Genomic DNA, 57,671 nt, shown 5'->3' with positions numbered 1-57,671 from the left:
AGTGGTAACAGGTATTTTGTTTTCCAGGTCTGCCCATCCAGATGCGCCAGCCCAGACAAGCTTGCCACAAGCCGAAACTGCCGCAGAGATTGCTGGAGAACCAATCTCCTGGCGATGCGTTTCAATGGCTTTAAGTGATTGATCTGCTGCCTCTTTTAGCTCTTGTCGGTAAATCTTTTGTGTCGATGACGCCTCGGTGGCCAGCGCCTGCCAACCAAATGGGCTGAGTGGTAACGAATCCAGAGACCAGGCATAAAATTGATAAACCGGCCACAATAAATAGCCAATACAGGACAGCAGGGCAAAGATACCCAGCACAAATTTTTTATTTTTCATTTAATCTATCTCTTTATTCCTAAGCCCCTAAGCCATGTCTACGCGAGTTAACCGTATCACGTAGCCAAAAATTTTGGACCCAGGATTATTACACTGCAGCTTTTGGAAAAAGAGACACACTTACGACGAATTCTGACATTGCACTGCTAAAGCAATCTAAACATGCCTTTCATAGACTGTAACTTTTCATCTTTTTTCTTTGAAAAAGAAATCCTTCAAAAATTATTAAAAGGCCAGTAATTTTTTTAATGAAAACGCCGGCGGAATTCACTGGGAAGTATGCCTTTATGTCTGCGAAACGTGCGTCTCAATTGCTCCTGGGATTGAAAGCCACATAGGCAGGCTATTTTTTCCTGAGACAAGGTTTGTTCAGACAACAATTGGCAGGCTTTTTCCACACGGATATTTTCAACAAAGCGCGCCGGAGTCACTCCCAGCTCCTTGAGAAAACAGCGGGAAAAATTGCGTGGACTCATCGCAGATTCCTGAGCCAATTTTTCTACTGTGAGAGACTGATCCAAGTTTTGGTAAATCCACTCCACAAGTCTGGCAAAGCGATCACTCTGTTGCTGATTCATCAAGTGACTGCTGTATTGCCGCTGTCCGCCATCCCGCTTGAGGTAGAGCACCATTAGTTTGGCGATTGCCAGTGCCAAACTACGCCCGTGATCCTCCTCGACTAACGCCAGAGCGAGATCAATGCCCGCAGTAATACCGGCCGAGGTATAAATATGATCATCGCACACATAAATAGCATCAGGGTCTACCTCAATATCGGCAAACTGCCGTAGCTCATCCACATTTGCCCAATGGGTAGTTGCTTTATGACCCGCCAACACCCCTGCTTTAGCCAAAATCAGAGCACCATTACATATAGAGCCCATCCGCTTAACCACCTGCTTTTGATCGCACAGCCAGCCGAGGATGTCTGGTTCGGAGTAGAGGTCCTTATAACTTCCAGGCGGCCCACCGCTCATCAATAGGGTGTGGATATCTTGCGCCTCGCGATATCCACAATCCGCATACAGCTTTACACCGGTGCCCATCTGTACCAGCCCGGATTCTTCAGCCAACAACTGGATTTTGTAAAAGTCAGAAGGATAACGCCCCTCCTCGCGGAGAAGATGATTAGCCAGCGCAAAAACCTCCAGTGGCCCAGTCACATCCAAGCTGGAAGCGCCCGGATAGATAAACATGGCAATTTGAATAGACTGGTCCTGGGTCAATTTCATTGATAGAGTTTTCCACAACGCCAACTAGGAATAATTTGATCTTGGCGGTAAATTCTGCCGATTAATTCGCACTTTACCAACCATTTCTGCTAAATACCCTTAATCCTGCAGAGGTTGTGACTAGATTCATTAACGAGGCCACACCCTGTTTGTGAGCACTCACGTATCTTTCGTTCTGCCCAGCTTAACCGGATGTCTGCGCTCCCGGTGTTTATCCACAGGGTGATTTTTAAGCTAGTTATTCACACTTTTACCGCACTTTGCCCTTTGATCACTTAATATCGAGCACGTTTATCCACAAAGGCTCGAAATCCTTGACCTATCCATCGAGCCGAGCACAATTGCCTCCGCGAATCCCCCCAGCTTACGGAGACCCCAATTGGCGGAATTAATATTAAATCGCGGCGCAGAGCGCCGTTTAAAGCGCGGCCACCTGTGGATATACAGTAATGAGGTGGATACCAAGCGCTCCCCGCTGAAAGGCTTGGAAGCGGGGAGCCAGTGCCAGGTTCTCGATAGTCAGGGCAAACTTCTGGGCACTGCCTGGGTTAACCCCAGCCAATTGATCTGCGCTCGCCTAGTGAGCCGCAAGGACAATTTTTCCGAAGACGACATTAGTGAGCGCTTGCAAACTGCATTGCTACAGCGGCAACGCTACTTCGACCACCCCAGCTACCGTATGGTTTACGGAGACTCCGATGCCCTACCGGGGCTGGTAGTTGATCGCTTTAACGATCACCTGGTGGTACAGGTCAGCAACTGGGGCATGGATCGCTACCAACAGGTAGTTGTGGATAAGTTAATCGAGCTGACTCAACCCAAGGGAATTCTGCTGCGCAATGATCACCAGGGCCGCGCGGTTGAGGATATGCCACTCGTTAACCAGATTGTTTACGGAGAAGTGCCCGAACTAGTGCCCTTTGAAGAAAATGGCGTTCCGCTTTTGGCGCCGGTCCACCAGGGGCAAAAAACCGGTTGGTTCTATGATCACCGCGAAAATCGTCGCCTGTTAAACCGCTGGGTACGAGGGAAGCGCGTGTTGGATCTCTTCTCCTATGCCGGCGGCTGGGGAATCCAGACTCTGGCCAATGGTGCCTCCCACGCGGTGTGCGTAGATGCCTCGCAGCAAGCCCTGGACTGGTGTCAATTGAATGCACAGCACATCGGTTTTGCCGACAGGCTGGATACCGTGCAAGGTAAGGCGCTAGAGGTTCTGAAGGCCATGGTGGCCGAGGGCGAGAAGTTCGATGTCATAGTGCTCGACCCCCCCGCATTTATTAAAAGACGCAAAGATCACAAGGCCGGCCTCGCCGCTTACCGCCACATTAACGAACTGGCTATGCGTTTACTGTCGCAGGATGGCTTGTTAGTAAGTGCTTCCTGCTCTATGCATTTACAATCGGATGAACTGCTCGACTGTGTGCGCGGTGCGGCACACAAATTGGGCCGTCACGCTTCAATACTCGCCAGCGGTGGCCAGGGCGCTGACCACCCCATTCATCCGGCAATTCCTGAGACCAACTACCTCAAGGCCCACTTTGCCCATCTGGGCGGCAGCCGCTGGTAGCGGGCATTTATTCGCTCTAAAAGAAACCCCGGCGAAGCCGGGGTTTCTAATTTGTCACTCTATCCTGCTGCAGGATTAGAAAACGTATTTCATACCCAGTGTGGCGGTGCGCGGCCGGTTGGCGCGAGCACCATCGGGACTACGGCTGATTATCACCTGCTCATCAAACAGGTTATCCACTTTCAGGTAGCCGGTCAGGTCTGTGCTGAAATCGTAGTGCGCAGCGGCATCCACAACCCACAGGGACTCTGTGTAATCGAATTTATCGGTATTCCCCCGGTTGCAACGAGTGTGTACACACATCTCGTCCTGGTAAGCCGCGGTCAGGTTTAAACGCCAGGCGGCACCGCTGTCGAGGCCGGCAGATACGGCAAAAACATTTTCCGGCAGGTATTCGAGATTATCGCCGGCAAGCAGCTCTTCACCGTCACTGTCTTCACTGATTTCTGCGTCAGTAAAGGTGTAGGTTGCACGCACCGGTAATACCCAACCGTTTGCGAGTGCCCACTCACTTCCAAAGGTCGCTTCCAGCCCTTTGATATCTGCTTCACCCAACTGGTAGGTACCACTCTCGGCACCATTGGGGCATTTCACCGCCACCGAGCAGTTTTGCAAAGCATTCTCATAGTCACTGTAGAAGGCGATCAATTCAGCATTCAGGCTGCCGTTATCGAAGCGAGCGCCCCATTCATAGTTTGTGGATAACTCCGGGCCCTGGCCATCGGCTGCACCAGCACCGGGAGGGGCGAAGCCACGGTGTACACCTGCCAGCAGGCTCCACTGTTCGCTAGCCTGGTAAACAAGCCCCAAGCCGGGCAGCCACTCATCCACCTGGTTGGAGCGGTAACTGCCCTTCTCGGTACGCTCGGCGTCGTTATAGCGCTGCTGTTCGGTCTCTATATCCTCGTAGCGAAGAACAGCGGTGAGAGTCAGTTTGTCGTTCAGCTGGATATCGTCGTAGATAAAGAACGAAGTTGCCTCAGCTTCTTCGATTCGGTTATTGCTGCTTTCTTTGACGGTATCGGGAATATCTGTGCTCAGATACACCAATTTGCCATCCACCTGTTCATAGTTTTCCACAGGCTGGAATCTATCGACTTCGTCTTGGTGCTGGCGCACTCCAAAGGTCAGCTCATGGCTAACGGAAGCGGTGTTAAAGCGCCAATCGGCACTAATCTGCAGGCCCCTAGCCTCGTACTCACGGTTATTGTGCTTAACGCCGAAGGCGTAATCCCACTCCCCATCCAGTATCGCCTGGGACAGTGCTGCTGTAATGATTTGATCGTTGTTGGCATCCTCAATCAGTTCACCCTCGCTGACCTTGAACCAGTCGCGCTTAAACTTGTTGTAGTAAGCCTGGGTATGCAGGGTAAAGTTGTTACTCAGTTCGATACTGTGGTTCAGCTGGATAGTGCTGTGGCGATTCTGCATTTCATCCAGGGCGCTGAGGCCGTAGCGGCGGTTCGGATCTCTCTTAAAGTCAGCATCCGTCAGGCCCAGATAACTCATGCCTGACTCCTCTTCGGAGTACTGCAGCTTGATATCCAACTGCTGGCGATAGGTCGCATCCGCATCGGACTTAAGGCGACCTTTCAGCAGGTAGTCTTCTTTAGCGATATCCGCGCTGCCAGCGCGATCAATTTCGCGAAAACCGTCAGCATACTGTTGCTGGGTCTCCAGCAGCCAGCCGGTAGTTTCTGTACTGCTGCCGTAGTGAGCGTGCAGGCGGGTCTCACCGTATTCACCGGCCTCCAGCTGCACCATCCCCTGGCTGGCAGTGGGAATAGGTGTGCTCAACATATTTACCGCACCACCCACGCTAAACGGGCCGTATTGCAAGGCAGCAGGGCCTTTTAGTACTTCAATGGCATCCATGCGGCCGGCACTCGGGAAATAATACGCTTCCGGCGCCGAGTAAGGGGCCGGAGCCACCAATACACCATCTTCCATCAGGGAAATTTTGGCGGAACGCCCACCCTGGGCACCGCGAATACCAATATTCGGGCGCAGGCCATAGCCATCCTCTTCCAGGATGTACACCCCCGGAACCGAGCGCATCATGCGGTTGATATCCACAAACTCGAACTCTGCCAGTTCTTCGGCATCTACCAGATGCGCGGAGCCCGGCAGTTTGGAGATGGAGTCGGAATTACCAATAACGGATACGCTTTCCAAACGCTCCTCAGCGTGACTAGGAACTGCCGTGGCAGCCGCCAGGGCAATAGCCATTGGCGACAGGAAAAATCTCTTCATGAACCCTCCAATGAATCTATGTAATTTGTAATTGTTTTTATTAATAAGAATGATTCTATTTTACCACTCGCGACTGGGGGATATCACAGAACATTTTTTTGTTTTTTGGCGCCTTTACGAGGAATAAACCTCTCAAAGATTAGTTTCTATCCTAAGAGCAGGATGTTTCCTAGGATCTACTCTTCGAGCTGACTAGCATTGGGCTCATGTATCTACTTTGGGAATGCCCATGATTCGAAAGGCAGAGCTCAAAGAGTTGGATAGGCTGGAACAGCTCTGGCTACATGCGGTGACACATTCACACCCATCACTGCCTCGTCAGTTCTGGTTGCAGCGCCGTGGTGAATTCCGCAGAGACTGCCGCCGATCCAACCAATGTCTGGTGTTTACCGGCCGCCACAGCGCTGTCGCCGAGGCTTTTATTACCCTGGTGGACACTGACAAGATTGCCCACTTGTGTGTTAGTCCCCTTTTTACCGGTTGTGGAATTGGCGCTAGCTTGCTTAAGGCTGTGGCCGTCGGACGCAAGCAGCTCCAGGCTCAGGTATATCGTGAAAATCTGCGCACGCGGTATTTCCTGCAAAAGCATGGGTTTGTAGAAACCCGTCGCGGTTACAACGCTGAGTACGGACAACATCAGATTTTAATGTCTTGCAAAGGGACCCCGCCTTGAGCCATATCTTACTCACAGGGGGGAAAACCACTACTTATAACCGAAACTTATTGATTCACTCCTTTTTATTGTTTCTACGTGACAAATTATCCGGGTAGCATGCCTTTCATCCTAGTTTTCCTACGCGCTGATTTTTATGGGACAGAACGCTTCCAGTCATACCCTGCAGTCCTCAAGCGACCGCTTCTTTCACCACGATGCTGACTTGGCATCTATGAATCAGACTTTCGCTGCGGCTAAACCCAGCGAAATCATGCAATTCACCATGGACAAAGCCCAGAACCCGGTGGTCTTTACCAATTTCCGCCCCCTCGCTGTGGCTTTCCTGCACCTGGTGACCAGGGCCAAGCCGGATATTCCAGTTATCTGGGTGGATCACGGCTACAACACTCCGGAGACCTACCGCCACATAGAAAATGTGGTGGAGCGGCTGAATCTCAATCTGCGCACCTATTCTCCAAAGATGTCTGCGGCCCACTACAACGCCGTCTACGGCGGTATTCCGGCCCTGGACACTCCCGAGCACGACTTTTTCTCGCGTACAGTGAAACTGGAGCCGTTTAACCGCGCCATGCAGGAACTGAAGCCAGATGTATGGCTCAACGGCATTCGCCATGATCAGAATGCCCATCGTAAAAACCTGGATATTTTTACCCAGGGGAATCACGGCACCATTCGCGTAGCGCCAATGTTCCACCTGAAGGAGATCGATGTAGAGGAGTACGTTTACGAAAACGAACTGCCGGATAACGATGTGTATTTCGACCCGACCAAGGGCGAGGAACACCGTGAGTGTGGGTTATTACTGGAAAAGTAATGAACTGATGCCCAGCCATAACCTTTCCACACGCGCTACCAGCTATTAGTTATGATCGCTAATTGGCCGGTTTGATGCTCATTAGGGGGAACGAATGATGGTTTCCCCTTCTGCATAGAGTTCGCAGCGATCTTTCACCCGTAGTTGCGCTCTCTGTTCTTCACAGGCCTGTAGGGCTAGCTGGTTTGCTTCTGTTTGACTGGCAACATTATCGATATACCCCACCACAAAGGCCCCTCGATAATCCAGAGCCATTGCCAGCGCTTTATTTTCCGACAAGAACTGGTAATCCTTCATGAGCTGCCCTAGGCCGCTCACCTCATCGCTATTGTCTGTGAAAGCACGGTCTGTAAAAGGTAATGTCTCCCGGTTAAGGTCCCTTATCATTGATTCCAGGTGCTCCCGGGACTCTGAGCGTGTAATTTGCATCAAAAGGGGCTGGGAGACGCGGGAGAATCTTTCAACGTCTCGATTTAGATAGAGTTCATGAGCATACCACCAGGCAATATTGATATCCCTCGGAGCACGCAGGTAGGCCTGCTCCAACATGTTTACATACTTGGGCCGTGGATAACCTAATACCTGCATCGTAATTGCCAGTTCATGCCAATAGGCCGGCACGCCACCCTCAGCATTAACCAGCTCAACATAACTATCGCGGATCTTTTTAAATTCTGGGACGTTGATTTCTTTTTCTTTATCAAGCGCCTCATAAAGCGCAACCATTGCAGTGGCTTCTAAATACCAGATTTCATCCTGATATTTATCTTCTATATTTCCAAGTATCTCGCGGGCTGAGGAATAATTTTTCTCCTTCGCCTCGGCAAGCGACAGTGCCGACATCAGCTCAGGACTTATCAGTCCCTTTTTTTCAGCATAAGAAATATAATTTCTAAGCACTTCTGAATTCTGGTCTGTGATCGCCATATAGTGAGCAATTTCGGCTATTGCTTCACGATTGTCCATCGGACTTGTAATTAGTGAATAATTTTCTTTCTCATCAGTAAGCCGGCCTTTGTAGGTATTAAAATCGACCTTGGGCAATTTTTGATAGATACCTGCAAGTTCATCAAAAGTCATACCCAATGCAGCGGGCAGCGCATTCACAGGATCTTCACCTCGATTATACGCTTGGAGAAACTTGCTCAAGCCATCATTGCGCTCGGCATTGAAAATCAGCCAGTGGCTAAGCATCCACCCACTGGCATAAAGAGCCTCTGTATCTTGATCATTGAGAGAACCGGGAACTGCTCGCAGAAGCTCCTTTAAAGGCAGCTCTCTTTTTCCGTGTAAGCTGATCGCTCTATCAAGGGGTATGCCGCCAACGCTGAAATTACCTTTTTTATCAAATGAAACCGTAGAAAATACTTCTGCTACACCTTCACTAAACCAGTAGGGAAAATTGAATTGGCTACTTCCATAGGTTAAAAAATGCATATATTCATGGAAGAGTGTCTGACGAGCCGGGTTTCCAGGTAGATATTGGTTCCCTTTGAGGTTTATTAGGGCAAAACTCCCATGTGAAGTATTCTCAAACCTTCCAATTACTCTTCGAGAGCTCTCGCTGCCACTCACTCCCGCAAAGCTAAGTTGATCCGCCAATGCATAAATGGTGAGCTTCTGTTGGTCTGGGGAAAAACTAATATAGTTTCTCGAGAAAATACGAAATTTCTCTAAATCCTCTGCCAATTTCTGCACACGTTTCGGATTATCATTTGTGACTATACGAAAATGCTCGGTTTCAATTTCGACCAGTTTGAATTAATTAGTTTCTCTGAGCTTGTGCAACCATTGATGGCAAACAATATGGATATCGAAAAAATAACTCTCAATATTTTCCTGAAAAAATTATTTTCAGAGTAATTCATCGGAACCCCCTGTGAGGATTAATTTTTATTGAGCAATTGAAACACGAAAAAATACTGTGTAAATACAGCTATTTTATGATTTTTAATAGAACAGAAATTCGGGCTAATTATTCGACAGCCAATTTTTGGAATTTTTAGAAGCCTTCTTACCTATCCATGTCCATTATTTTAGGGGCTACAGATTTATAAGGTAACTTTTGGAAGGGATCTACCAAGTTTTAATTATTTCTTTCGATCAAAAAAATCACCACAGTTTAGAAATGACAGCATTTTTTTAGATTTCTGGATGGAACTCTATAAGCAAGCTCAAGCCAGGAAAAAAAGAAAAAAGGGAGTGGCAACCTTCAAGCGGGCTAGCGCTGTTTTGAAATTGGGAAGCGGGGCCTCGAAACTTAAGCTGATAGGCCTCAGTTCCTTTCTTTGACTCAAAAAATTCGATAAGAGCGCGTTAGTCAGCTCTCTCGGATGAAATACTTTCATCGAGAGAGCTGCACTAGCACTATTCCAGCCTGTAGAAAGTCAGGGGGATTAAACGTCCAAATTCTCCACCGCCAGGGCGTTGCTCTCGATAAAGTCGCGGCGCGGCTCTACCTGATCGCCCATGAGGGTGGTGAAAATCTGGTCTGCGGCAATGGCATCCTCCACGGTGACCTGCAGCATACGGCGGCTCTCAGGGTCCATAGTGGTCTCCCAAAGCTGCTCGGGGTTCATCTCTCCCAAGCCCTTATAGCGCTGGATACCGTAACCACGGCGGCTCTCGCCCATCAACCAGTCCATTACCTCAGGGAAACTGCCGACGGCGTGTTGTTTCTCACCACGCTGGATAAAGGCGCCCTCTTCTAACAAGCCCACCATTTTCTCACCGAGTGCACAAATAGAGGTGTACTCAGCGGAATCGAAGAACTCATGGTTGATCAGGTAGTCGCTGCCGACGCCGTGCGCCACTATGTGGATATGGGGCAGGAATAGCCCGCGCTCGGTATTTTCCTGCACGGTCACTTCATGGCGACGGGTTCCACCGCTCTCCTCATCGGCGAGCTTTTCCTGTAGCTGAGCACACCATTCAGCCACCTTCTCCTGGGATTGCAGATCCTCTTGAGAGAGGCTCGGCAAGTAGATCATGCTGCGCAGCACTTCTTCTGGATAGAGGCGGGACAGGCGATCAATCGTAGCCAGCACGCTGCGGTACTCGCCTACCAGGCTCTCCAGGGAAGCGCCAGATAGCCCAGGGGCATCCGGGTTTACGAACAGTGTGGCGCCCTCCAGGGCGGCATTGGTAAGGAACTGGGTCAGGGCGCCCTCATCCTTTAAGTACTGCTCCTGCTTGCCCTTGGAGATCTTATACAGCGGCGGCTGGGCGATATAGATATGGCCGCGCTCGATCAATTCCGGCATCTGGCGGAAGAAGAAGGTCAGCAACAGTGTGCGAATATGGGCACCGTCCACGTCCGCATCGGTCATGATGATGATGCTGTGGTAGCGCAGCTTGTCGGGGTTGAATTCGCTCTTGCCGATACCACAGCCTAGCGCGGTAATCAGGGTGCCCACTTCGGCACTGGAGAGCATCTTGTCGAAGCGCGCTTTTTCCACGTTGAGGATCTTGCCTTTCAAAGGCAGGATCGCCTGGGTGCGGCGGTCACGTCCCTGTTTGGCGGAACCCCCGGCGGAGTCACCCTCCACCAGGTAGATTTCAGATAGCGCTGGGTCCTTCTGTTGGCAGTCAGCCAGTTTGCCGGGCAGACCGGCGATATCCAGGGCGCCCTTGCGGCGGGTCATCTCACGCGCCTTGCGCGCCGCCTCACGGGCTTTCGCCGCATCGATCATCTTGGTAACGACGGACTTGGCTTCCTGGGGGTTCTCTAACAGGTAATCGTTGAAGTGCTGCCCCATCTCCTGCTCAACGGCGGGCTTCACCTCGGAGGAAACCAGCTTGTCTTTGGTTTGCGACGAGAACTTGGGGTCCGGCACTTTGACGGAAATAATCGCGGTAAGGCCTTCCCGGGCATCATCGCCAGTGGTGTTGACCTTATCCTTCTTGCCCAGGCCTTCGCGCTCAATATAGGTATTCAGGCCGCGTGTCAGGGCAGCGCGGAATCCCGCCAGGTGAGTACCGCCATCGCGCTGGGGAATATTGTTGGTGTAGCAGAAAATGCTTTCCTGGAAGCTGTCATTCCACTGTAGCGCCACCTCTACGGCAATACCGTCTTCACGCTGGCTTTGGAAGTGCAGTACCTTGTTGATGGGGGTTTTGTTCTGGTTGAGAAACTCAACGAAGGCACTCAAACCACCCTCGTATTCGTATATCTCTTCTTTAGCGCTGCGCTCATCTTTCAGCACGATGCGCACACCAGAATTCAGGAAGGACAACTCGCGCAAGCGTTTAGCCAGCACATCAAAGTGGAATTCGATATTGCTGAAGGTATCGGCAGAGGGCTTGAAATGTACCGTGGTGCCAGTGGTATCGCTATCACCCACCACTTCCAATGGCGCCTGGGGCACACCGTGATGGTAGGTTTGCTCGTGGATTTTGCCACCGCGGCGGATGGTCAACTTCAGCTCTCTGGAGAGCGCATTCACTACCGACACACCCACGCCGTGCAGTCCACCGGATACCTTATAGGTATTGTCATCGAACTTACCACCGGCATGCAGCACGGTCATAATCACTTCTGCGGCGGAAACCCCTTCTTCCGAATGGATTTCTGTGGGAATACCCCGGCCATTATCAGAGACGGAGATCGACTCATCTGGATGGATAGTTACGCGAATCTCGTCGCAATGGCCAGCCAGTGCTTCGTCGATGGAGTTGTCGACCACCTCAAAAACCATATGATGCAGGCCGGTGCCATCGTCGGTATCACCGATATACATTCCGGGGCGCTTGCGCACCGCATCCAGGCCTTTAAGTACCTTGATACTGCTCGAGTCATAGCTTTGCTGCTCTGACATTTATTCGCTCCATTCAACTTATTGTGCGGCCGATGCCTCGGCGCTGATATTCCCATGTTCCACGTGGAACACTTTTGGGCAATTCCAAGGGGCTTCGAGCTGTCGCCAGGGGCGGCTCGTAGTGCCCTCATCTATTCCGGTTACCAGTACCTGGCTGGCACAACGGCCAACCCACTGGGCAAAAACTTGTTGATTGTGATCATCCAACTCCGCCGGCAAATCGTCCACAAGGAACACCGGTTTCTCCCGGTGGCGACACACCAGTTGCGCCATAGCCGTGCGTACGGCGCATACCAGCATCTTTTGCTGGCCTCGCGACAAAACATTGTGTGCTGGCTCACCCGCTACGGTAAATCGAAGATCGGCTCTGTGGGGCCCCGTGCGGGTATGCCCCTGATTGAGATCCCCTTCCCGGGACTCCCTCAGTGCCTCAGCCAGGGCAGTTTCCTTACGCCAACCCCGCCGGTAACTGATATCTACACGATTCAACAGGCTCTGTGGTAATTCATCCAGCAGGGCAGTCACGGCTGCCTGTAACTCCTGAAATTGGCCAAGGCGCAGGGTGTCCACCCTCTCGCCGCTCTGGGCCAATTGATGCTCCCAAATCCCAATCGCCTCCGCGTCGATTTTACCACGTCGCAACAAGGCATTTCGCTGCTTCAATGCGATTTGATAGTTTTTCCACTCCTGGGCAAAGAGATGTTCCACGTGGAACACTGTCCAATCCAGGAGTCGCCTGCGTACCCCTGGCCCTCCATCCAGAGCGGCGAAACTATCACTATTAATCAGTTGCAAAGGTAAACAGTTAGCCAGTTGTGAGCTGGACTCAGCCGCTGCCTGATTAATACGCACACGACCACCACCATCGGCCAGGCGTTCGACTCCAAGGTTGAAGCCCGTATCCAACTGGGTAAAAACAGTGAGCCCTGAATGATCATGCCGGATAACCGATTTGTGCTGGCGAGATCGAAAGGAGCGGCCTGTTGCCAACATATGTACAGCTTCAAGGATCGAGGTCTTGCCGCTGCCATTGACGCCACAAAACAGGTTGACCCCCGTATCCAAAAGCAGGTCGGCGTGGGAGATGTTGCGAAAATTGGAAATGAGAAGGCGGCTCAGTGCCATGAACCCTTCCGCTTGTTAGCCGGGGAAATTCCCGCGGTGAAATCCAGATAAAATACCAGATAAAACAAAGGGACCGCTTGTTGATGATGCAAAGCGGTCCCTTCCCGTTTGTGAGCCAAGTGCTGGTTAGCCAGACTTACAGGCGCATCGGCATAATCACATAGAGGGCGTCACCGTCCTCAGGTTGCTGCAGCAGAGCACTACTGTTGGCATCCGCCAGGCTGATACGAATCTGGTCGCTATGAATAGCACCGGTAACGTCGAGCAGATAGGAAACGTTGAAGCCAATTTCCATAGGCTCCCCCACGTAATCCACCATCATTTGCTCTTCTGCCTCCTCCTGTTCGGGGTTGTTGGCCACAATCTGCAACAGCCCTTCGGAGACTTGCAAACGCACCCCGCGGTATTTCTCATTGGAGAGAATCGCTGCCCGGGAGAAAGCCTGACGCAAGCCCTGACGATCGGCATAAACCACATTGCCCGCACCCCGCGGCAGCACGCGCTCGTAATCCGGGAATTTTCCATCCACCAGTTTGGAGGTGAAGGTGAACTGGCCACTCATCACACGGATATGATTGTTGCCTAATACCACCTGCGCCTGCACGTCGGTATCTTCCAGCAGGCGGCCCAATTCCAGCACCCCCTTGCGCGGTACAATCGCCTGGATCGGCTCCGATACATTCAAGCCCGGGGCATCGCGATCACACAGGGCCAGGCGGTGCCCGTCCGTTGCAACCGCACGCAACTGCTGTGGGCGACATTCCAACAGCAGGCCATTCAGGTAGTAGCGCACGTCCTGCTGGGCCATGGCAAAGCTAGTGGCCTCGATCAGGCGTCGAATCTCGCGCTGGGAGATATCGAAACGGGTCTGGGCGCTGGCCTCCTCCTGATTGGGGAAGTCCGCTGCGGGTAGAGTCGATAACTGAAAACGGCTGCGACCGCTGCGCAATACCAGGCGCTCACCGTCGCGCTCAAACTTTAGTTCAGCGCCATCAGGCAGTGAGCGACAGATATCCAGTAACTTGCGTGCTGGGACGGTGACTTCGCCTTCCATCTCCACGCCGTCCACCGGCAGGCGGCCGACAATCTCCACTTCGAGATCTGTACCGGTCAGGGACAACTCCTGACCTTGTAATTGCATCAATACATTGGCCAGGACCGGTAGGGTCTGGCGCTTCTCAACGACACCGGCTACCAGTTGTAGGGGCTTCAGCAGGGCGTCCCGGCTCACATTGAATTTCATCGGTAGTTTCGCCTTGTTTGTCAGTTATTCGATTAAGTGGTCAACGACCGTGTCAGTAACTTTACGTCCTCGCGGATATCCGCGTCAGACTCCTGCAATTCGCGAATTTTACGGCAGGCGTGCAAAACCGTGGTGTGGTCTCGCCCGCCAAAAGCATCGCCAATCTCCGGCAAACTGTGGTTGGTCAACTCTTTGGCCAGAGACATGGCCACCTGGCGCGGACGCGCCACAGAGCGACTGCGGCGCTTGGACAACAGGTCGGCCACCTTGATCTTGTAGTATTCGGCTACCACACGCTGGATGTTGTCTACGCTCACCAGGCGGTCCTGCAGAGCGAGGAGATCCTTGAGCGCCTCGCGCACCAAGACATCGTCAATGGCGCGGCCAGTAAACTGGGCGTTGGCAATCACCCGGCGCAGGGCACCCTCCAGCTCACGCACATTGGAGCGAATTCGCTGGGCGATAAAGAAAGCGGAATCGTGCGGCAGCTCAACACCAAATTGCTCCGCTTTCTTCATTAATATGGCTACGCGGGTTTCCAGTTCCGGCGGCTCCACCGCCACGGTGAGACCCCAGCCAAAGCGGGATTTGAGGCGCTCTTCCAGTCCATCGATCTCTTTCGGGTAGCGATCACAAGTGAGGATGATCTGCTGTCCCCCCTCAAGAAGCGCATTAAAGGTGTGGAAAAACTCTTCCTGGGAGCGCTCCTTGCCGGCAAAAAACTGGATGTCATCAATCAACAGCGCATCCACCGAGCGGTAATAGCGCTTAAAGTCGCTGATGGCGTTGAGCTGCAGCGCCTTCACCATATCCGCAACAAAGCGCTCGGAGTGCAGGTAGACTACCTTGGCGTTGGGATTGCGCTCCAATAGCGCATTGCCCACTGCGTGCATCAAGTGTGTTTTACCCAGGCCCACGCCACCGTATATAAAGAGTGGGTTATAGGCGCCACCGGGATTGTCGGAGATTTGCTGGGCAGCGGCCAAGCCAAGCTGATTGGACTTACCTTCGACAAAGGATTTAAAAGTGAAATTACGATTGAGGGAACTGCCGTGTTTTATAGCGCCCTCAACTTCAACCTGGCGCGCAGGCTGTTCCGGGATAGAACGCATCATATCGTTCATTACCGCCGGACGGATATCGGATACCGCCTGCTCACCCTTGCTCATTTGTCGGGAATTTGTCTCCTCTTCCAGTGCCGGATGAGGATTAGCACCAAAACCACCGCCCATTGGGGGCTGCGTGGGAACAGGAGTTGCAGGAGTCTCCACTTGGTTCATATACCCCTGGGAAGCCACAGGGGAGACCACTCCCGCTGGCGTAGAGGGGAAATCCACGGGGTTCGAAGAGGTACTGTGCGCCATTGATGGCGCCACAGTATTAGAGGGCGGTGCCGTTGGTGGCATAGGTGTTGGAGCTGGTGCTGCCTCCATCGCAGAGCGGTTGCGTTGGAAACGTGCGGGGCGTCGCGCTGTAATCTCCAGCCCCACTTGTAGTGGCTGCCCCGGAGAGAACTGATGTACCAGCTCGCGGATACGATGAAGGAATTTACCGCCAACCCAGTCCAGTACGAAGCGATTTGGTGCGACCAAGCGCAGCTCACCCTCCGCACACGCGGGATTGACACGCAGCGGCCTGATCCAGGTGTTGAACTGCTGAGATGGCAGTTCATCCTGTAAACAGTTCGCGCACTGCTTCCAAACGGATTCAGTCAAGAAACCCCCCAAAAACCCCAAAATGGTAAGACCACGGAGACAACGGCATGACAGGGCTGAAACGCCCGAGCCGTCAAATAAGATCGGCGCAGTATACCTTTCCGTCGATGGGTTATCCACAAGAAAGCATCGATCTGTTGAAAAAATTAAGTAAAAAGGTCCATGCAATCAAGTATTTGCGCAACAATTAGACAGGCAAAGCGCGCATGTCGACACACTTATCCACAGGTCTCTGTGCATATCTTGGGATCAATCGGTGGGCATCGCCAAATATTTCAGGCAACTCAAGGGCTTGATAAACTGGCGTGATAGGAACCCGTAATTTAGGTGATAAACAAGCCGAATTTACCCGGCCTGTGCGTTGCTTTCACTGCTGCCTTTCTATACAATCCGCGGCCTTCGCAGCGCGTAGCTCCGTCTGCGCCGGCTCTGTGCCGGACCGGAGCCCAGGCCGCGGCCGGGGATGGTCCCGAGAAATCTTGAACACAAAGTCTCAGGTAGCAAGACTATGAAACGCACATTTCAACCCAGCAATTTGAAGCGCAAACGCACTCACGGTTTCCGCGCTCGTATGGCAACTAAAAACGGCCGTAAAATCCTGGCCCGCCGTCGCGCTAAAGGCCGCAAAGTACTGTCTGCATAATTTCTCTTCTTTTAGAGACCTCTTTTATGCAGCAGGCGCGCAGCAGCTTCGGATTTGCCAAGACGCTGCGCCTGCTTAATGCGGCGCAGTATCGCAAGGTTTTCAATGAAAACGTTGTGCGCGCCGCGCATCCCCACCTTTTGATTCTCGCCTGCCCTAGTGACTTGGAACACCCGCGCCTCGGCCTGGTAATCGCCAAGAAGCATGTGCGCAATGCCTCCGATCGCAATCGAATCAAGCGAATCACCCGCGAAACTTTCCGCCTGCAGCAACACCAGTTGCCGCCGCTGGATGCTGTGGTATTGGCGCGACCTGGGGTTGCAGATCTGGATAAGGCCGCACTGGCAAAGACACTAAACAAGCTCTGGCGCAAGCTGGCCAAGCGCGCGCAACAGCCACAATCGAAGTCATGAAGTGGCTGCTGATCAAGTTGATACACGTATATCGCTATCTGGCCAGCCCTTGGGTAGGCAACCAATGCCGCTTTTACCCAACCTGCTCCCGCTACTCCGAAGAGGCTATTGAGACTCACGGAGCCTTAAAAGGGGGTTATTTAACCGCGCGCCGCCTTATAAAATGCCACCCCTGGCACCCAGGTGGGTTGGACCCGGTTCCCCCCACCAAACACAAGAACACGCTCTAGGTATTAAGATGGATTGGCAACGCTATACGCTGCTTGGTGGAATTCTCGCGGTTCTCCTGGCACTTATCTTCCAGTGGAATGCATTTCAAGAGCAGCACACTCCTGAACTCGACCGCGAAACCATAGTACACAACGATGTACAAAGCGGCAGCCAGATCCCGGCGCAGACCAGCGACAACGGCAATGGCGATGTGCCCCAACTGGAGTCCCAGGCGCCAGCAGAGACAGGCACCGATAGCGGCGAGCGCACGCTCATCCATGTCACCACCGATGTGTTTGATCTTCTGATCGATCCCCGTGGCGGAGATATCGTTAAGGTCGCCCTGCGGCAGTTCCAGGAAAAGCTGGATACACCGGACCAGCCCTTAATCCTGTTAAACCAGACCCGCTATCACACCTATATCGCCCAGAGTGGTCTGATCGGTAACAACGGCACCGATAGCGCCGCCGGCCGTCCCTTGTTCAAGGTTGAAAAGACCAACTACGCCATGGTCGAAGGGCAGGATCAGCTGGTTGTGGACCTGACCCTGCAGCAAGAAGGCGCAAATATCACCAAGCGCTACACCTTCAAGCGTGGCGACTACCTCGTCCAGGTGGCCTACCTGGTGGATAACACCAGCGCCAAGCCCTGGTCCGCCGCTATGTTCGGCCAGATCAAGCGCGATGCCAGTGAGCCGGTGACGGATACCGGTTTTGGTATGTCACCCTTCCTCGGCGCTGCCCTGCACACCAACGAAGAAAATTACTTCAAGCAGGATTTTGAGGAAATCGCCGAGAAGCCCACCAAAGAAACCATTGAAGGCGGCTGGGTAGCCATGGTGCAGCACTATTTCCTCAGTGCCTGGATCCCCCCTCAGGACGAGCGCAATACCTTTGAGCTGCGCGAGCTATCCAACGGACTATTCCGTATGGGCTTCACCGCCCAGCCGGTGCAAATTCCCGCCGCTACCCAGGGTGAGCTGAGCGCCTCTTTCTATGCTGGTCCGAAAGACGTCTACCGACTGGAGGAGATCTCCCCCTATCTGGACCTGACCGTAGACTACGGTTGGCTCTGGTGGATCGCCAAGCCGCTGTTCCGTGTACTGCACTTTATCCAGGAACATATCGTCAGCAACTGGGGCTGGGCGATTATCCTGCTCACCGTATTTATCAAGACTCTGCTACTGCCGCTGTCCGCCGCAGGCACCAAGTCTATGGCGCGCATGCGCAAATTCGCTCCGCAGATGAAAAAGCTACAGGAGCAGTACAAGGACAATCGTCAGAAGTTGGCGGAAGAGACCATGAAGCTCTACCGCCGCGAGAAGATCAATCCCATGGGGGGCTGCCTGCCGATCCTGCTGCAGATGCCGGTGTTTATCGCCCTCTACTGGATGCTCACCGAGACCGTAGAGCTGCGCCACGCGCCCTGGATCTTCTGGATTCACGACCTGTCGGCGAAGGACCCCTATTTCATCCTGCCAGTACTGATGGGCCTATCCATGTGGTTTATGCAGAAGCTGAACCCGGCCCCCACCGACCCGACCCAGGCCCGTATCATGCAGCTGATGCCGGTGATGATGACGGTGTTCTTCCTGTGGTTCCCGGCTGGCCTGGTCCTGTACTGGATCGCCAACAACCTGATCACCATCGGTCAAACCTGGTATATCAACAAGCAGGTGGATGCAGGAAAATACTGATCAAGTATCCACAGATCACAAACAACAAGGGCCGCAACAGCGGCCCTTTTCCGTTATGTCGAGTACACTCAGCCGATGACACAACAAAGCCTTAATCGTGACACCATCGCCGCCGTCGCCACCGCACCGGGGCGCGGTGGTATCGGTGTAATCCGCCTCTCAGGCCCCAAAGCCCTGCCCATTGCCCAGCAAATCTGTGGGGATAAACCACTCAAAGCGCGCTATGCCCATTACCGGGATTTTTGCCACAGTGAGCGGCTGATAGACCAGGGACTCGCCCTATTTTTCCCAGGCCCCAACTCCTTTACCGGAGAGGATGTGGTGGAACTGCAAGGCCACGGGGGCCCGGTCATTCTCGATGAACTGCTAAAGGCAACGATCGAACTGGGGGCCCGCCAGGCACGCCCCGGTGAGTTTTCCGAGCGCGCCTTCCTCAACGATAAAATGGATCTCACCCAAGCCGAAGCGATCGCCGATCTGATCGATGCCGGTAGTACTCAAGCGGCACGCAATGCCATGCGTTCACTACAGGGCGCTTTTTCCGACAAGATCGAAGACCTTGTGGAAAGCCTTACCCACCTGCGTATCTATGTGGAAGCCGCCATCGATTTTCCCGAAGAGGAGATCGACTTTCTCGCCGATGGCAAGGTGGATGCGGATATCCAGGCCCTACTGGCGCAAATGGCTGGCGTGGAAGCCCAGGCGCGCCAGGGCGCCATTATGCGAGAGGGTATGCGAGTGGCCATTGCCGGGCGCCCCAATGCCGGCAAGTCGAGTCTGCTCAATGCCCTTGCGGGTCGCGATACCGCCATCGTCACCGATATCGCCGGCACCACCCGCGATATCTTGCGGGAAGATATCCACATTGACGGCATGCCCCTGCAGTTCGCCGATACCGCCGGTCTGCGGGATGCGCCGGACAAGGTAGAGCAGATCGGAATCGAGCGAGCCTGGGAGGAGATTCACCAGGCGGATCGGGTGCTCCTGGTAATGGATGCAGAACAACTCCACTCACTGGACCCGGCAGAGGCCTGGCCGGAGTTTACCCACCAGCTTCAGGACTTAGACAAGCTCACACTGGTACTGAATAAAATTGATCTCAGCGATTACAGTGCCGGACTCCAAGCCCACACTGAAGGCGTGCCGGTAATCGCCATCAGCGCCAAGACCGGTGCGGGCCTCGAAGCGCTGAAGGAGCATTTAAAACAGTCTATCGGCTTCAGTGGCGCTGCCGAAGGCAACTTTAGCGCGCGGAGAAGGCATTTAGAGGCACTTGAGCGGGCCCGCGCTTTTATCGAGCAAGGCTCCCAGCAGCTTCACAGTCACGGTGCCGGTGAGTTACTTGCGGAAGACTTGCGTCAGGCCCAGCAGGCACTGGGGGAAATCACCGGCACAGTGAGCGCGGACGAGCTGCTCGGAAAGATCTTCGGTAGCTTCTGTATCGGTAAGTAGCTTCTGTATCGGTAAATAAGCGCATAGATTCAAAGGTATTCGACCCGCAACTTATCCAATTTGGGACGCTAGCAAATAGCGTCCTCTTCTCTATCCTATCTCCCTACTCTTCCCTCTTCTTATTCTTCTCATTCTCCTTCTGGCACAAGTTCCACACCTCTTGCTCACAGGAAGAGCCCAGATCTATCCTAAGTTGCTAAAAAAGTTCTATTTAATCCCCAGCTTTCCCGCATATTTTCCACGAAATAGGTGAGAAATAAGCTTGAAGCCGCGGTTTAAATGGCTGTTGAGGGAAAGAAGTTATACATGTCCACGGGGATTTCCCGTGGATAAGCTTATTGGCAGTTATCTCACCATTAACCCACACCCATCCAATGGGTATATGCACAGATTTATACATTATTCTCAACTACTCACAGGTCCCCCCCAGAAATCCCGGGTAAAGCACAACAAGCACTAGTCGAAAAAAACTGACTGTGGGCAAAAGAGGGGATAAGCACCTGCAAAATAGAACAACGGTATGATGATAACTTCCTAAGAACGGTAGATGAGGCAAAGTTGTCCCAAGTTTTCACAGCCTCATACCGCGGTTACCCCTGTGTCCACCAAGGGTTTGTCGGCAGGGTTTTCATCTCCATAACTTATTGTTTTTAAAAGTTTTTTTGAGCTTATACCGGATTGGTCGCAACCTAATAAAAACAACAAATATAAAAAAATACTCTTTAAGATATACATATATTCATTAATAAGAGTATTTAAGAAAGCTAGACATCGTTTTGAGATTCATCCCTCTAAGGGGGTCAATCGATTAAAAGTTGATACTCAAGAAAAGAGAGAGAAAGACAGAGGCAGAGGTTTCCTGAACAGCATGAATAAAGCCAATTGCTGAGGACTCTTACTGACTATAAAATGTGCGCCCCAAGTTGTAACCAGTAGCAGCCACTATGGATTTTCCCAAAACCTATGATGTGATCGTGATCGGCGGAGGCCACGCGGGTACCGAAGCCTCCCTGGCAGCCGCACGAATGGGAGCCTCTACCCTGCTGCTGACTCACAACATCGAAACTCTCGGACAAATGTCCTGCAATCCAGCCATTGGTGGCATAGGCAAGAGCCACCTGGTGAAGGAAGTGGATGCCCTCGGTGGCGCTATGGCAACCGCAACTGACCTGGGTGGTATCCAGTTCAGGGTACTGAATGCCCGCAAGGGGCCAGCTGTACGGGCAACCCGCGCTCAGGCCGACAGGGCCCTGTATCGCGCGGCCATCCGCTCAATCCTGGAAGCTCAAGAAAACCTGGAGATCTTCCAACAGGCGGCGGATGATCTGATTGTCGAAGGCGAACGCGTGGTCGGGGTTGTCACCAATGCTGGCGTGCGCTTCCGCGCTAGGACAGTGGTACTGACCGCCGGGACCTTCCTCGGCGGCCGAATTCATATTGGATTGGAAAACCATGCCGGTGGCCGCGCTGGAGATCCACCTTCGATTGCTCTGGCGGACCGCCTGCGCGAATTGCCCTTCCGCGTCGATCGCCTGAAAACCGGTACGCCTCCCCGCATTGATGCCCGCTCTGTAGATTTCAGTGGGTTGGAGGAGCAATGGGGGGATGCTCCCACTCCGGTGATGTCTTACCTGGGCAGCCGCGACCAACACCCGCGCCAGATCTGTTGCTGGATTACCCACACCAATGCCCGCACCCATGAAATTATCCAGGGTGGACTCGATCGCTCGCCCATGTATTCCGGTGTGATTGAGGGGATTGGCCCGCGCTATTGCCCCTCCATCGAGGACAAGGTGCACCGTTTTGCGGACAAAGACAGCCACCAGGTGTTTATCGAGCCCGAGGGGCTGACTACCAACGAGCTGTACCCCAACGGTATTTCCACCAGTCTGCCCTTCGATGTGCAGATTGAGCTGGTGCATTCCATCAAGGGCTTTGAAAAGGCGCATATCACCCGCCCGGGCTATGCGATTGAGTACGATTTCTTCGATCCGCGGGATCTACTGCCCTCCCTGCAGACCAAATTTATCCAGGGGCTCTACTTTGCCGGCCAGATCAATGGCACCACCGGCTACGAGGAAGCGGCCGCCCAGGGTCTCCTGGCTGGCGCCAATGCCGCCCTGCAGGCCCAGGAGCGCGAAGCCTGGTCACCGCGCCGGGACGAGGCCTACCTGGGCGTGCTTGTGGATGACTTGATCACCAGTGGCACCAAAGAGCCCTACCGCATGTTTACCAGCCGCGCGGAATACCGCCTGCTGCTGCGCGAGGACAACGCCGACTTGCGTCTGACTGAAAAGGGTCGCGAATTGGGTTTGGTCGACGATACCCGCTGGGCTGCATTCAGCGAAAAGCGTGAAGCTATCGCCAGGGAAACCCAGCGTCTGCAGGAGACCTGGGTGCATCCCAAGACGCCCCAGGCCGCCTCTGTAGAAACCAAGTTGCCGCAGCCATTGGCTCGGGAATACAGCCTGATGGACCTATTGCGCCGCCCGGAGCTGGGCTATGGGGATGTGGCGGGCCTTAAAGGGGAAGCGATAACCGACGAACAGGTTGCCGAGCAGGTGGAGATCTCGGCCAAGTACGCCGGCTATATCGATCGCCAGCGCGAGGAAATCGAGCGCTTGCAAGCCTATGAAGACACCCCGATCCCGGCGGACTTCGACTACAGCGATATTTCTGGTCTGTCCAATGAGGTTAAGCAAAAGCTGGGTGAGACCCGCCCGGATACATTGGCGCGGGCCTCGCGGATTCCGGGCGTGACCCCGGCATCTATCTCACTGCTGTTGATCCAGTTGAAAAAGCGCGGGCTGCTCAAGCGCAAAAAATCGGTATAAATTGGTTTTCCACAGGGTATCCCGCGAGACCCTGCGGGGGGATTTGAATTTCGCGGGAATACTGGGGGATAGACCCATTTCTCACTCAATGGAACAGTTTCGCCCGCGCCTGCACAAGGCAGCGGCTCAGATGTCGGTTGTACTGAGCGACCGGCAGCAGGACCAGTTACTGGAATACCTGGCGCTGTTTGCCCGCTGGAACAGTGCCTACAACCTGTCCGCCATACGCGATCCAGAACAGATGCTGGAGCGCCATATTATCGACAGTCTCAGTGTGGTAAACCTCTGTGGCGAGGGCCCCTTAATCGATGTGGGCAGCGGAGGTGGACTGCCGGGCATCCCCCTGGCCATTGTCCATCCCGAGCGCTCTATCACCCTACTCGACAGTAACGGCAAAAAGACCCGCTTCCTGTTCCAGGTGGCCAGCACCCTGCCCCTGCCCAATGTCACCGTGGTCAATGAGCGGGTGGAGGCTTTTGTGCCGGAGCAACCTTTTGCTGGCGTAGTCTCTCGCGCCTTTGCTTCCATCGAGGATATGGTCAATGGCAGCGAGCATATGCTGGCCCCCACTGGTCGCTTTTACGCCATGAAAGGCAAGTTGCCGGAGGATGAGTTGAGCGCTCTGCCAAAAGGCATTAAGGTCGAGCAGGTGCACCGTTTGTCGGTGCCCAGTTGCGACGGCGAGCGCCATCTGATCCAGCTCTGCCGCACAGAATAATTGAATAATTTGGTGGGTTTATCACCCGCCATATAGCTTTCCCGTTCCTGGGAGCTCACCAGCCGTGGCCAGAAGCCGAGCCGGCGTCGGGGCAATCGCACCCGCAAACAACAAAGGACAAGAATCTTGAGCAAGATATTTGCTGTGGCCAACCAGAAAGGCGGGGTTGGCAAGACCACTACCTGCGTCAACCTGGCCGCATCTTTGGTTGCCAACAAGCGGCGCGTATTGCTGATCGACCTGGACCCCCAGGGCAATGCCACCATGGGCAGTGGTGTGGATAAAAGTGACCTGCAGGTGTCCGGTTACGATGTGCTGGCCGCTGAATTGCCTGTGGAGCAGGCCATTGTCTCCACAGAAAGCGGGTTTGATTTAATCCCCGGCAACGGCGATTTGTCTGCGGCAGAGGTGGAGTTACTCAATCTGGAGGGGCGCGAATCCCGTTTGCGCAATGCTCTTTCCACAGTCGTCAGTCGCTACGATTACGTGATTATCGACTGCCCGCCGTCTTTGAATATGCTCACAGTGAACGCCCTTTGTGTGGCTCACGGCGTGTTAATTCCTATGCAGTGCGAATACTACGCGCTGGAAGGCCTTTCGGCGCTGGTCGATACCATCACTCAGATTCAACAGGCCGCCAATCCAGACCTGAAAATCGAGGGTATCCTGCGCACTATGTACGACCCGCGTAACAGCCTCACCAGTGAGGTATCGGCGCAGTTGCAGGAGTTCTTTGGCGATCGTCTGTACCGCACCTGTATCCCGCGCAATGTGCGCCTGGCGGAAGCGCCTAGTTTTGGTAAGCCGGCGTTGGATTACGATCGCCACTCCAAAGGCGCTATCGCTTACCTGGCACTGGCTTGCGAAATTAATCGCCGCCATCCCGCCAGTCAATCTTCCAACAAGAAAACCCGCCCTGTGGCGGAAGCGGTATAAGGGGTAATTACTATGGCCGCGAAGCGCAAAGGACTGGGACGGGGTTTATCCCACCTGATCAGCAATAACGCCAGCAGCGCGATTGCCGAGGTCACCGGTGACACGGAAACTGAAGCTGCTGTAGCCGATGGAGAGTTAAAAGAGCTGCCGATCGAGTTTTTACAGCGCGGTCGCTATCAGCCGCGCCGGGATTTTCCACAGGAATCCCTGCAGGAGCTGGCGGACTCCATTCGTGCCCAGGGCATTATGCAGCCGATTGTCGTACGCGGCATTGGTGAACAGAGTTACGAGATTATCGCCGGTGAACGGCGCTGGCGCGCTGCCCAGTTGGCCGGGTTGGAAAAGGTGCCGGCAATAGTGCGCAGTGTCTCCGATGAAGCCGCTATCGCCATGGCGCTGATTGAGAATATTCAGCGCGAAGACCTGAACCCGGTGGAGGAAGCCGTAGCCCTCAAGCGCCTACAGGATGAATTCAAGCTGACCCAGCAGGAAGTGGCTGATGCAGTGGGTAAATCCCGTACCGCAGTGACCAACCTACTGCGGTTGTTGAGCCTCAGTGAAGAAGTGCGTACTTTTCTCGAGCGCGGAGACCTGGAGCTGGGCCACGCCAAGGCGCTGCTCGGTCTCTCCGGCGCCACCCAGCGCTCTGCCGCACGCCAGGTTGTCGAGCGCAGCCTCACTGTGCGACAAACAGAAGCGCTGGTGCGTCGCCTGCAACAGCCGGCCACCCCGGCAGCGGAAAAACCCAAGCCCGACCCCAATATCCGCCGTCTTACCGAGCGCCTGGCGGAAAAGGTCGGTGTGCCCGTCTCTATCGATCACAACGAAAAGGGCAATGGTCGCCTGGTGCTGAAATTCACCAACCTGGAAGAGCTAGATGGAATCCTCGCCCACCTGGGTTACGCCGAGGATTGAGGCCTTGGCGAAATGCGCGCCCTAGTGGCGCGCGCAATAACTGTTGGCAAATACTCACTGCGCCGAGCCATTCCACCCAAAACCTCCCGAAAATCAAATAAGTTGACGACATTTGCCGGTTGAATCGGGGATGCTGTTGCAGCATAATTCGCACGCCCAAATTTTGGGCGGACAGCGCAAAAAAAGTCGGCTTATCCCGTCTATGACTAAACCCCCGGTATTACGAATTGCCGCGGTACAGCTTCTGCTGGTATCGCTGGCCAGTGCGGTACTGCACTTGAGTGGCAAACCGGTGACGGCGCTCTCTGTATTTATTGGTGGTGCCCTGTGCGCACTGCCCGGAGCATATTTTGGCAGGCGCGCCTTTCGCGATAGCGGTGCGCGCGCGGCCCATCGCGTGGTAGGCAATTTCTACCGCGCGGAAACCGGCAAATTTATATTGACCATGGCGGGTTTTGCGGCAGTTTTTGCCACCGTCAAGCCGCTGAATGCGGCAGCGCTTTTTATCAGCTACGTCCTCTGTGTAATCGTGCAGTGGATTATGGTGGCGCGCATGGTCCGCTAGCCGGCGGATAAGAAAAAAGAATTCTTACTTTTACGATTGTTGAGGAACTATGGCGGGCGAAGCTCTAACTGCGACGGGGTATATCCAACACCACCTGCAAAATATGACTTACGGCAAGTTGCCGGCCGGTTACACCCGCGCCGATGGCTCTGTGCTTAGTGAGTCCACCTGGACTATGGCGCATTCCTCTCAGGAAGCCGCAGATATGGGCTTTTGGGCCCTACATGTGGATACCCTGGGTTGGTCTATCGGCCTCGGTCTGATTTTCTGTTTCCTGTTTGCCCGCGCCGCCAAGAAGGCCAGCGTGGACAAGCCCACCGGTTTCCAGAGTTTTGTGGAGCTGGTCACCGAGTTTATCGACAAACTGGTTAAGGAAACCTTCCCCCACCGCAACACCATGGTTGCCCCGATGGCGCTAACCATTTTTGTGTGGGTCTTCCTGATGAACCTGATGGATCTGGTACCGGTCGACTGGCTGCCCATGGCCGCCGCCAAGATTTCCGGCAACGATCACCTCTTCTTTAAAGTGGTTCCGACCACCGACCCCAATGCCACCCTGGGTATGGCGCTGGCGGTATTCGCGCTGATGATTTTCTTCAGTATTCGCGAGAAAGGTGCGCTGGGCTTCCTAAAAGAGCTGACTCTGCACCCTTTCCATACCGGCAAGCTGTTCTTTGACATCCTGCTGATCCCGGTCAACTTCCTGCTGGAAGCCGTGTCCCTGATCGCCAAACCGATCTCCCTGGGCCTGCGTCTGTTTGGAAACCTCTACGCCGGTGAAATGATCTTTATCCTGATCGCGATTGTCTTTGGCGTTGGTGTCCTCGGCTTTATCGGTGCGGGCCTCCTGCACATGGGCTGGGCGATTTTCCACGTGCTGGTCATCGTGCTGCAGGCGTTCGTGTTTATGGTATTGAGCACCGTGTACATGGCGATGGCGCACCATCGCGACGATGAGCACGAGCACGATCAATAAGTTTCTTTAACCCTTTTTTCGACCTTTACAACAACTCTTTAACTTTGATTTGGAGAACACAATGGAAGCATTAGGTCTGGTTTACATCGCAAGTGCACTGCTGATCGGTCTGGGCGCCCTGGGCACCGCAATCGGTTTCGGTACCCTGGGTGGCAAACTGCTGGAAGGTTCCGCTCGTCAGCCTGAACAGGCTCCGGCTCTGCAGGGCAAAATGTTCCTGATGGCTGGTCTGCTTGACGCGGTTCCGATGATCGGTGTTGGTATCGCTATGTACCTGATCTTCGCCGTCGCTCCTGGTCTGGTTTAATTACGCCGTTCCAATTGCCCTTAACCCTATTTAAAGAGCAAGAGGTGTCGGTGTGAATATCAACCTGACTCTAATCGGCCAGTCGATCACATTCCTGTTTTTCGTCTGGTTTTGCTGGAAGTTTGTTTGGCCGCCACTTTTGGGCGTGATGAAAGAGCGTGAGAAAAAGATCGCAGATGGTCTTGCTGACGCCGAGCACGCGCAGAAAGACCTGGAACTGGCCAAGCGTAAAGCTGCCGAGCAGCTGAAAGAAGCCAAAGATCAGGCGAGCGAGATTATCGATGGCGCCAACAAGCGCGCCAATCAGATCATCGATGAAGCAAAGCAGTCTGCGCATGCCGAGGGCGACCGCCTGAAAGCTGCGGCCAAAGCTGAGATCGACCAAGAAGTGAATCGCGCTAAAGAGCAACTGCGCAGCCGTGTGGCAGACCTGTCTGTCCTGGGTGCGGAGAAGATTCTCGCGGTCAATATCGACGCTAAGGCGCACGACGACCTGATCGACAAACTGGCAGCCGAGCTGTAAGCGAGGAACCCCATGGCGGAACTCAGCACACTGGCCCGGCCCTACGCTAAAGCCGCATTTGCCTATGCGCAGCAAGCCTCCAACCTCGGTGGTTGGAGCGCTGCGCTGGAAACCGCGGCGGCGGTCAGCCAGAACGAAAAAGTGCGTGAGCTGCTGGATAACCCACAGCTCACCAGTGAAGAGCGCGCAGATAAATTCCTGTCGATCTGTTCAGACGAGCTCGGCGAGCACGGAAAGAACTTCATCCGGTTGCTGGCGGAAAACCACCGCCTGCAGCTGCTGCCGGAAATTTCCGAGCTGTTCGAAGAGCTGAAAGCGCAGGCGGAAGCCACCCTCGAGGTGGAAGTTGTTTCCGCGCAAGCCCTGAGCGATGCACAGGCTCAAGCGCTGAGCCAGAAACTCAGCGCGATGTTTGAACGCGAAATACATCTGCACAGCTCGGTGGACGAGAGCCTGCTGGGCGGCGCGATCATCCGTGCCGGTGATACAGTCATCGACGGTTCCGTACGCGGACGTCTGGCCAAGCTCGCCGAGGCGATGAACTCCTAAATTACTCTCCCCGACGGCGTCAGCCGGCGGGGGACTTGAGGAACAGAGCATGCAGCAACTGAATCCCTCTGAGATCAGTGAAATCATCAAGAGCCGCATCGAAAATCTCGATGTGAGCACTGAAGCCCAAAATGAGGGCACCATTGTTTCCGTATCCGACGGCATCATCCGCATCCACGGCCTGGCCGACGTGATGTACGGTGAGATGATCGAGTTCGAAGGCGGCGTTTACGGTATGGCGCTGAACCTGGAGCGCGACTCCGTTGGTGCTGTAATCCTGGGCGACTACAAATCCCTGGCCGAAGGTCAGAAGTGTCGTTGTACCGGCCGTATCCTGGAAACCCCGGTTGGTCCGGAACTGCTCGGCCGCGTTGTAGACGCGCTGGGTAACCCGATCGACGGCAAGGGCCCGCTGAACAACAAGCTGACCGACGCGGTAGAAAAGGTAGCGCCTGGCGTTATCGCCCGTCAGTCCGTTGACCAGCCTGTACAAACCGGTCTGAAAGCGGTTGATACCATGATCCCGATCGGCCGTGGCCAGCGTGAGCTGATCATCGGTGACCGTCAGATCGGTAAGACTGCTGTGGCGATCGATGCCATCATCAACCAGAAAGGCACCGGCGTTAAGTGTATCTACGTTGCCGTGGGCCAGAAGCAGTCCTCTATTGCCAACGTAGTGCGTAAGCTCGAAGAGCACGGCGCTATGGACCACACCATCGTAGTCGCCGCTGGCGCCGCCGATCCGGCAGCGATGCAGTTCCTGGCTCCCTACGTCGGCTGTACCATGGGTGAGTACTTCCGCGACCGCGGTGAAGACGCCCTGATCGTATACGATGACCTGACCAAGCAGGCTTGGGCCTACCGTCAGATCTCCCTGTTGCTGAAGCGTCCGCCCGGACGTGAAGCCTACCCTGGTGACGTTTTCTACTTGCACTCCCGTCTGCTGGAGCGCGCCGCGCGTGTAAACGCCGACTACGTAGAGAAGTTCACCAATGGTGAAGTGAAAGGCAAGACCGGCTCTCTGACCGCCCTGCCGATCATTGAAACCCAGGCCGGTGACGTATCCGCGTTCGTACCGACCAACGTGATTTCCATTACCGATGGCCAGATCTTCCTTGAGACCGATCTGTTCAACTCCGGTATCCGCCCTGCGATCAACCCGGGTATCTCCGTATCCCGTGTAGGTGGTGCAGCGCAGACCAAGGTGATCAAAAAGCTGTCCGGTGGTATCCGTACCGCTCTGGCTCAGTACCGCGAACTGGCGGCATTCTCCCAGTTTGCCTCTGACCTGGACGAAGCCACCAAGGCCCAGCTGGATCACGGTGAGCGCGTAACCGAGCTGATGAAGCAGAAGCAGTACTCTCCGCTGTCTATCGCGGACATGGCTGTTTCCGTTTACGCCGCTGACAAGGGTTACCTGAAAGAAGTAGAAGTTGCCAAGGTTCTCGATTTCGAAGCCGCCCTGCTCGCCTATATGAACAGCGAACACGCAGAGCTGATGGAGAAAGTGAACGCGACTGGTAACTACAACGACGAGATCGACGCAGCTTTCAAAGCGGCTATCGAGAAGTTCGTCGCTACTAGCAGCTGGTAAGAACTCCCTGGAGAGCGCGAAAGAGCGGCAATGCCGCTCTTTCGGAATCTAACTTCCAGCGAACAAGGTAAATCACTATGGCAGGCGGAAAAGAAGTACGCACAAAAATTGCCAGCATCAAGAGCACGCAGAAGATTACTGCCGCAATGGAAATGGTTGCAGCCAGTAAGATGCGCAGGGCTCAGGATCGCATGGCACTGGGGCGTCCCTACGCCCAGCGCATACGCGCAGTGATCGGCCACGTCGCCAACGCTTCGGCCGAGTACCAGCATATTTACCTGCAGGAGCGCGAGGCCAAGCGGGTCGGTTTTATCCTGGTATCCACTGACCGCGGTCTCTGTGGCGGCCTGAACATCAACATGTTCAAAGCGGCTATTCGCGAGATGCAGGCGTGGTCCGAAAAAGGCGTTGACGTAGAAGTCTGCGCGGTAGGTAACAAGGCGGCCAGTTTCTTTAATGCCATCGGCAGCAAGGTTGTCGCAGCGGTTCGCGACCTGGGCGATGCGCCCCAGGCCAACAGGCTGATTGGCTCAGTAAAAGTAATGCTGGACCGTTACGCAGAAGGCGATATCGATCGCCTGTTCCTGGTATCCAACGAGTTTATCAACACCATGTCGCAGAAGCCGCGGGTCGAGCAATTGCTGCCGCTGCCGAAGGACGAAGATGAAAAACTCATGCACGAGTGGGACTACCTCTACGAGCCGGATCCGGTTGAATTGCTGGATGGATTGCTGGCTCGCTATATCGAGTCTCAGGTATACCAGGCAGTAGTTGAAAACAAAGCCTGTGAGCAGGCAGCGCGTATGATCGCGATGAAGAGCGCCACCGATAACGCCGGTGAGCTGATCGATCAGTTGCAGCTTGTCTACAACAAGGCGCGCCAGGCGGCCATTACCCAGGAACTGTCCGAAATTGTCGGCGGTGCGGCGGCGGTTTAATCCGCTGCCCCTAGCAGTAATGGTCAGCCTAGAAAGAATTTAAAGCTGAGGATCCGGAAATGAGTAACGGGCAAATTGTGCAAGTGATCGGAGCGGTCATCGACGTGGAATTCCCACGCGATTCTGTTCCGAATGTATACGACGCACTGGTGGTTGAGGACAAGAACCTCACCATGGAAGTGCAGCAGCAGTTGGGTGACGGCGTGGTACGCGCTATTGCCATGGGTTCATCCGAAGGTATCAGCCGCGGTCTGCCCGTGCGCAATACCGGCGCTCCGGTTTCTGTACCGGTTGGCCTGGAAACCCTGGGTCGCATCATGGACGTGCTCGGCAACCCGATTGACGAGTGTGGCCCTATCGGTGAGAAAGAGCGCTCCTCTATCCACCGCGCCGCGCCGACCTACGAAGAGCAGTCCAGCTCGACCGAACTGCTGGAAACCGGCATTAAGGTAATCGACCTGGTTTGCCCGTTCGCCAAGGGTGGTAAAGTTGGTCTGTTCGGTGGTGCCGGTGTAGGTAAAACCGTAAACATGATGGAACTGATCAACAACATCGCTACCGAGCACTCCGGTCTGTCCGTGTTCGCCGGTGTTGGTGAGCGTACCCGTGAAGGTAACGACTTCTACTACGAGATGGCTGAATCCGGCGTTGTTGACCTGGAAAACAAAGCCAACTCTAAAGTGGCGATGGTTTACGGCCAGATGAATGAGCCGCCCGGCAACCGTCTGCGCGTAGCCCTGACTGGCCTGACCATGGCGGAAAAATTCCGTGATGAAGGCAAAGACGTACTGTTGTTCGTCGACAACATCTACCGCTACACCCTGGCCGGTACCGAAGTATCCGCACTGCTGGGCCGTATGCCTTCTGCGGTAGGTTACCAGCCGACCCTGGCGGAAGAGATGGGCGTTCTGCAGGAGCGTATTACCTCCACCAAGACCGGTTCTATCACCTCCATCCAGGCGGTATACGTACCGGCGGATGACTTGACTGACCCGTCTCCGGCGACCACCTTCGCGCACTTGGACTCCACCGTAGTACTGAGCCGTGATATCGCCGCTAAAGGTATCTACCCGGCTGTTGACCCGCTGGACTCCACCTCCCGTCAGCTGGACCCGCAGGTAATCGGTCAGGAACACTACGAAGTGGCTCGTGGCGTTCAGTCCGTACTGCAGCGCTACAAAGAGCTGAAGGACATCATTGCGATCCTGGGTATGGACGAACTGTCTGAAGAAGACAAACAGACCGTAGCCCGCGCCCGTAAGATCGAGCGCTTCCTGTCCCAGCCTTTCCACGTTGCGGAAATCTTCACCGGTGCACCAGGTAAATACGTTTCCCTGAAAGAAACCATCCGTGGCTTCCAGGGCATCCTGAGCGGTGAATATGACCACATGCCTGAACAGGCCTTCTACATGGTGGGAACCATCGACGAAGCTGTGGAAAAAGCCAACAAGAGCAAAGGCTAAGCCAGAGAGGCATATACTATGGCCATGACAGTACATTGTGACATTGTCAGCGCCGAGCAGTCTCTCTTCTCCGGACTGGTGCAGATGGTGATTGTGAGTGGTATCGAAGGTGAGCTGGGTCTCTCCTACGGCCACGCGCAACTGCTAACCGCCCTGAAGCCCGGTCCGGTACGCATCATCAAGCCCGGTGGTGAAGAGGAAGTACTGTTCGTCAGCGGTGGCTACGCCGAAGTTCAGCCGAACATGGTTACCATCCTCGCGGATGTAGCCGAGCGTGAAATTGATGAGGAAGCTGCACAGAAGGCCCGCGAAGAAGCGGAACACGCCCTGCACAAAGCGCCCTCTGAAGTCGATTATGCGCGTATCTCAGCCCAACTGGCCGAAGCCGAGGCGCGTCTGCGCACCCTGCAGGCAATCCGCAAGGCGGCCGGCAAGTAAGCAGTTCTTACAGTTTGTAAGGCCTGTTTTTGGCGACAAAAAAGCAGCTTCGGCTGCTTTTTTTGTTTCTTGAATAAGCTGTTTCCCCACAATCTCCCTATCTCATCTCCGCGCCTTTCTATACTGGATGTTGGTTGATCAAGCCAAATGTATTCCATCAATTAAAAATGGCGCTGATTTATGTTTTTTATAAGGTTGTATCAGGCCTCTTTTCAAAAACTTGCGGCTTTTTTGATGTGTCTCATGCTGTCCTGGGCAATGGATAGCCACTCTCAGTTCTATACCTACCATACTCCTGCTGAATACCTCAGAGAGACCAAGCCGATAATGATTCCAGGGAACATTTTTGTGACAGGAATTGTTCCTAAAAAGAACCATGTGCCGAGTCATTTAAAAGAATTTGGTTTTTATCACTCGGGCTGGGATGAAGATGATATTCCCGAGGTAGCAAAATTCTCTACATTTGTAGATGTTTGGTGTTTTGACATAGACCTGATGGAAGTCGCCAGGAGACACGGATTAAAAATTTGGGTGGCACTGGCTCCAATTTTTTTTAAGGATTTTGGCAAGAATAAACAGGAAGATTACCGAGAGCGGTGGGAAAGAGCTAGGCATCAATTACTGCCCTTTAAAGATATTATTTACGCCTTTGATCCACTGGATGAACCTTTTCAACGCTCTTCTTTGCCTGATAAAGAATTAAAACTCTACTTTGAAGAAATTGGAGCGCTGATAAAGAAAGACTTCCCTACGGCAAAGTTGGCAATTACTTTTACACATAACACGGTGAGTCAAGCGAGATTTCAGTTAATTGTTCCTGAAAATTTTAATTTATTTGGAGTTGATTATTATTATGGTGTGGATTTTCAAAATAAGATTGTTGAAAAATTGATGCATAAAACCCAGCACATGGATGCTAAATATTATTTGATTCCTAGAGGGTTCAAGACAACTAATAGTGGTTACGAGACTTTATCAGTAACTGAACTTCTTTTACGAGCAAGACAGGCTTACAATTTTGCGGTTTCTCATTCAAAAGTAGAGGTGGTTTTTCCATTCCACTGGAAAGGATTTGTAGAGCACACAGAAACTTATATTGGAATTGAAAATATACCTGTATTACGCAATGAATATGAGAAAATTGGTAGGGCAATTTCCCGAGATAGATAATTTATTACGAGAGCCTTCCGATGGTAAAAAATCCCGATCACGTCACGATTGCTGTTACAGATTTAGAGAGAAGCAAGCATTTTTTTGAGTTGCTCGACTTTGAATTGAAAATAACAGATGTTATTTCAGGGGAGGAAGTTGCCAAATATATGGATGTATCCGATATAGAAGCTGATCACTTAACCATGGTGTTAAAGGGCGCTGAACCAAGGTTTGAGATTCAATTACTGCATTATAGAAACCCAAAAATATTCTCCGATCCAAAAATATCTAATTTAGCGCGTCCTGGATATAACCATCTCTGCTTCAGGGTCGAAAATATTGAGTTGGCTGTTGATCATTTGAGAAAAAATGGTATTAATATTCGCAGTCATATCATGGAGTACTTACATAGAAAGTTGGTATATATTGAAGGACCAGAATACATTACTGTGGAGCTAGCGGAATGGCTTTAATGGGATTTAATTAAAAGCAAGTAATAATCTTTTAATAGTTTTACATCTACCCCCTCTATTATTTAAGATATTAGTCACTAATCTTCCATTGGCACAAAAAACTCTCGAAAAAAATTAATAGTCCCCTAAACTGTGACCTTCTATTCTCAGGGAGAGATTCATGTCTAATAATTTGACTTTTTACACTAACCCCCAGTCACGTGGATGTATCGTGCGCTGGATGTTGGAAGAGCTGGGTTTATCGTATCGCACAGAAGTACTTGAGTACGGCGAGCCCATGAAGACGCCTAAATACTTGGCCATTAATCCAATGGGCAAGGTGCCAACTGTGATTCACGGTGAGAGAATCATTACTGAAACGGCGGCTATTTGTGTCTACCTGGCAGAAGTTTTTGGCAATGCTGAACTGGCGCCAAAGAGTGATGATGAGAAAGCAAGCTATTACCGCTGGATGTTCTTTGCAGCTGGGCCGATGGAACAGGCCATTGTGAACAAGAATATCTTTGGTGACGAAGCCAGTGCGGATAACCAGATGATGCTTGGTTACGGTAACTACCAATTGGCGCTCGATACTCTCTCTGAATGGATAAAATCTAACCCCTATATACTAGGTGAGCGATTTACTGCTGCGGATGTTTATATCGCGGCTCAACTGGGCTGGGGTATGGAATTTGGCACTATTGAGAAGCGAAAAGAGTTTCAGGAGTATGTAGAGCGCTTGTCTAAACGCGAGGCTTTTCAGCGTGCGCAAGCTCTTGATCAAGCCCTTCTGAAAGAGGTTGACGAGGCCTAGCAGGAGGTAACCCTAGTGACTTTTTAAAGCCCTGCCTAGCAGGGCTTTTTTGTCGTTGCGATTTTAAATCGCGATGACCTTTATTTGATATACCTGTGGAAGATGATCTTTTTCTGGTTGCTGATCAGGCCACAGGATTTATTCTTGCTTCTGCCAATTCATCATCTGCTTTAGTCAGTAATCTCATTGAATTCCAAAGCAGCTACTCTATCTATACGACGTTTCTTTCCACTAGACGATGACTATATTTCTAATTCTTCTTATTGAATGAGTATTGATAGCGATAAACCCAAGAGTGAGCGGGCTGTCTTGCGTGAGCAAATGGATGCCAGCCTGCATGAATATGAACGAGAGAGTCGCTCGCTGTTATTGTCATCTGTTGCCGCAGGGTTGGAGATCGGCTTCAGTTTTTTTTTGATGATGGCGCTGTTTAGTAGTTTTTATGGGGAATTGGGAAAACCAGCTTTACATCTTGTGTTGTCTTTGAGCTATCCCGTTGGTTTTATCCTGGTCATTATCGGTCGAACAGACCTTTTTACTGAACATACGACTCTGGCAATTCTTCCGGTTGTGGATGGAAGGCAACGGTTACGAGATTTAGGGCGCATTTGGGGATTGATTTATCTGGGCAATATGATTGGTGCTTTTATATTTGCACTTATGCTGGTGAGTTATGCCCTGGTTAGTCAAAACATTACTCAGGAAGGGTTTGACTACTATGGGCAGAAGCTCATTGACGATAGTAATGTGGCGCTGTTTCTTGGGGCGATTCTGGCTGGTTGGCTAATGGGACTGCTCGGTTGGTTGGTTTCATCCAGTACAGACACCATTGGTCGAATCACTGTTATTGCCATAGTGACCTTTGTTATTGGTCTAGGAAGCCTGCCCCACTGTATTGCTGGAGCCGTAGCCATTTTTAGTGCCTGGATTGGTGGAGAAGGGGTTGTTGATTGGTTAGAGCTACTGCGATTTCAAGTCATCGCCACATTGGGTAATACCTTTGGTGGTGCGGTATTTGTGGGGCTACTGAAATATGGATATATCACCAATAACTTGCCCTAGTAGATGTGTTATTCCCAAGGGTCAATGGGAGTAGTGCCCGGCAGTTACTGCCGGGCTATGAGTTAGGGGCACACCCTGTGTGCTAGTGCACCCAGTGGTGGCGCTCCATCTTCTCCTGTACCGCTTCCGCCGTAGGAGCGGGCATAGCGCTGATAGGCAGGCGCTCATGGAAGAACGCCAAGCGTTCGCCAGCACCCATTTCATTCATGGTTTCCGCCTCAAACACACGGCCGTTGATCACTGTGTAGGAAATGTTCTCCGACAGGCGCAGGTTGTCCAGGGGGTTGCCGTCGATCACGATCAGGTCAGCGAGCTTACCTGCCTCGATACTGCCGATATCGCCATCCATACCCAAGTAGCGGGCACCATCGATGGTACCGGCGCGGAAGGCCTCCCAAGGGGTAAAGCCGCCCTGCTCCATCATCCACATCTCCCAGTGAGCTCCCAGTCCTTCGCGCTGGCCGTGGGCGCCGATATGTACGGTGACACCTTCATCGCGCAGCTGCTTGGCCTGACGGGCCACATTAAAGTGGTTGTAGTGGGCATCCGGTGCAGTGGGGCGACGGATAGAGCGAGGGTTAACAATAAAGTCCGGAGTAAAGCGGGTCAGGCGCTCGTTTTTCCACACTTCGGTGCGGTCATACCAGTACTCCTCACCCCAGAGACCGCCGTAGGCCACGACAAAGGTCGGTGTATAACCCACTTGGGTTTGGCTCCACAGTTGCTCCACATCGCCGTAGACATTGGCGATCGGCAGCGAGTGCTCGATACCGGTGTGCCCATCCACAATCATGTTCATATTGTGCTGGTACTTACCGCCGCCCTCGGGCACTACCATGATGCCGGCCTCGCGGGCTGCTTGTAGCACTTGCTGGCGCTGGTCCCGGCGGGGCTGGTTGTAGCTCTTCACCGAGATGGCGCCCATTTCCTTGAGGCGGTTGACGTGGAACTGGGCGTCCTCCAGGGAGTTGATCTTGGCTTTGTAGCCTGGACCCTTGGCGCCATAGAGGATGGTGCCAGTGGAGAAAATACGCGGCCCAGTAATCAGGCCGGCCTTTTGCATTTCAGCGGCGGAGAAGATCTCGCTGCTGTCATTGGAGGGGTCGTGAATGGTAGTCACGCCAAATGCCAGGCTGGAGAACAGGTTCCAGTTTTGCTGCGGGATAATTTCTTCGCGTCCCTGAGCGCCGTGGGCATGGGCGTCAATCAGCCCAGGCAATACGGTTTTGCCGGTGATATCGATACGCTTCGCTTCGGCGGGAATTTCCACCTCTGCAGTTGGGCCCACCGCGACAATGCGGTTGCCCCGGAACAGCACTACGCCATTCTCGATAATTTCGCGGGTGTTTTCTGCATCGCGCATAGTGACGACCTTGCCGCCGGTGAGGGCAACGAGACCTGTCTGATTATCGAAGGACTGCTCAAAGCTCAGGTCGATACCTTCAGAAACTGGTTCTGGCAGTTCCTCTGGAGCGCCGGCGACAAATTCGAAGGCGTCTTTTAATTCGCGCTCGAATAGTTTGGGGCCGTGCGCCCAGCCCAAGGTGTCACTATCGGCGGACCAGTGTAGATATTCACCGGCGCGTTTGGATACCTGGGTGACTTTAACCGCTTTGCTATCGGGGCCGATTACCTCGGACTTGCCGGTGTGCATAAAGGGCGCGACAAAGGCTTTGAAGTCCTGGGTAAAGGCGACCCACTTGCCGTCCGGGGATAGGCGGAAGGAGGTGATCTCAGCGCCATGCAGGTGCTCGCGCTCATCTTTGCCTTCCAGGTTGGTGCTCTTCAGTACGCGCTTGCCGCCGCCGGCGTGTTGGTACTCGGAAAAATAGATACGCTCGTCGCTGGCGCCGAAGTGCGGCTCATAGCCGGACTTCACGACCCGGCGCTGCCAGTCGCCGTCGACGTCTGCCAGGTAGATACCCGGCTCCAAGGAGTACTCGGGGCTCAGCAGGTAGCCGCCGGTAAAGCGGCGGTAGGCCACGGTGTCACCACTGGGAGAGAAGCTCGGCTCTACGTACAGGCCGGGCTGCTTGGTGATGTTTTTGCCGCGACCGCTGCGTGTGGATACCACTCGTACATGACCGAGTTTTTGGTCGTCCCAGGTGACATAGGTGATCTCGCGACCATCGCGGGACCAGCTGGGGTAGAACTCAAAGTGGTCGTCCTGGCGGGTCAGGCGACGACGCTCACCACTGTCGACATCTTGGATATAAATCTTGCCCAAAGCCTGGAACGCGACCTGTTTGCCGTTGGGGGATTTTTGCGCCCAGCGAATCATCTTCACATCGAAGGTTTCCGGGGCCACTTCCACCGGGAAACGCACCGCATCGGCCACCTGCTTCTTGACCTTCACATGGGCTTCAATTGGCGCGACGCTGTCCCCGTTTATTGAGATGCGCAGGAATTTGCCGCCGGTCCATACGATCAGCGACTCGCCATCGGGCATCCAGTCGTATTGCACATAGTTGCCATGGGGGCCGAAAATTTCCTGCAGGTCCCGCTCAAGGCCGGCGTAAACCGGGGTTTCCAAGCCGGTTTCCAGGTTTTTCAGGAACAGGGAGGTCCGATTGTCCTGGCGGCGGATAAAGGCCAGTTTGCTGCCATCCGGGGAGGGTACGGGTGCCACCGCACCGCCGGGACCGGAGATAAAGGTTTCCTCTTCACCGTCCTGGAGGTCGTAGCGGTTTATGGCAAAAATTTCCTGGGTGGAGTTTTTGTTGTACTCCCATACGGTGCCAGGGGTGGTATCGATGGAGTAATAGACATAGCGTCCATCCGGGGAGAATGCCGGATCGGCAATGTTCTTCTGCGCGATATCGCCACCGATGCGCTCTTTCAGTTGGCGCCCCTCACCGCCACCGTAGTGATACATCCAGATTTCACCGGCAGGGATACTGCGCCCAGACATAAAACCTTTGCGCGCTACCAGGTACTGGCCATCGGGGCTCCAGTTGGGTGAGTGCAGTAGATTTTCCTTCTCAGTGGTGAGCTGGCGAAGGTTTTCGCCATTGCGGTCCATCAACCAGATATTGTCGGCACCATCGCGGTCGCTGATAAATACGATGCTCTTGCCATCCGGGCTGAAGCGCGGCTGCATATTCCAGGCGATCTCATTGGTTAGAGCTATCGCCTCGCCGCCTGCAACCGGCACTGTGTAGATATCGCCGAGCATATCGAACAGGATGGTTTTGCCATCCGGGCTGATATCCAGGTTGCTCCAGGTGGTCTCTCGGGTGTCCAACTGGATCGGTTTAAATTCGTAAGGCGGCTTGTTGATATCCCAGGATTGATCTTCCTGCTTCTCTTCCTGTGCTTCCTGGTCTTTTGTGATTTCCTCTGCCGACGCTAAAGCTCCTGCAGGCAAAGACAGCGCCAGTGCTGCCAGAGCCAATAGCTGGCGCCGTGGTTTTTTTTGCGCGATCGTATTCATGGACAATTTCCCTCCACCGCATTCTTCTGCGCCGGTTCTTACTGTTCTGTTCTAATGGGTAATGAATTGATTTTCAGGACACTAAAGTACCGGTATCGCCGTTTGGCGGCAATCGCAATGCGCCTAGCGCCATGCTGCCGGGGTGGGTTGAGTTAGTGGGGGCTAGTGGCCACAATGTTGCCAAATTTATGAAATTAGAGAGATTTCAAACCAATATGACTATCGATGTTGTGATTTTGGCCGCGGGCAAAGGCTCCCGTATGCGATCTGACCTGCCCAAAGTGCTGCACCCGATTGGCGGAATTCCCATGTTGGGGCATGTAATTGAGACAGCGCGGCAGTTGCAGGGCGTTGAAATCACCGTGGTTGTCGGACACGGCGCGGATCAGGTGCGGGAGCGTTTTGCCGATAGTGGTGTGAAATTTGTTGAGCAGACGGAACAGTTGGGTACTGGCCATGCTGTGGCGCAGGCGATTCCCCAGTTCCGCGAAGGCTCCACCGTCTTGGTGCTCTATGGAGATGTGCCACTGGTCAGGGCGGGCACTTTGCAGTCCCTGTTGTCAGCGGCAGACCACGGCCCCGCCCTGCTCTCGGTAGAAATGGCTAATCCGGCCGGCTATGGTCGCATAGTACGCGACGATACAGGCCGAGTGCAGGCGATTGTCGAAGAGAAGGATGCCGATGCCGATACACTGGCAATCCGCGAGGTAAACACCGGAATTCTCGCGGCCCCAGCGGATTTGCTGGCACGTTGGCTGCCAGAGCTGTCTTGTGAAAATGCTCAGGGCGAATACTACCTGACCGATGTCATCGCACGCTCGGTGAGCGAGGAAATAGCGGTAACCGGCGAGCGTGCCAGTGACACGCTGGAAGTGGCCGGCGTAAACAGTCGCGCCCAGCAGGCGCAAATGGAACGTGCCCTGCAGCACACCCGTGCAGTGGCGCTGATGAATGCCGGGGTGACCCTGCTCGATCCGGCCCGAATCGACATCCGCGGCAGTCTCGAGTGCGATACGGATGTAGCTATCGACATCAATTGCATCTTTGAAGGTAAGGTCTCTCTGGGTAAAGGCGTGCAGATTGGCCCCAATTGCCTGCTGAAAAACTGTCGTTTAGCGGATGGCACCCGTGTGGAGGCCAACTCGGTAATCGAAGGTGCCGATGTGGGTGAAGCCTGCACCATAGGTCCTTTTGCCCGCCTGCGCCCCGGCACCGAGCTGGCTAATGGAGCCAAGGTGGGTAATTTTGTCGAAACCAAAAAGGCCAAAGTGGGTGTCGGTAGCAAGATCAATCACCTCTCTTATGTGGGGGATTCGGTCTTGGGCGATTCGGTGAATATCGGTGCCGGTACCATCACCTGTAATTACGATGGTGTGAATAAGTCCCTCACCGAAATTGGTGACGGGGCTTTTATCGGTTCCAATACCGCCTTGGTTGCCCCGGTGAAAGTCGGCAGTGGTGCCACCGTTGGGGCGGGTTCCACCATCACCCGGGAAGTGGGTAGCGAGGAGCTGGCTGTGGCCCGGGGCAAGCAGCGTAATATCACCGGCTGGGAGCGCCCGATAAAGCGAAACTAGGTTTTCCATTTTGATATGAAACCCGCTGGAAAATCGAATTCCGGCGGGTTTTCACTCCTCCCACCCGGTGGGACACCTCCTTTCCATTAAACTTGCGCTTCGGGAACAAAAGGAATGGCCCGATGCACAAGCCCAGAATGCAGCTGCTCGCCAGCTTCGATATCGCCTCTTTACAGTATCTGGATGAATCTGGACAAACCACCCAGGCGCTGCCCGATTTCGCCACCCCGGATACTCTGGTTGCCCTATACCGGCAAATGACCCTGGCGCGTATGGTGGATGATCGCGCGGTGAAGATGCAGCGTACCGGTCAGCTCGGCACCTACCCATCCAGCCTCGGACAGGAAGCCATTGGCGTGGGTGTGGGGGCCGCCATGGCAAAAGAAGACGTCTACTGTCCCAACTACCGGGAAACCGGCGCCCTTTTGGAGCGGGGTGTGCGCATAGAGGAAATCTACGCAATTTGGGGAGGGGACGAACGGGGCCAGAATTATCGCCATGTGCGCGAAGACTTGCCGCTAAGCGTGCCTATAGCGACACAGATGCTGCATGGCGCCGGCGTTGCCTTTGCCCTCAAATATAAACACGAGCAATTGGGTGAGCCCATGCGCGCTGCGGTTACCAGTGGCGGTGACGGCGCCACGTCCAAAGGGGATTTCTACGAAGCTATCAACCTGGCAGGGGATTGGAAGTTACCGTTGGTGGTGGTGATCAATAACAACCAGTGGGCTATTTCCCTGCCCCGCTCCGGGCAAACCGCCTGTAAAACCCTTGCACAGAAAGCGATTGCCGCGGGAAGCCCCAGCTTGCAGGTGGATGGCAATGATGTCATCGCTGTTTACCAAGCCGTTTTAGAAGCGCTGCAGCAGGCCCATGCCGGCGGCGGCCCCTCATTGATTGAGGCGGTGACTTATCGCCTCTGTGATCACACCACCGCCGATGACGCCAGCCGCTACCAACCACCAGAGGGACTCAAGGAGGCTTGGAGCAAAGAGCCGCTGAGGCGCTTGAGAACCTATTTGGAAGGGCTGGGGATCTGGGGAGATGCCCAAGAAGAGGAATTGCAGCGGGAGTTGAAAGAGATCCTGGAGGAGGCCGTTCGTGCGTATCGGCAAAAATCCCAGGATGCGCCCACGGCTATTTTTGACCATCTCTATGAAACATTGCCCGAGGCCTTTATCGAGCAATACCAGCAACTGCAGGGGGACAGCTGATGGCGCAAATTACCCTGGTGGAATCGATTACCCTGGCGCTCACCTTTGAGATGCAAAAAGACCCCAAGGTGGTGGTATTCGGTGAGGATGTGGGACTCAACGGTGGTGTATTTCGCGCCACCGATGGCCTGCAAGCGCGTTTTGGCCATGAGCGGGTACTGGATACACCGCTGGCGGAAAATATGATCGCCGGGATTGCTATCGGTATGGCCGCACAAGGCCTGCGGCCGGTAGCCGAGTTCCAGTTTATGGGGTTTATCTACCCCGCCCTCGATCAAATCCTCAGCCACGCCGCGCGCTACCGCAACAGAACCCGGGGGCGGCTGTCCTGCCCTGTTGTCTATCGGGCACCTTATGGCGGTGGTATCCATGCCCCGGAGCACCACTCGGAGAGCACCGAGGCGCTGTTCGCCCATATCCCCGGTTTGCGTCTAGTGGTGCCCTCCTCCCCGGCGCGGGCCTATGGCCTGTTGCTGGCAGCGATCCGCGATCCCGATCCGGTTGTCTTCCTCGAACCCAAGCGGATCTACCGCGCGGTGCGCCAGGAAGTGATCGACAATGGAGAAGCACTGCCTCTAGATCGAGCCTTTGTCCTACGTGAGGGCAGCGATATCACCCTGATCGCCTGGGGGGCCTCTCTGAAGGAAACCCTACAGGTTGCCGAGCAGCTATCCACTGAAGGTATCGAAGCCGAGGTGATAGATCTCGCCACCCTAAAACCCCTGGATATCCACACCATTATCGACTCTTTGGAAAAGACCCATCGCTGTGTTTTGGTACATGAAGCTGCACGCTTTTGTGGCTTGGGCGCGGAAGTGGCCACGCAAATCAATGAATACGCCTTCGACCTGCTGCACGCCCCGGTACAGAGAGTAACGGGCTTCGATACGGTGATGCCCTACTTCCAGCTTGAGGAAGCCTATCTACCCGGTGTGCCGCGGATTATGACGGCGGTACGCGAGGTACTCGAATACGCTAGTGGAGGGGTGGCATGAAAATTTTCACTTTACCGGACCTCGGTGAGGGCCTGCCCGATGCGGTAGTGCGGGAATGGCATGTACACGAGGGAGATGAAATTGCCGCCCACGAGAGCCTGGTCACTGTCGAGACTGCCAAAGCGCTAGTGGAAGTGCCCGCCCCTTGGGGAGGTAAGATTGAAAAACTCTTCGCGCAGCCGGATCAAACCGTCAATGTGGGTGAACCCCTTGTGGGTTTTGTCGCTGAAGGTAGTGCGCAAGAGGCAGCGCCATCAGAGGTACCCGCTGAGGTTACTTCTCCCAAAGAGGCCGTCATCACGGCTGAACCTGAAGAGGAAAAAGTGTGCGGCGCATCGGCACCTGATCGGGCGCGGGCCGACAGTGGAACTGTCGTGGGCAAGCTGGAGCAGGGAGAGGATGTCCTCGGTGTCGAGCAGGATATTAGCGAGGCTCCCAAACGGCTGGCAACACCTTCGGTTCGCGCCCTGGCCCGGCGCCTGGGAGTGGAGCTGGAAAAACTCACCACGGATGGCGCTTTGGTCACTGCAGCACAGGTGCGTGCTGCTGCGGGGGCTAAATTTAGTGCCGTGGAGGAAAACGCCGAGCAAAGACAATCTCCAGAACCGGTGAAGGAGGTAGCAAAAGCCTCAGAGCCTGAGGAAGTTATGACACCGGCACGGCGTGCCATGGGGATATCCATGAGTCGTGCCCGGGACCAGGTGACACAGATTACCCTGTGTGATGATGCGGATATATCCAGTTGGTGGGGCAGCGCCCCGGCGCTGTTGAAATTGATTCGCGCCGTGCAGTCTGCCTGTATTGCCGAGCCGACCCTTAACGCTTTTTTCCAGGATGATCAGCTGACGCCCCAGAAGTCGGTCAATATCGGATTGGCGGTGGATTCTCCTCGCGGCCTATTTGTTCCTGTTTTGAAAGATGTGGCTGCGCGCTCGGATAAATCATTAATGGCCCAGGTGGCCGATTTTAAACACCAGGCCCGGGAAACCGGCATTGCCCAGAGTGACCTACAGGGTGCAACCATTCTTTTATCCAATTTTGGCACTATCGCCGGTCGCTATGCGACACCGGTCGTGCTGCCGCCAACAGTGGCAATTGTCGGTGCTGGCAGGGTTTGCCAGGGCGTCGTGGTGATAGACCGCTGGCCGGCGATGCGTCCCCTACTGCCCCTCTCCATTAGTGCAGATCACCGCGCGGTAACCGGCGGTGAGTTGGCGCGTTTTCTCAAGGCGATGTTATCCGCCCTTTCAGCGTAAGTACCGTTCAAGAGCTGCCACTATCTCTCTTGCCCGTATCCTGCTGGGCCGCCGGGCCTTCATTTGTTTGAAATCTTTGTGGGAACTTATCTTTCACTTTGCTATCTTTAAGTTTCGAAACGAAAGTTAAGTGGTTATGTCGAAACGCAATACACAACAGCGCCGCCATGGCATTATGAGTCTTTTGAATGAGACCGGAGAGGCGAGTGTCGAAGAATTGGCACGGCGCTTCGAAACTTCAGAAGTTACGATTCGAAAGGACCTCACCGCGATGGAAAACCACGGTCTGCTGCTGCGTCGCCGCGGTGGTGCCATACCGGTGCCGCGTGAGTTGGTGGTGGAAGAAGGTCCATCGGAAGTCAAACGCGCTATCAGCCGCGCCGCTGCAGCCTTAATTCCAGACCATCACCGAATAGTCATCGACTATGGCCGCACCACAGCGGCCATGATCCCCGAGCTGGAGTGCAAGCGCGGTCTGGTGGTGATGACCAATTCCCTACATGTGGCAAACGCCCTACGGGAGCTGGAGAACGAGCCAACCCTATTGATGACCGGCGGCACCTGGGACCCGCACTTCGAAGCCTTTCAGGGCAAGGTGGCAGAGCAGGTATTGCGCGATTACGACTTCGACAGAGCTTTTATTGGTGCCGATGGCATAGACCTGGAGCGCGGTACCTGCACTTTCAACGAACAGATAGGTCTTTCCCGGGTAATGGCTGAAGTTGCACGGGAAGTAGTGATATTAGCGGAGTCCAGCAAGGTCGGCAGGCGAATCCCCAATTTGGAACTATCCTGGAGCCAAGTAGATGTACTGGTAACAGATTCCGGGCTGGAGGAGAGCGCGCGCCAGCAATTGCAAAAGCTGGGGGTGCGGGTTATCTGCGCATCCACAAGCTCAGTGGCTGGCGGTTAGCGAGAGAATAAACAAAAGACTTTTAGGAATTGCGAGGAGAAAGATATGTGTGGAATTGTTGGGGCACTGGCCCAGCGCAATGTGACGGGTATCCTTCTTGAGGGCCTGCGTCGCCTGGAGTACCGAGGCTATGATTCTGCAGGCGTCTGTTTACGCGGGGATGATGGGCGGTTACAGTTACGCAAGAGTTTGGGAAAGGTTGCTGACCTGGAAGCCAAACTGGAGGCAGAACCCGCTGGGGGGCACCAGGGAATTGCCCATACCCGCTGGGCGACCCATGGAGTGCCATCCGATGAAAACGCCCATCCCCATATGTCCGGACACATTGCTCTGGTGCATAACGGTATTATCGAAAATCACCAAGCACTGCGCGAAGAATTGCAGGCCAAGGGTTATAAATTCGCTTCGGATACTGATACCGAAGTGGTGGTTCACCTGATCCACTCCCTCAGTGGAGAGGGGCTGGGCTTAATGGAGGCGGTGAGCAAGGCGACCAAAATGTTGGAGGGCGCCTACGCCCTCGCCGTGATCAGCAGTGAGGAGCCGGAGGTCCTGGCCTGTGCGCGCTACGGTAGCCCTTTGGTTCTGGGCGTCGGCATCGAGGAAAACTTTATCGCCTCGGACCCGATGGCCCTGCGCCAGGTGACTGATCGCTTTATTTTCCTTGAAGAAGGCGATGTGGCAGAGGTGCGCCACAGTGGCATTTCGGTCCGCGATAAGAGCGGAGAGGAAGTTAGCCGCCCGGTGCATAAGCTCGACTCCGGCCATGATGTGGCCGAAAAGGGTCACTATCGCCACTACATGCAAAAGGAAATCTTCGAGCAGCCTGAAGTCGTTGCGGCGACCCTGGCCGGGCGTATCGGAGATCACTCGGTGCTGTCGCAAGCGCTGGGTAGCCGCGCCCAAGAGATTTTGCCCAAGGTGGAGCAGGTGCAGATTGTGGCCTGTGGCACCAGTTACCATGCGGGCATGGTTGCACGTTACTGGCTGGAGGACTGGGCGGGCGTTCCCTGCTCGGTGGAAGTGGCCAGTGAAATCCGCTATCGCAAGACGGTTGTGCGCCCCGGCACCTTGTTCGTGACTATTTCCCAGTCTGGTGAGACCGCGGATACCCTGGCGGCATTGCGCCAAGCCAAAGAACTCGGCTACCTGGGTTTTATGACGATCTGCAATGTGCCCAACAGCTCCCTGGTGCGTGAATCCGAGCTGTCTTTGATGACGGAGGCGGGCCCTGAAATTGGCGTGGCTTCCACCAAAGCCTTTACTACTCAATTGGTGGCTCTGCAGCTGTTCAGTCTTGCCCTGGCCAAGGCCAATGGGCTCCCTAGTGAGCGCGAGGCAGAACTGGTGGATGCCTTGCATCAGTTGCCGCAGCTGATGGAGGAATTTACCGGCCTTGATAAGCTGGTTCAGTTGACCAGTGAGGCCTTTGCTGAGAAGAACCATGCATTGTTCCTCGGACGCGGTGTTGAGTTTCCCATTGCCCTTGAGGGTGCATTAAAGCTCAAGGAAATCTCCTACATTCACGCGGAAGCCTACCCGGCCGGAGAGCTCAAGCACGGCCCGCTGGCCCTGGTGGATGCGGACATGCCGGTGATTGTTGTGGCTCCCAATGATGAGCTGCTGGAAAAGCTGAAGTCCAATTTACAGGAAGTTCGCGCTCGCGGCGGCCAGCTGTTTGTATTTGCTAGCCCCAAGGCCGGTTTCACCAGTGAGGAGGGAATCACCGTGATTGAAGTACCCGACTCTCCAGAGAGCCTGGCACCAATCCTCTACACTGTGCCCCTTCAGCTGCTCAGCTATCACGTGGCGCTACTGAAAGGCACCGATGTGGATCAGCCGCGAAACCTGGCTAAATCGGTCACTGTGGAGTAATTCTGTAAAGCCATGGATGGCTTATGAGTAAACCTGCAGAGCGCTTTAGCTTCACGACATCCGATGGAGTGAGGCTCAGCTTTCTGAGTGCCGGGGCTGGTCCCACTCTGCTGATCCTGCACGGCTGGTCGCAGGGGGCGGCCCTGTTCAAATACCAGCTCTCTGGCTTGAGTGATCGCTATCGGGTGATTGCGCTGGACATGCGCGGTCATGGTCAGTCGGACAAACCCCTGCATGGCTACCGTATCGCCCGGTTGGCGAAGGACCTGCAGGAGATGATTAGCGCCCTGGCTCCTCAACCTCTCTATTTGCTTGGTCACTCGGCGGGTGCTTCGGTGATCTGGAGCTACCTGGAAATGTTTGGCGATGCAGGGGTTTCCAAACTGGTTTTTATCGATGAGCCCGCCGCCCTACTGGCCCAGCCCTATTGGTCTGAGCAAGAGCGACTGGAAGCAGGCGCAATTCTTACGGCCGAACAACTCTTTGAGTTCACGGGCCAGTTGCGCAGTTCCAAAGCGGAGGAAGCCACCCGCAACATACTGATGTCTATGGTGACTCCGGCGATGACCCCGAGGCAGAGGGAGGAGCTAATTGCGGTCAACCTGCAGTTTCCACGGGCCCTGGCAGCACGCCTCTTTATAGATAATGTCACTCGTGATTGGCGTGACTTTATTCACCGTATTAAAAAGCCCACGCTGATTGCCTTCGGTCGTGCCAGCCCTCACCCGGTGGAATGCCAGCAGTGGATTCATCAGCAAATCAAAGGTTCTCGCTTGGAAATTATCGAGGCCGAAGATGGTGGCAGCCACTTTTTATTTCTCGAAGCACCTCAAAGGTTCAATACTCTGCTGCAGGATTTTCTAGATAGCTGACTGGGCACAAACCTATAAAGCTGTAGCATGGAGGAACCCTTTAGGGGGTTCCACTATTTCCTAATAGTTTTCCACAGACTCCAATTTGCTCGAGCTGTGATTTTTTACAGTGGATAAGTTAAGTGGAAGTTATTCACAGTTTCGTCTTTTGGAGGGTCTTTAAATTCCCTTTCATTTTCAAACACTTATTTCTGTGGATAAACACCCTCAAAATGACTCAACTCCCTCTAAACTGTGTACAAGGGAAGTTATTCCATGATGGAGGTCATAGGTTATTAACAGTCCCTCCCTATTTCTGATGAACTCTCCCTACAAGATATCTCCCTGCTGATACTCCAGATCTCAGGCCGTGACCTATTGATAGAAGTGCATACAGTTTCGGTCAATCCTGTGGATACCAAGGTATGTAAAAAGGTACATAAAAGAGTTGAAGCTGCTTAGAAGCGCTGATAAGGACAATGAAAAGTTCTCGGCTTAGATGTCACTAGGCTAATCAAAGCAATTAGCGCCGATGTAAGCCAGCTCTCTGTGGGTGATCGGGTTTGGTACGCGGGAGATATATCCCGCCCAGGTAGTAATGCACAGTACCAGCTGGTCGATGTACCAGTTACTGGATTTACGCCAAAGTGCCTCAGCGATACTGAATCTGCGGCCTTGCCTCTCACCGACATCACCTTTGGGGATTGCTATTCGATAGTTGGCAAGCGTCAATCGGTAAGAGGGCCAGTGACAAGTTGCTATCTTGTGGTTTGTGATTGGTAATCAGTGTTGCGGTGGCGTGGGGCCACTCTGATTCAATTAGTCCACCGTTTGACTGATCTCACAGTCATCAGTAGCGCCTCGTGTACCGAGACCAGACAAAGGCTGAAAATCTCGGAGTGCACCATGTCATTAATCACCGCAAGCACTGAGTGAGGAGCTTGCGAGCGTCAGTATTTCTGGTTGACTACGTTGTTGGTTTGACTAACACCGAAGATCGTCTGGCGGAAATCGTAAAGTGTATTGAGCCGCAAAGAAAACCTGCCCCAATTAATGATCCAGAAAAGCTGGTTGTATTGGCGCTCAAGCAGAAAGCATCTCTTTTTATTGGGAGTTTATTTTTACGCATTCACTCTTTGAGATAGAGTCACATAGCGGCGCAGAATATATTGCTTAATGAGCTGGCGGAATTGATTGATAAAGGAATAATTAAACTACTCTGGGCCAAAATTTTGGCGAAATAAATGCGGAAAATCCGCTTAAAAGCATACGGTCTGATGCTTTGGCACTTGTGACATCAAACAGGCGCTACTAATATTTACTTGTAATGCTTTTCGCTTTATTTAATTTCCCGGAAAACTGATTTCCTATACTGGCCGAATGGCTGACCCGATAATTCGGGTTGAAAACCGCGGTGTGCGGTCTTTCACAGGAATATAAGTGGGCGATGCATTATCTCGTTGTTGCACTGCTGTTACTGCTGGTAGTGGCGCTCAGCTTGATTGTCGCGCGTGTTTTGCCTTTTCCGATTCCCCTACCTCTTATTCAAATCCTGGGTGGTGTTCTACTGGGATCTGTATTTGGCATAAGAATACCGTTAGATCCGGAAATATTTTTTCTGCTTTTTATTCCGCCATTACTCTTTCTGGCGGGCTGGCGTATTCCCAAGGGGGCCTTCTTTAGAGACTTGGGTTCAATCCTAACTCTGGCTGTGGGACTGGTGGTTTTTACTGTTGTAGGAATGGGTTTTTTTATTAGCTGGTTGTTACCGATTATGCCGGTTGCCATGGCCTTTGCGATAGCGGCCATTCTCGCACCTACCGACCCTGTAGCAGTATCTGTCGTGCAAAGGGGTAACAATATTCCGCCGAGACTGGAGCATATTCTTGCCGGAGAATCACTGTTTAATGATGCCTCAGGGCTGGATATTTTTCGCATTGCTTTGGCTGCCGCTTTGACAGGGACTTTTTCTTTTTCACAAGCGGTGAGTGGTTTTTTTTGGGTTGCTATAGGCGGAGTAATTATTGGTGCGGGAGTAGCCTTTATTTGCGGTTATCTGTTGCGCTGGCTGGTCCATCTCAGTGGTGAGGATACGGCTATTCAGATATTGGTAAGTTTGCTGGTTCCTTTTGCCGCTTACCAGGCAGGACAAAGTGTTGGTGTATCGGGAATTCTCGCGGCCGCGAGCGCGGGAATTGCTACGCATTACACCAGCCTGCATGGTTCGGAAAAATCCACCACACGCATGGATCGTCGCGCGGTGTGGAGTACGGTGCAAATTGTGCTCGATGGCATCATTTTTGTGTTATTAGGCGAACAGCTTGTGCGACTTATTGATGCGGATACCAGTTGGGCTAAGGATGTTGGACTCACAATGATGTCACTGTATATCCTGGCAATTTCCATTGTTCTATTATTGCTGCGTTTTATTTGGGTATGGGTATCACTTTATTTATCACGCTTTCGTCGCAACCTTCCCTCTATCATCGCTCAATTGAATCTGGTTAGTGTTTTGAGTGTGGCCGGTGTGCGCGGCGCAATCACTCTGGCAGGGGCATTTTCACTGCCCCTGCTAATGCCCGATGGTTCACCCTTGCCGGGTCGTGATGCGGCACTGGCAATAGCAATGGGCGTAATCCTGATTTCACTGCTTGTCGCTAGTGTGGCTCTGCCCTTTTTACTCAGACACTTACCAGATACCCCTCACTTGGCGGCGATCGGTGATGAAAGGGGAGCCAGGGTTTCTGCCGCCAAAGCCGCGGAACAACGGCTGATCAGTCTTCGTAAAGAAATAGACGGGCGCTGGAAAAACAAAGAGATTGCTTATGAAGCGATTGATCACCTGCTGGAAATATACCGCCGACGCATAATTAATGGCGATGATGAAACTAGTGAGACCATATGGATACGCGCACGCGTGGAGCGAAATTTTCGTCTGGCGGCACTTGCCGCCGAGCGACAACGCCTTTTTGATTTGCGTGTGCACAGGGAAATTGATGATGAGTTGCACCGAAAGTTAGTACTAGAAGTGGACCTGGTTGAGGCCAGCTTAATTTCCAAGGAATAGACTATGGGCAGAAATATTTCTATGGCTTATATAGATCAATGATCGCGATTCAGGTGTAGATATATGGAATATATAGAGCTGCTGAGTGTGGATGGTGTATCCACCTTTAAAAAGCAAAAAATAGCATCCAAAATCCACGAACCTCTTGGAGATTATTCTGAACCCTTTCAGGTGCGACAATTATTTTTTCGTGAATTTGATGAGCATCGGGTGTTTGATTGGCACTGCGCGCCACGAGCGCAGTTTATTTTTTACTTGGCCGGAGAGGTAAAAATAACCACGAGTTCCGGTGAGCAGCATACTTTTAGAGCCGGTGATATTTTATTGGCCAAAGATTTATGCGGAAAGGGCCATGTGAGCGAAACTCTCACACCAGGCCGGGCTGTGATCGCTGTACTCGATCACAATCCCGTTGATGCTGGCCAATAGGTAGCGATTAAATCCGAGTCGCTGAGAATATTCTCTGCCAATACATGGTTTTACTTAACAGATTTTTGCTGATGTTAAGTGTTTAAGAGTCTTTATTGGCACAGCCAAAATTCTCTAGGGTTTTTCTGTTTCCAGTTTGGCTTCTTCCCAGTAATGATCTAAATGCAGATCCTTGTCGCGACGGTCTTCCTGCAGGGCCTGCAGGAGCTGTTCGCGATAAATACGACTCTGGGCGATGTGCTGCGCCTCGTCGCGCCAGTAGGGGAAAAGAGCCTCCAGCATACGCTGGTCGTGCTGTTTAAATTTACGTGCTGCGCGGCGGGCTTGTAGGGGAGTGAGTCCCAGAAGCTCCAGGGCCTTCTCACCAATTGCCAGGGCCGGGTCTATGGTCTCGCGGAAAATATATTTTACTCCGGCCTCCATCAGTGCGTATTGATGCATACGGCTGCGTGCCCGCGCGAGAATCTTCAGGTGTGGGAAGTGTTTTTGCAGCTGCGCGACAATCTCCAGGGACGCGGCTTGGTCGCTCAAGGTGAGAATCACCAGGCGCGCATTGGCGGCACCGGCGGCGCGCAACAGATCTTCCCGCGTGGCATCGCCGTAATAGGCCTCAATGCCATAGCGACGCACCAGATCCAGCTGTTCGGCGTTGCGCTCCAACAGGGTGGTGCTAAAACCGCAGGCATTGAGCAGGCGTCCGGTGATCTGGCCGAAGCGACCATAACCGATAATGATGACCGGTGAATTGGAATCCATTGGTGGTTCGTGCTCGACTGCCTGTGGGACTTCAGGGCCGATTAGGAAACGCGGTTGGATAAACCTTTCAAATACCAGCAGTAATATCGGTGTGAGCGCCATTGTCAGGGCAATTAATGCCACCAGCAGGCTGCTCGCCTCGGCATCGAGCACCTGGATTTGAATGGAAAAAGACACCAGTACAAAGCCAAACTCCCCTGCCTGAGCCAGGGATAGAGCGAACAGCCAGTCTTCCCCTTTGGACATACGTAAAAAACGCGCCAGCAGAAATAGAACGGCAAACTTCACCAATACCAGCGCTACCACCAGGCCGAACAACAGTAACGGATTTTGTGCGATTTGCGCGAAGTTTAGACTGGCGCCCACGGCGATAAAGAAAAGCCCCAGCAGCAACCCTTTGAAGGGTTCAATATCCGCTTCCAGCTCGTGGCGAAACTCACTTTCCGCCAATAGGACCCCGGCTAGGAAGGTGCCGAGAGCGGGCGAGAGATCAAGCCAGCTCATTACTGCTGCTGCACCGAAGACAATTAACAAGGCAGTAACAGTAAACATTTCGCGCACTTGGCTGCCGGCGACCAGACGCAACAGAGGGCCCAATAGGTAGCGACCGGTGATGGCGAAAGCGGCAATGGTGCCGATAACCGCAGCGGCATACCCCCAGCCCTCCAAATCGCCAGCGTGGGACTCGGCGGTAGTGCCCGCGAGCAATGGCAGCAGGGCGAGAATGGGAATTACAGCGATATCCTGTAGCAATAGCACCGCAAAGGCACTGCGTCCGCCCTGAGTCTTGAGGAGTCCTTTCTCACTGAGTGACTGCAATACAATGGCGGTGGATGACAGGGCCAGAATCAAGCCGATTGCCACAGCCGTGGGCCAACCCATATTGAAAAACCACAGCGCTATACCGGCTACGGCGGCGGCGGTTAGAAGCAGTTGGGCGCTGCCGGTGCCGAGAATGGCGCCACGCATTTGCCACAACTTTTTAGGCTGCATTTCCAGGCCAATCAAAAACAGCATCAGCGCTACGCCGAATTCAGCCACATGCATTTCGTCGCTGGCATCCCCTACCAGGCCCAATGCGCTGGGCCCTATAGCCACTCCGGCGAGCAGGTATCCGAGTACGGAACCCAACCCCAAACGTGTGGCAATAGGCACGGCGATAACCGCGGCGCCCATAAATATGACCGCTTCAACAAGGAAGTTTGAGTGTTCCATCAATCGATTATCGCTATTTTACGGTGTGTTGCTGATCGCTGGCGGACGCGCTTTCCGGTTCGGCAAATTCGCGGCTGCGGCGTATTAATGGCGCTATGGTAGAGCCCTGTATCACAATAGAAAAGAGCACCACGCCATAGGTCATGACCACCCACAGGTAACGCAGATCCTGCCCCTGAACGTAAGCGCTGCCCGAGGGAATAGACATTGCCAGAGCCAGGGCCAGGCCACCTTTGAGGCCACCCCAGATCAGTATCCGGTTGGTATAGGGGTGATAGCGACGTCGCCTTTTTAAATACAGGAAGGGCACTCCCACCGCCATTACCCGTGCCAGCAGCACGATCACAATGCCTGCAACCATCAACAAGTAGTCCGCCGGGCGCAAATCGATGGTAATCAGGAACAGTCCCACCAAAAGGAATAGCAAGCCGTTGAGGAAGTCTTCGGTGATATTCCAGAAGTTATCCAGTTCGTGCTGGCTCACCCGGGAAAAGCCGCGCTCGCGGGTGAAGTTCCCGATGATAATGCCGCTTACCACCATTGCCAGGGCGCCGGAGACACCGAGGATATTGGCCAGTGAGAATCCCGCAGTGGGAATGACCAGGGTGAGTAACAGTTCCAGGCTGTGGTCATCGGTGCAGCAGATCAACCAGTGAAACAGTCCACCGATAATCAGGCCGAGCAAAATACCACCGACCGCTTCCAGTGCGAACAATTCTGCCACTGCTGGAACCGTTGGCTGGCCTCCCTCGAAAGCCACGGCATAAATTACTGCAAACACCACGATGCCAAAGCCATCGTTGAACAGGGATTCCCCCTCCACCTGGATAGAAACCTGCTCAGGCGCTTTGAGGTTTTTCATGATGGCCAGCACGGCGATGGGGTCGGTGGGGGAGATTAGCGCACCGAATAACAGGCAGTAGACAAAAGCCACCGGCATGTTGATCAACATCAGGAACCAGTACAGCAGGGCACCCACCACAAAAGTGGAAATCAGGGTGCCGACGATCGCCAGTAGGCCAATTTCCAATTTTTGGTTGCGCAGTTCCAACAGGTCGATATGCAAACTGCCGGCGAAGAGCAGGAAACCCAGCATCCCTTTGAGCAGGATATCCTCCAGATTGAGCAACGGCAGCAACTGGTCTGCCCAAGTGCGCAACTCCACCACCCCCAATTTGCCCAGGCCGGTAACAATGAGTGACAGCGCCAGGGCTCCAGCCGTGATTGCAATGGTGGTTTGTGCGCGCAGCACATACTGGTTTAGGAAGCCGAGAAAGACCGACACCGCGGCAAGAAAACAAAAGGTGTAATAGACTTCCATGCCGTGCGTGGACTCCAGGGGATAAGATTTGCGGGGCTCTGCCCAGCCCTCAAAAGCAGCGGTTTACAGCGCTTTTTGGGGGGCGAAATTATCAGTTGCTGAGCGTGCCGTTATTGTAGTCGCGCAGGGGCCCGCTCGAGTTTCCCTGACAGGGCTCTGGGCACAGGGGTGTCTGGTGTGGATACCGCCGGTTGCGCCCTGGTTGGGGGCGCGCAATTGTAACGGCTCCTCGGTGCGGCACAACCGCATTTTTGATTTATATCCACAACAGCTTTTTCGCGCCTGCCGAAACTGCCATTCGATTATTTCTGGTTCGTCTGACTATCAATTGCGGAGCAAGTTTCTCTCCGTTGAATTCATTGCTTTCGGCATCGCCTCCATTCAGGCGTAGCTTCCCAACTACACTGGAGGCATCTGGTAAAACCAAATGCAAAAGTGCAAGAGAGGAAGTCGTGGCAAATCATCCATTGTTATGTGATACCTCCAAACTGGTCGGGCGGGTGTTGATGTCCCTGATATTTATTTTTGCAGGGTGGAACAAAATAGGCGGTTACAAAATGACCGAGGCCTTTATGGTGTCCATGGGGATACCCGCGCTACTGCTTCCCCTGGTGATTATTGTGGAGTTGCTTGGAGGGCTGGCGATATTACTGGGGTTCTTTACCCGCTTCTCCGCGGTGATCCTTTTTCTTTTCTGCCTGGCCAGTGCCTGGATGGTGCATTATTCCCCCGGTGATCCTGGGGAAATGACGAGCTTTATGAAGAACATCACCATCGCCGGAGGCTTCCTGATCCTCGCCTGTGCCGGGGCCGGTTGCTTCAGTCTGGATCACTGGATTCGCAAAAAATAGCGCCAAATAGACTGAATGGGTTAGGGCGGGATTCGCGGCTTACCGAGGTTATTTCAGGCATTGGTCGATCCTATTCGGCGCCTGTGCCGAGCACTTTGCAAAAGCGCACCTATACTGCCTGTTGCCGCGCTATCCATTCAGGAGGATCATCGTGAAACTCTTCTACGCGCCTGGAGCCTGCTCCCTATCCCCGCATATTGTCGCCCTAGAGGCGGGCATTGATCTGGATCTTTGCAAAGTGGATCTGAAGACCCATACCCTGGAAAACGGCGATGACTTCCACAGGGTCAACCCCAAAGGCTATGTGCCAGCCCTTCAGTTAGAGGGGGGTGAGTTACTCACCGAGGGTGCCGCAATCATGCAGTTTCTCGCCGAGCAAAAGCCCGACGCCAACTTGGCACCACCGGTGGGCACCCTGGATCACTACCGCATGTTGGAGTGGCTAAATTTCCTCAGTGCAGAAGTCCATAAATGTTTCCTGCCATTGTTTTGGAATGGCTCGGAGGAGGAAAAGAAAAAGGCTCAAGAAAAGATTCTGCGTCGGATGGATTATGTCGAAGAGCAGTTGCAGAGCGATTTCCTTCTGGGGGACGCCCTATCTGTGGCGGATACCTACCTCTATGTCATTATCCGCTGGCTCAAGGCTCTGCATTTCGATATGTCGCGCTGGCCCCGGCTGCAGGATTTTCAGCAGCGTATGGAAACGCGCCCGGCGGTTCAGCAGGCTCTGCGAGAAGAAAAAAGCCAGGCAGCCTGATTTCGCAGGTATGTATCAGCGCGGAGTGATGCGCCTGGTAATCGGTATATCCGACTCTATTGGGTTGCGCGCCTGAGCGATGACCAGTGAGGAAAACAGGGCTACCACGGCGCAGGCGAACATGGACCCGGCGATGGGAACCAGTGTGCCTGTGTGCAGACTACTCACCAGCCCGCCGAGCACACCGCCGGTGATAAATATTGTCGCTCCATAGAGGGCGTTAGCGCTGCCACTGATCTTGGGGAAAAACTCCAGGTAACAGGCGGCTGCGTTGGGCCCGGTTATCCCGATACAGCTCATCACCAGCACCAGCGGCACCATCCACAGGATTAACTCTCTGATTCCCGTCATAGTACCCAGTAACAACAAGCCACAGCCGAGCATTTGCAAGGTAACGCCGATCAGCAAAATATTGCGTGGCTGGAACAGGTTGAGCAGGCGGATATTGACCTGCACCATACAGATCAGCCCCAAAATACAGGTGCCAAAAAACAGCGGGAAGTGGCTGGGACTGACATTGAAGTAATCCATAAATACAAAGGGCGCGGTGGTGATGTAGATAAACATCGAGCCACTAACGCAGGCCTGAGTAGCGAGAAACCCGAGGGCGCGGCGGTTACGTAAAACCTGGCCATAGGTGGAGACCAGTGAGGCCAGTGGCATCAACTGGCGTCGTGCGCGTGTGAAGCGCGAAACAGTTTCCGGTAGCAGTAAGCGCACCAGTACTAGCATG

At 53.6% G+C, this 57,671-nt stretch carries 50 protein-coding genes (2 of these 50 only partly in view); 37 read left to right on the top strand and 13 right to left on the bottom strand.

All coding sequences use genetic code 11. The annotated features are described in order from the left end of the window. Together ACJJID_RS17535 and ACJJID_RS17530 are read right to left on the bottom strand one after the other, a co-directional pair. Window positions 1-336: the 5' end (the start) of a serine hydrolase domain-containing protein gene (locus ACJJID_RS17535; protein WP_444920574.1), read on the bottom strand. 939 nt of this gene lie to the left of the window's left edge; only the first 336 of its 1,275 coding nucleotides appear in the window; the start codon lies at window positions 334-336; the stop codon falls past the left edge of the window. 245 nt (window positions 337-581) lie between these two features. After that, window positions 582-1,568 (bottom strand): GlxA family transcriptional regulator, encoded by a 987-nt coding sequence (locus ACJJID_RS17530; RefSeq protein WP_444920573.1) that lies wholly within the window; start codon window positions 1,566-1,568, stop codon window positions 582-584. 379 nt (window positions 1,569-1,947) lie between these two features. On the opposite strand from ACJJID_RS17530, the gene ACJJID_RS17525 reads away from it, so the two are divergent. Continuing rightward, window positions 1,948-3,135 (top strand): class I SAM-dependent rRNA methyltransferase, encoded by a 1,188-nt coding sequence (locus ACJJID_RS17525; protein WP_444920572.1) that lies wholly within the window; start codon window positions 1,948-1,950, stop codon window positions 3,133-3,135. 75 nt (window positions 3,136-3,210) lie between these two features. On the opposite strand, the gene ACJJID_RS17520 is transcribed toward ACJJID_RS17525, so the two are convergent. After that, window positions 3,211-5,388: a TonB-dependent receptor family protein gene (locus tag ACJJID_RS17520; protein WP_444920571.1), complete on the bottom strand. Its 2,178-nt coding sequence runs from the start codon at window positions 5,386-5,388 to the stop codon at window positions 3,211-3,213. Between the two features lie 229 nt (window positions 5,389-5,617). Here ACJJID_RS17520 and ACJJID_RS17515 point away from each other — a divergent pair, with 229 nt between their 5' ends. Beyond that, on the top strand, window positions 5,618-6,061 hold the full coding sequence (locus ACJJID_RS17515) for a GNAT family N-acetyltransferase (RefSeq protein ID WP_444920570.1): 444 nt from the start codon (window positions 5,618-5,620) through the stop codon (window positions 6,059-6,061). A gap of 136 nt (window positions 6,062-6,197) precedes the next feature. Beyond that, complete coding sequence (locus ACJJID_RS17510; protein WP_444920569.1) at window positions 6,198-6,878, top strand: phosphoadenosine phosphosulfate reductase domain-containing protein; 681 nt, start codon at window positions 6,198-6,200, stop codon at window positions 6,876-6,878. Window positions 6,879-6,959: 81 nt separating this feature from the next. On the opposite strand, the gene ACJJID_RS17505 is transcribed toward ACJJID_RS17510, so the two are convergent. From ACJJID_RS17505 to dnaA, 5 genes are all read right to left on the bottom strand, one after another. Beyond that, window positions 6,960-8,576 carry a hypothetical protein gene (locus ACJJID_RS17505; RefSeq protein ID WP_444920568.1) on the bottom strand — a complete coding sequence of 539 codons (1,617 nt, stop codon included), beginning with the start codon at window positions 8,574-8,576 and terminating at the stop codon, window positions 6,960-6,962. Window positions 8,577-9,274: 698 nt separating this feature from the next. Further along, the gene (gene gyrB, locus ACJJID_RS17500) at window positions 9,275-11,695 is read right to left on the bottom strand and encodes a DNA topoisomerase (ATP-hydrolyzing) subunit B (protein WP_444920567.1); all 2,421 of its coding nucleotides are present in this window, start codon (window positions 11,693-11,695) and stop codon (window positions 9,275-9,277) included. Window positions 11,696-11,713: 18 nt separating this feature from the next. Further along, on the bottom strand, window positions 11,714-12,820 hold the full coding sequence (gene recF, locus ACJJID_RS17495) for a DNA replication/repair protein RecF (RefSeq protein ID WP_444920566.1): 1,107 nt from the start codon (window positions 12,818-12,820) through the stop codon (window positions 11,714-11,716). A 136-nt stretch (window positions 12,821-12,956) separates the two neighbouring features. Then, window positions 12,957-14,063, bottom strand: a complete 1,107-nt coding sequence (gene dnaN, locus ACJJID_RS17490; protein ID WP_444920565.1) for a DNA polymerase III subunit beta — start codon at window positions 14,061-14,063, stop codon at window positions 12,957-12,959. Between the two features lie 32 nt (window positions 14,064-14,095). Beyond that, a complete protein-coding gene (gene dnaA, locus ACJJID_RS17485) occupies window positions 14,096-15,778 on the bottom strand; it encodes a chromosomal replication initiator protein DnaA (RefSeq protein ID WP_444920564.1) in 1,683 nt (560 codons plus the stop codon). 508 nt (window positions 15,779-16,286) lie between these two features. On the opposite strand from dnaA, the gene rpmH reads away from it, so the two are divergent. The 22 genes from rpmH (at window position 16,287) to ACJJID_RS17375 (ending at window position 36,428) form a co-directional block, all read left to right on the top strand. Continuing rightward, complete coding sequence (gene rpmH / locus ACJJID_RS17480; protein ID WP_020413885.1) at window positions 16,287-16,421, top strand: 50S ribosomal protein L34; 135 nt, start codon at window positions 16,287-16,289, stop codon at window positions 16,419-16,421. 26 nt (window positions 16,422-16,447) lie between these two features. Further along, window positions 16,448-16,834, top strand: a complete 387-nt coding sequence (rnpA, locus tag ACJJID_RS17475) for a ribonuclease P protein component (protein ID WP_444920563.1) — start codon at window positions 16,448-16,450, stop codon at window positions 16,832-16,834. Further along, window positions 16,831-17,064, top strand: a complete 234-nt coding sequence (gene yidD, locus ACJJID_RS17470; protein WP_083922742.1) for a membrane protein insertion efficiency factor YidD — start codon at window positions 16,831-16,833, stop codon at window positions 17,062-17,064. Before rnpA ends, yidD begins: the two co-directional genes overlap by 4 nt. Window positions 17,065-17,072: 8 nt before the next feature. Further along, a complete protein-coding gene (yidC, locus tag ACJJID_RS17465; RefSeq protein ID WP_444920562.1) occupies window positions 17,073-18,740 on the top strand; it encodes a membrane protein insertase YidC in 1,668 nt (555 codons plus the stop codon). A gap of 75 nt (window positions 18,741-18,815) precedes the next feature. Next, the gene (mnmE, locus tag ACJJID_RS17460) at window positions 18,816-20,192 is read left to right on the top strand and encodes a tRNA uridine-5-carboxymethylaminomethyl(34) synthesis GTPase MnmE (protein ID WP_444920561.1); all 1,377 of its coding nucleotides are present in this window, start codon (window positions 18,816-18,818) and stop codon (window positions 20,190-20,192) included. A 944-nt stretch (window positions 20,193-21,136) separates the two neighbouring features. Beyond that, on the top strand, window positions 21,137-23,026 hold the full coding sequence (gene mnmG / locus ACJJID_RS17455) for a tRNA uridine-5-carboxymethylaminomethyl(34) synthesis enzyme MnmG (protein ID WP_444920560.1): 1,890 nt from the start codon (window positions 21,137-21,139) through the stop codon (window positions 23,024-23,026). Window positions 23,027-23,114: 88 nt separating this feature from the next. Next, a complete protein-coding gene (rsmG, locus tag ACJJID_RS17450) occupies window positions 23,115-23,744 on the top strand; it encodes a 16S rRNA (guanine(527)-N(7))-methyltransferase RsmG (protein WP_444920559.1) in 630 nt (209 codons plus the stop codon). A 126-nt stretch (window positions 23,745-23,870) separates the two neighbouring features. Continuing rightward, window positions 23,871-24,680 carry a ParA family protein gene (locus ACJJID_RS17445; RefSeq protein WP_444920558.1) on the top strand — a complete coding sequence of 270 codons (810 nt, stop codon included), beginning with the start codon at window positions 23,871-23,873 and terminating at the stop codon, window positions 24,678-24,680. A 12-nt stretch (window positions 24,681-24,692) separates the two neighbouring features. Next, a complete protein-coding gene (locus ACJJID_RS17440; protein ID WP_444920557.1) occupies window positions 24,693-25,595 on the top strand; it encodes a ParB/RepB/Spo0J family partition protein in 903 nt (300 codons plus the stop codon). A gap of 202 nt (window positions 25,596-25,797) precedes the next feature. Beyond that, window positions 25,798-26,160, top strand: coding sequence for an ATP synthase subunit I (locus tag ACJJID_RS17435; RefSeq protein ID WP_152455995.1), 363 nt, complete (start codon window positions 25,798-25,800; stop codon window positions 26,158-26,160). Between the two features lie 49 nt (window positions 26,161-26,209). Continuing rightward, window positions 26,210-27,136: a F0F1 ATP synthase subunit A gene (gene atpB / locus ACJJID_RS17430; protein ID WP_152455993.1), complete on the top strand. Its 927-nt coding sequence runs from the start codon at window positions 26,210-26,212 to the stop codon at window positions 27,134-27,136. Between the two features lie 61 nt (window positions 27,137-27,197). Continuing rightward, window positions 27,198-27,443 carry a F0F1 ATP synthase subunit C gene (atpE, locus tag ACJJID_RS17425; protein ID WP_020413895.1) on the top strand — a complete coding sequence of 82 codons (246 nt, stop codon included), beginning with the start codon at window positions 27,198-27,200 and terminating at the stop codon, window positions 27,441-27,443. Between the two features lie 52 nt (window positions 27,444-27,495). Next, entirely contained in the window at window positions 27,496-27,966 is a 471-nt protein-coding gene (locus tag ACJJID_RS17420; protein ID WP_152455991.1) for a F0F1 ATP synthase subunit B, read from the top strand. A 12-nt stretch (window positions 27,967-27,978) separates the two neighbouring features. Continuing rightward, window positions 27,979-28,515 (top strand): F0F1 ATP synthase subunit delta, encoded by a 537-nt coding sequence (locus ACJJID_RS17415; RefSeq protein ID WP_444920556.1) that lies wholly within the window; start codon window positions 27,979-27,981, stop codon window positions 28,513-28,515. Window positions 28,516-28,564: 49 nt separating this feature from the next. Further along, window positions 28,565-30,109 (top strand): F0F1 ATP synthase subunit alpha, encoded by a 1,545-nt coding sequence (gene atpA / locus ACJJID_RS17410; RefSeq protein WP_152455988.1) that lies wholly within the window; start codon window positions 28,565-28,567, stop codon window positions 30,107-30,109. Between the two features lie 77 nt (window positions 30,110-30,186). After that, the gene (gene atpG, locus ACJJID_RS17405; RefSeq protein ID WP_444920555.1) at window positions 30,187-31,047 is read left to right on the top strand and encodes a F0F1 ATP synthase subunit gamma; all 861 of its coding nucleotides are present in this window, start codon (window positions 30,187-30,189) and stop codon (window positions 31,045-31,047) included. Window positions 31,048-31,106: 59 nt separating this feature from the next. Continuing rightward, entirely contained in the window at window positions 31,107-32,510 is a 1,404-nt protein-coding gene (atpD, locus tag ACJJID_RS17400) for a F0F1 ATP synthase subunit beta (protein WP_444920554.1), read from the top strand. Between the two features lie 18 nt (window positions 32,511-32,528). Next, window positions 32,529-32,948: a F0F1 ATP synthase subunit epsilon gene (locus tag ACJJID_RS17395; RefSeq protein ID WP_020413901.1), complete on the top strand. Its 420-nt coding sequence runs from the start codon at window positions 32,529-32,531 to the stop codon at window positions 32,946-32,948. A 180-nt stretch (window positions 32,949-33,128) separates the two neighbouring features. Next, window positions 33,129-34,118 carry a hypothetical protein gene (locus ACJJID_RS17390; RefSeq protein WP_444920553.1) on the top strand — a complete coding sequence of 330 codons (990 nt, stop codon included), beginning with the start codon at window positions 33,129-33,131 and terminating at the stop codon, window positions 34,116-34,118. 20 nt (window positions 34,119-34,138) lie between these two features. Continuing rightward, window positions 34,139-34,573, top strand: coding sequence for a VOC family protein (locus tag ACJJID_RS17385; RefSeq protein WP_444920552.1), 435 nt, complete (start codon window positions 34,139-34,141; stop codon window positions 34,571-34,573). 160 nt (window positions 34,574-34,733) lie between these two features. After that, the gene (locus ACJJID_RS17380; RefSeq protein WP_444920551.1) at window positions 34,734-35,366 is read left to right on the top strand and encodes a glutathione S-transferase family protein; all 633 of its coding nucleotides are present in this window, start codon (window positions 34,734-34,736) and stop codon (window positions 35,364-35,366) included. Between the two features lie 267 nt (window positions 35,367-35,633). Further along, on the top strand, window positions 35,634-36,428 hold the full coding sequence (locus tag ACJJID_RS17375) for a formate/nitrite transporter family protein (RefSeq protein ID WP_444920550.1): 795 nt from the start codon (window positions 35,634-35,636) through the stop codon (window positions 36,426-36,428). 82 nt (window positions 36,429-36,510) lie between these two features. Here the strand turns inward: ACJJID_RS17375 and ACJJID_RS17370 are convergent, their stop codons facing one another. Further along, complete coding sequence (locus ACJJID_RS17370) at window positions 36,511-39,861, bottom strand: amidohydrolase family protein (RefSeq protein WP_444920549.1); 3,351 nt, start codon at window positions 39,859-39,861, stop codon at window positions 36,511-36,513. 215 nt (window positions 39,862-40,076) lie between these two features. Between ACJJID_RS17370 and glmU the strand changes: the two genes are divergently transcribed. The 7 genes from glmU to ACJJID_RS17335 all read left to right on the top strand — a co-directional run bounded on the left by glmU (window position 40,077) and on the right by ACJJID_RS17335 (window position 48,563). Then, window positions 40,077-41,438, top strand: coding sequence for a bifunctional UDP-N-acetylglucosamine diphosphorylase/glucosamine-1-phosphate N-acetyltransferase GlmU (gene glmU, locus ACJJID_RS17365; RefSeq protein ID WP_444920548.1), 1,362 nt, complete (start codon window positions 40,077-40,079; stop codon window positions 41,436-41,438). 122 nt (window positions 41,439-41,560) lie between these two features. Next, window positions 41,561-42,652 carry a pyruvate dehydrogenase (acetyl-transferring) E1 component subunit alpha gene (pdhA, locus tag ACJJID_RS17360; protein WP_444920547.1) on the top strand — a complete coding sequence of 364 codons (1,092 nt, stop codon included), beginning with the start codon at window positions 41,561-41,563 and terminating at the stop codon, window positions 42,650-42,652. Further along, on the top strand, window positions 42,652-43,647 hold the full coding sequence (locus ACJJID_RS17355) for an alpha-ketoacid dehydrogenase subunit beta (RefSeq protein ID WP_444920546.1): 996 nt from the start codon (window positions 42,652-42,654) through the stop codon (window positions 43,645-43,647). Before pdhA ends, ACJJID_RS17355 begins: the two co-directional genes overlap by 1 nt. Next, complete coding sequence (locus tag ACJJID_RS17350) at window positions 43,644-44,903, top strand: dihydrolipoamide acetyltransferase family protein (RefSeq protein ID WP_444920545.1); 1,260 nt, start codon at window positions 43,644-43,646, stop codon at window positions 44,901-44,903. The genes ACJJID_RS17355 and ACJJID_RS17350 overlap by 4 nt, the downstream gene beginning before the upstream one ends. A 136-nt stretch (window positions 44,904-45,039) precedes the next feature. Beyond that, window positions 45,040-45,816 carry a DeoR/GlpR family DNA-binding transcription regulator gene (locus ACJJID_RS17345; RefSeq protein WP_444920544.1) on the top strand — a complete coding sequence of 259 codons (777 nt, stop codon included), beginning with the start codon at window positions 45,040-45,042 and terminating at the stop codon, window positions 45,814-45,816. A gap of 45 nt (window positions 45,817-45,861) precedes the next feature. Beyond that, a complete protein-coding gene (glmS, locus tag ACJJID_RS17340; RefSeq protein WP_444920543.1) occupies window positions 45,862-47,691 on the top strand; it encodes a glutamine--fructose-6-phosphate transaminase (isomerizing) in 1,830 nt (609 codons plus the stop codon). Between the two features lie 23 nt (window positions 47,692-47,714). Next, a complete protein-coding gene (locus ACJJID_RS17335; RefSeq protein ID WP_444920542.1) occupies window positions 47,715-48,563 on the top strand; it encodes an alpha/beta fold hydrolase in 849 nt (282 codons plus the stop codon). Between the two features lie 489 nt (window positions 48,564-49,052). Here the strand turns inward: ACJJID_RS17335 and ACJJID_RS17330 are convergent, their stop codons facing one another. Further along, the gene (locus tag ACJJID_RS17330; protein ID WP_444920541.1) at window positions 49,053-49,274 is read right to left on the bottom strand and encodes a hypothetical protein; all 222 of its coding nucleotides are present in this window, start codon (window positions 49,272-49,274) and stop codon (window positions 49,053-49,055) included. A 715-nt stretch (window positions 49,275-49,989) separates the two neighbouring features. Here ACJJID_RS17330 and ACJJID_RS17325 point away from each other — a divergent pair. Next, window positions 49,990-51,609 (top strand): Na+/H+ antiporter, encoded by a 1,620-nt coding sequence (locus ACJJID_RS17325; protein WP_444920540.1) that lies wholly within the window; start codon window positions 49,990-49,992, stop codon window positions 51,607-51,609. A gap of 63 nt (window positions 51,610-51,672) precedes the next feature. Beyond that, window positions 51,673-52,038, top strand: a complete 366-nt coding sequence (locus ACJJID_RS17320; RefSeq protein ID WP_444920539.1) for a cupin domain-containing protein — start codon at window positions 51,673-51,675, stop codon at window positions 52,036-52,038. A 114-nt stretch (window positions 52,039-52,152) separates the two neighbouring features. Here ACJJID_RS17320 and ACJJID_RS17315 read toward each other — a convergent pair whose 3' ends face one another. Beyond that, window positions 52,153-54,009 carry a monovalent cation:proton antiporter-2 (CPA2) family protein gene (locus tag ACJJID_RS17315; RefSeq protein ID WP_444920538.1) on the bottom strand — a complete coding sequence of 619 codons (1,857 nt, stop codon included), beginning with the start codon at window positions 54,007-54,009 and terminating at the stop codon, window positions 52,153-52,155. A 13-nt stretch (window positions 54,010-54,022) separates the two neighbouring features. Then, on the bottom strand, window positions 54,023-55,330 hold the full coding sequence (locus tag ACJJID_RS17310) for a cation:proton antiporter (RefSeq protein WP_444920537.1): 1,308 nt from the start codon (window positions 55,328-55,330) through the stop codon (window positions 54,023-54,025). Between the two features lie 28 nt (window positions 55,331-55,358). Here ACJJID_RS17310 and ACJJID_RS17305 point away from each other — a divergent pair, with 28 nt between their 5' ends. The 3 genes from ACJJID_RS17305 to gstA all read left to right on the top strand — a co-directional run bounded on the left by ACJJID_RS17305 (window position 55,359) and on the right by gstA (window position 56,938). After that, the gene (locus ACJJID_RS17305; RefSeq protein ID WP_444920536.1) at window positions 55,359-55,721 is read left to right on the top strand and encodes a hypothetical protein; all 363 of its coding nucleotides are present in this window, start codon (window positions 55,359-55,361) and stop codon (window positions 55,719-55,721) included. 61 nt (window positions 55,722-55,782) lie between these two features. Further along, entirely contained in the window at window positions 55,783-56,181 is a 399-nt protein-coding gene (locus tag ACJJID_RS17300) for a DoxX family protein (RefSeq protein WP_444920535.1), read from the top strand. Between the two features lie 151 nt (window positions 56,182-56,332). Then, window positions 56,333-56,938: a glutathione transferase GstA gene (gstA, locus tag ACJJID_RS17295; protein WP_444920534.1), complete on the top strand. Its 606-nt coding sequence runs from the start codon at window positions 56,333-56,335 to the stop codon at window positions 56,936-56,938. Between the two features lie 15 nt (window positions 56,939-56,953). Here the strand turns inward: gstA and ACJJID_RS17290 are convergent, their stop codons facing one another. Then, window positions 56,954-57,671: the 3' portion of a multidrug effflux MFS transporter gene (locus tag ACJJID_RS17290; RefSeq protein WP_444920533.1), read on the bottom strand. It continues 542 nt past the right edge of the window; only the last 718 of its 1,260 coding nucleotides appear in the window; its start codon lies off the right edge, out of view; the stop codon is at window positions 56,954-56,956.

The organism is Microbulbifer sp. CnH-101-G (assembly GCF_052466775.1).
This window is presented reverse-complemented; position numbering and strand designations above follow the sequence as displayed.

Bases quoted from the DNA above. Each gene is read 5' to 3' on its own strand.
- ACJJID_RS17355 (WP_444920546.1), top strand. From the start codon at position 42,652: ATGGCGCAAATTACCCTGGTGGAATCGATTACCCTGGCGCTCACCTTT.
- glmS (WP_444920543.1), top strand. From the start codon at position 45,862: ATGTGTGGAATTGTTGGGGCACTGGCCCAGCGCAATGTGACGGGTATC.
- ACJJID_RS17345 (WP_444920544.1), top strand. From the start codon at position 45,040: ATGTCGAAACGCAATACACAACAGCGCCGCCATGGCATTATGAGTCTT.
- glmU (WP_444920548.1), top strand. From the start codon at position 40,077: ATGACTATCGATGTTGTGATTTTGGCCGCGGGCAAAGGCTCCCGTATG.
- ACJJID_RS17510 (WP_444920569.1), top strand. From the start codon at position 6,198: ATGGGACAGAACGCTTCCAGTCATACCCTGCAGTCCTCAAGCGACCGC.
- atpB (WP_152455993.1), top strand. From the start codon at position 26,210: ATGGCGGGCGAAGCTCTAACTGCGACGGGGTATATCCAACACCACCTG.
- ACJJID_RS17310 (WP_444920537.1), bottom strand. From the start codon at position 55,330: ATGGAAGTCTATTACACCTTTTGTTTTCTTGCCGCGGTGTCGGTCTTT.
- ACJJID_RS17320 (WP_444920539.1), top strand. From the start codon at position 51,673: ATGGAATATATAGAGCTGCTGAGTGTGGATGGTGTATCCACCTTTAAA.
- recF (WP_444920566.1), bottom strand. From the start codon at position 12,820: ATGGCACTGAGCCGCCTTCTCATTTCCAATTTTCGCAACATCTCCCAC.
- ACJJID_RS17370 (WP_444920549.1), bottom strand. From the start codon at position 39,861: ATGAATACGATCGCGCAAAAAAAACCACGGCGCCAGCTATTGGCTCTG.
- mnmE (WP_444920561.1), top strand. From the start codon at position 18,816: ATGACACAACAAAGCCTTAATCGTGACACCATCGCCGCCGTCGCCACC.
- ACJJID_RS17380 (WP_444920551.1), top strand. From the start codon at position 34,734: ATGTCTAATAATTTGACTTTTTACACTAACCCCCAGTCACGTGGATGT.
- ACJJID_RS17520 (WP_444920571.1), bottom strand. From the start codon at position 5,388: ATGAAGAGATTTTTCCTGTCGCCAATGGCTATTGCCCTGGCGGCTGCC.
- gyrB (WP_444920567.1), bottom strand. From the start codon at position 11,695: ATGTCAGAGCAGCAAAGCTATGACTCGAGCAGTATCAAGGTACTTAAA.
- ACJJID_RS17390 (WP_444920553.1), top strand. From the start codon at position 33,129: ATGTTTTTTATAAGGTTGTATCAGGCCTCTTTTCAAAAACTTGCGGCT.
- ACJJID_RS17530 (WP_444920573.1), bottom strand. From the start codon at position 1,568: ATGAAATTGACCCAGGACCAGTCTATTCAAATTGCCATGTTTATCTAT.
- ACJJID_RS17385 (WP_444920552.1), top strand. From the start codon at position 34,139: ATGGTAAAAAATCCCGATCACGTCACGATTGCTGTTACAGATTTAGAG.
- dnaN (WP_444920565.1), bottom strand. From the start codon at position 14,063: ATGAAATTCAATGTGAGCCGGGACGCCCTGCTGAAGCCCCTACAACTG.
- ACJJID_RS17315 (WP_444920538.1), bottom strand. From the start codon at position 54,009: ATGGAACACTCAAACTTCCTTGTTGAAGCGGTCATATTTATGGGCGCC.
- ACJJID_RS17350 (WP_444920545.1), top strand. From the start codon at position 43,644: ATGAAAATTTTCACTTTACCGGACCTCGGTGAGGGCCTGCCCGATGCG.
- rpmH (WP_020413885.1), top strand. From the start codon at position 16,287: ATGAAACGCACATTTCAACCCAGCAATTTGAAGCGCAAACGCACTCAC.
- ACJJID_RS17515 (WP_444920570.1), top strand. From the start codon at position 5,618: ATGATTCGAAAGGCAGAGCTCAAAGAGTTGGATAGGCTGGAACAGCTC.
- ACJJID_RS17325 (WP_444920540.1), top strand. From the start codon at position 49,990: ATGCATTATCTCGTTGTTGCACTGCTGTTACTGCTGGTAGTGGCGCTC.
- yidC (WP_444920562.1), top strand. From the start codon at position 17,073: ATGGATTGGCAACGCTATACGCTGCTTGGTGGAATTCTCGCGGTTCTC.
- ACJJID_RS17375 (WP_444920550.1), top strand. From the start codon at position 35,634: ATGAGTATTGATAGCGATAAACCCAAGAGTGAGCGGGCTGTCTTGCGT.
- ACJJID_RS17415 (WP_444920556.1), top strand. From the start codon at position 27,979: ATGGCGGAACTCAGCACACTGGCCCGGCCCTACGCTAAAGCCGCATTT.
- pdhA (WP_444920547.1), top strand. From the start codon at position 41,561: ATGCACAAGCCCAGAATGCAGCTGCTCGCCAGCTTCGATATCGCCTCT.
- yidD (WP_083922742.1), top strand. From the start codon at position 16,831: ATGAAGTGGCTGCTGATCAAGTTGATACACGTATATCGCTATCTGGCC.
- ACJJID_RS17335 (WP_444920542.1), top strand. From the start codon at position 47,715: ATGAGTAAACCTGCAGAGCGCTTTAGCTTCACGACATCCGATGGAGTG.
- atpG (WP_444920555.1), top strand. From the start codon at position 30,187: ATGGCAGGCGGAAAAGAAGTACGCACAAAAATTGCCAGCATCAAGAGC.
- atpA (WP_152455988.1), top strand. From the start codon at position 28,565: ATGCAGCAACTGAATCCCTCTGAGATCAGTGAAATCATCAAGAGCCGC.
- atpD (WP_444920554.1), top strand. From the start codon at position 31,107: ATGAGTAACGGGCAAATTGTGCAAGTGATCGGAGCGGTCATCGACGTG.
- atpE (WP_020413895.1), top strand. From the start codon at position 27,198: ATGGAAGCATTAGGTCTGGTTTACATCGCAAGTGCACTGCTGATCGGT.
- rnpA (WP_444920563.1), top strand. From the start codon at position 16,448: ATGCAGCAGGCGCGCAGCAGCTTCGGATTTGCCAAGACGCTGCGCCTG.
- ACJJID_RS17435 (WP_152455995.1), top strand. From the start codon at position 25,798: ATGACTAAACCCCCGGTATTACGAATTGCCGCGGTACAGCTTCTGCTG.
- mnmG (WP_444920560.1), top strand. From the start codon at position 21,137: ATGGATTTTCCCAAAACCTATGATGTGATCGTGATCGGCGGAGGCCAC.
- ACJJID_RS17395 (WP_020413901.1), top strand. From the start codon at position 32,529: ATGGCCATGACAGTACATTGTGACATTGTCAGCGCCGAGCAGTCTCTC.
- rsmG (WP_444920559.1), top strand. From the start codon at position 23,115: ATGGAACAGTTTCGCCCGCGCCTGCACAAGGCAGCGGCTCAGATGTCG.
- ACJJID_RS17440 (WP_444920557.1), top strand. From the start codon at position 24,693: ATGGCCGCGAAGCGCAAAGGACTGGGACGGGGTTTATCCCACCTGATC.